We start from the raw sequence: 52,339 nt of genomic DNA, 5'->3' as shown, positions 1-52,339 counted from the left end.
GTGGGCCTCACCGTCGAGAACGGAACCTGGGCGCTGGCCTGACCCACCGAGAAGGGCCCCCTTGCGCAGCCCACCTCGGGCGCTCAGGACAGACCCTGGCGGGCGGAACCCCGTTGTCGCACCCAGAGTGCTGACCCAACTGCCGCTCGAGGGCCCATTGGTGGCGCTCCGCCCGCCGCCCCCGCCACCGCCTGCGCCCAAATGGTCATCGGCAACCAGGCCGGTGGCTGGACGCTCACCTGGCAGGGCGGCTCCACCAACGTCATCCCGGGCACGACGATCCTCGACGGCATCGAGAAGGCGGCCCGCGGCCACGTCGTGTTCAGCGAGACGGCCGCCAAACGGGTGCCGCGCGGGGCGGCCGGCGTCGTGGTCGTCGGCGAGACGCCGTACGCCGAGGGCTTCGGCGACGTCGGCGGCCCGCGGTGGGCCTACGACCCGGGCGACCAGGGCGTCCCGCGCCCGGAGAAGACCATGCTCCTCTCCGACGCGGACACCAAGGCGGTGGAGAAGGTCTGCGCCCGCGCCGCGTCCTGCACGGTGCTCGTCGTCTCCGGACGGCCGATGATCATCCCGCCGGCGCTGCTCCGGCGGGTCGACGCCCTGGTCGCCTCGTGGCTGCCGGGCAGCGAGGGCACCGGGGTGGCCGACGTGCTCTACGGGCGGCGTCCGTTCACCGGCAAGCTCCCGGTGACCTGGCCGCGCACGGTGGACCAGGAGCCGATCAACGTCGGTGACGAGGACTACGACCCGCTGTACCGGTACGGGTTCGGCCTGAAGACCCGACACAAGGCCCGGTAGGAGGCCCGGTAGCGTCCGGGGGCATGCCCGCCCTCCGCTTCTCCGGTCCGGTCCTGCCCGACGGCGAGGTGCGCGACCTCTACGTCGTCGACGGCACGGTCACCTACGAGCCGGCTCCCGGCTCCGACCGTGCCGTCGACGGCTGGATCGTGCCCGGCCTGGTCGACGCCCACTGCCACCTCGGGCTGGACGAGGACGGGGCGGTCTCCGACGAGGCGACCGAGCAGCAGGCGACCGCGGACCGCGACGCGGGCGCGCTGCTCATCCGAGACTGCGGCTCGGCGGCCGACACCGCCTGGATCCACGACCGGGACGACCTGCCGCGGCTCATCCGCGCCGGCCGGCACATCGCGCGGACCAAGCGCTACATCCGCAACTACGCCCACGAGGTCGAGCCGGCCGACCTCGCCGCGACGGTCGCGCAGGAGGCGCAGCGCGGCGACGGCTGGGTCAAGCTCGTCGGCGACTGGATCTCCCGCGAGGACGGCGACCTGCGGCCGTCGTTCCCGCCGGAGGCGTTCGCCGACGCGATCCGGGTCGCCCACGAGCACGGCGCGAAGGTGACCGCGCACTGCTTCGGCCACGAGGTCCTCCAGGGCCTGATCGAGGCCGGCATCGACTGCGTCGAGCACGGCACCGGGCTCCACCAGGACCAGGTCGAGACGATGGCCGCGCGCGGCATCGCGCTGGTGCCGACGGTGATGCAGACCGACAAGTTCCCCGAGCACGCCTCCGCGGCCGGGGTGAAGTTCCCCGACTACGGGCGCACGATGACCGACCTGTTCGTGCGCCGCCGGGCGACGATCATGGCGGCCTACGAGGCCGGGGTCGCGCTGTACGCGGGGTCCGACGGCGGCGGCGTCAGCCGCCACGGCAACATCGCCGGCGAGGTGATCGCGATGGCGGCGTTCGGCATGCCGGCGGAGTACGCCCTGGGTGCGGCGTCCTGGCGGGCCCGGGAGTGGCTCGGCTTCGACGCCGGGCTCGACGAGGGCGCGCCCGCCGACTTCGTCGTCTACGACGCCAACCCGCTCGAGGACCTCTCGGTGCTGCTGCGCCCCTCGGCGGTCGTGCTGCGCGGCACGGTGGTCGCCTAGCCACCCGCGGCCGATTTCGACCGACGGGCGGAGGTCTGGCAGACTTGGCCGCTGAGTCCTGCGCGCCCGGACCCTCTCACCCGGACGCCGCAGAGCCCATCGAAGGTCCTGACCGGTGCTTTCCCCACCTGGCGCGGGCCCTCAACCACACACGATTCCGAGGAGACACCACAAACGTGGCCGTCAAGATCCGTTTGAAGCGCCTGGGCAAGGTCCGGGTGCCGCAGTACCGCATCGTCGTCGTCGACTCGCGCAAGAAGCGCGACGGTCGCGTGATCGAGGAGATCGGCAAGTACCACCCCAAGGAGAACCCGTCGTACATCGACGTCGTCTCCGAGCGGGCGCAGTACTGGCTGGGCGTCGGCGCGCAGCCGTCGGACGCCGTCGCCAAGATCCTCAAGATCACCGGCGACTGGCAGACCTTCAAGGGCCACACCGGCACCGAGGGCACCCTCAAGGTGGCCGAGCCGAAGCCCGACAAGCTCGAGATCTTCAACCAGGCGCTCAAGGAGGCTCAGTCCGAGCCCCGGGGCGAGGCCGTCACCAAGAAGGCCGCCAAGAAGACCGAGAAGAAGGACGAGGCTCCGGCCGAGGCTCCGGCTGAGGCTCCGGCCGAGGAGACCCCGGCCGCCGAGACCGTGGTCACCGCCGGCCAGTCCCCGGAGGCCGCGGTCGAGGAGGCCGAGGCCGCCGAGACGGCCGAGAAGCCGGCGTCCGACCCGACCGAGGCGGACAACTGAGCGCCATGCTCGCCGAGGCGCTCGAGCACCTGGTGCGCGGCGTCGTCGACCACCCCGACGACGTGAGCGTGCGGGACAAGCAGCTGCGCCGCGGCTCGATCCTGGAGGTCCGGGTGCACCCCGAGGACCTCGGCAAGGTGATCGGCCGGGGCGGTCGCACGGCGACCGCCTTCCGCACCGTGGTCTCGGCCCTCGCGGGCCGGGGCGGTGCCCGGGTCGACTTCGTCGACACGGACCGGCGTCGCTGACCGCTGTAGTTCGCACTTGTTTGGGTGCCGCCCTCCGGGGCGGCACCCATTCGCATTCCCTGGGGAGTAGGTAGTGGAGACCATCGAGGTCCTGGTGGGCCGGATCGGCAAGCCGCACGGCATCCGCGGTGACGTGACGATCGACGTCCGCACCGACGAGCCGGAGCGTCGCTTCGCGCCGGGCACCGTGCTCCGCGTCGAGCCGCCGCGCGGCTCGCACACCTCCCACCGGGCGCTCACCGTGGCGACCAGCAAGTGGCACCAGTCGGTGCTGCTGGTCCGCTTCGAGGAGATCCCGGACCGCAACGCCGCCGAGGCCGCCCGCGGCATCCTGCTGCACGCCGACCTGCCGGCGGACGCGACGCCCGAGGACCCGGACGAGTACTACGACCACCAGCTGGTGGGCCTGGCGGCGTACGACGTCGACGGCACCGCCCTGGGCGAGGTGTCGGCGCTCGTGCACGGCGGCGCCCAGGACCTGCTGGTCATCCGCACCCCCGACCGCCGCGAGGCGCTCGTGCCGTTCGTGAAGGCCCTGGTGCCCGAGGTCGACCTCGCCGGCGGCCGCGTGGTCGTCGCCGACCGCCCGGGCCTGGTGACGCCGCTGCCCGAGGACGACTGATGCAGATCGACGTCGTCACGATCTTCCCCGACTACCTCGCCCCGCTCGAGCTCTCGCTCGCGGGCAAGGCCCGGGAGAAGGGCCTGATCGACGTCCGCGTGCACGACCTGCGGCAGTGGACCCACGACCGGCACCGCACCGTCGACGACACCCCGTACGGCGGTGGCGCCGGCATGGTGATGAAGCCCGAGCCGTGGGGCGAGGCCTTCGACGCCCTCGACGTGACCGGCGCGACCGTCGTGTTCACGACCCCGTCGGGTGAGCCCTTCACCCAGGCCGTCGCACGGGATCTCGCGACGCGCGAGCGGCTGGTCTTCGCGTGCGGCCGCTACGAGGGCATCGACCAGCGGGTCCTCGACGACGTCGCGGGTCGGGCCGAGGTCCGGGAGGTCTCGCTCGGCGACTACGTGCTCAACGGGGGAGAGGTCGCCGCGCTGGCGATCACCGAGGCCGTGGTGCGCCTGGTGCCCGGGTTCATGGGCAACGCCGCCTCCCTCGTCGAGGAGTCCCACGAGGACGGCCTCCTCGAGTACCCCGTCTACACCAAGCCCGCCTCCTGGCGCGGCCACGACGTGCCGCCGGTGCTCCTGTCGGGCGACCACGCGGCGATCGCGGCCTGGCGGCACGACCAGGCGGTCCGGCGTACCGCCCAGCGGCGGCCGGACCTGGTGCCGGCCTCGACCCTGCTCGACGACGTGGAGATCCGGCCGCTCGAGCCCGCCGACGCGGGGGAGCTCTACGTGCTCCAGCGGGCCTGCTGGGTCCAGGAGATGCACGACAACCCCGGCGTGCGGATCCCGGCGCTGCACGAGTCGTACGACGAGCTGCGCGCGTGGACCGCGCGCGACACCGTGCTGGTCGCCCGCTCGGCGGGCCGGCTGGTGGGCGCCGTCCGCGCCTCCCTGCGCGGCGAGGAGTGGGACATCGGCCGGCTGATGGTCGCGCCGGACCTCGCCGGCCGCGGGCTCGGCCGCACGCTGCTGGAGCGGATCGAGGCGCTGGCGCCCGAGGCGGCGACGACGTACGTGCTCTTCACCGGAGCGGGGAGCGCGCGCAACCAGCGGATGTACAAGAAGGCCGGCTACCGCCTGCGCGGGGAGATCGAGCCGGGCGTGGTGCGCATGACCAAGCGGATTTCCCGGGGCTGAACGCCCTGTGGCAGACTTGACCCTCGGTCCAGCCGGCCAAACAAGGATCGCCCTGAACGACTCGTCCGACGGGGGTCCGCACCGGTTCCTGCCACAGGGGGATCCCGGCGCCGCCGGCCACACCTGCTGGGCCACAACTGAACCTTTCGTTCCTGCACCGCGGCTGACCTGTGGCACTCGCGAGGAGAGACAATGAGCAACGTCATCGCCGAGCTCGGCAACGCCATCAAGCGCGACGACGTCCCGGACTTCCGCGCCGGTGACACCATCAAGGTCCACGTCAAGGTCGTCGAGGGCAACCGCTCCCGCGTCCAGGTCTTCCAGGGCGTCGTGATCCGCGTCCAGGGCTCCGGCATCGGTCGCAGCTTCACCGTCCGCAAGGTCTCCTTCGGCGTCGGTGTCGAGCGCACCTTCCCGCTGAACTCCCCGATCTTCGAGCAGATCGAGGTCGTCACCCGTGGTGACGTCCGCCGCGCGAAGCTGTACTACCTGCGCAACCTCCGCGGCAAGAAGGCCAAGATCAAGGAGCGCCGCGAGGCCTGAGGGCAACCCTCAGGCACGCCCGTTAGCCTTCCCGCGTGACTTCCGACGACCGCGACCCGACCTCCGTCGCTGACCCCGACGAGCCGGTGTCGCGGTCGTCGTCCATTTCAGAGGACGCGCCCAAGAAGAAGAAGCACCTGCCGATCTGGCAGGAGACGCTGCTGCTGCTCGGCATCGCCCTGGTGCTGGCGATCGTCATCAAGGCGCTGTTCGTCCAGGCGTTCTACATCCCGTCGCAGTCGATGGAGCCGGGCCTGGTCAAGAACGACCGGATCCTCGTGCAGAAGGTGTCCTACTGGTTCGGCGGCGCCCCCGAGCGCGGCGACGTCGTGGTCTTCGAGGACCCGGGCGGCTGGCTGTCCACCGCCGAGTCCGCCGGGCCGACGAACGGCGTCGCCGGCCTGCTGTCCACGGTCGGCCTCTACCCCTCGGGCGGGCACCTCGTGAAGCGCGTGATCGGCGTCGAGGGCGACGTGATCACCTGCTGCGACGAGAAGGGCCGGATCCTCGTCAACGGCCAGCCGCTGAACGAGAAGGACTACGCGCGGGTCGGCGGCGCGGAGTGCTACGGCCCGATGACCGGCAACTGCGACTGGGAGGTCGGTCCGGTCCCCGACGGCCACGTCTTCGTGATGGGCGACAACCGCAACAACTCCGCCGACTCCACCGTCCACATGTGCGTCCGGACCGACCGCGACTGCACCAAGAACCCGTACGTCGACGTCGACGACGTCGTCGGCAAGGTGTTCGTCCTGGTCTGGCCCAGCGACCGCTTCACGTTCGTCCACCGTCCGGACACCTTCGCGGACGTGCCGGACGCCTCCTGAGGTCTCGTCATGAGCGTGCTGCCCCGCGGTGCCACGGTCCGGAAGGACGCCGGGCTCTATGGCTACGAGCGCGCCCTGCGCCGCAACGGCATCGAGCCGATCGCCGGCGTCGACGAGGCCGGCCGGGGCGCCTGCGCCGGCCCGCTCGTCGCGGGCGCGGCGATCCTGCCGGCCGGGAAGGCCGGGATCGTCCCCGGGCTGGCCGACTCCAAGCTGCTCACCGAGAAGGCCCGCGAGCGCTGCTACGACCAGGTGGTCAAGCGCGCGCTCGCCTGGTCGGTCGTCGTGATCTCCCACGAGGAGTGCGACCGGCTCGGCATGCACGTGGCCAACGTCGAGGCGCTGCGGCGTGCGGTGGCGCTGCTGGACCTGCCGCCGGCGTACGTCCTCACCGACGGGTTCCCCGTCGACGGCCTCGGCGTGCCGGGCCTCGCGGTGTGGAAGGGCGACCGGGTCGCGGCGTGCATCGCGGCCGCCTCGGTGATCGCGAAGGTCACCCGCGACCGGATCATGACCGACCTCGACGCCGCCTGGCCGGCGTACGACTTCAAGACCCACAAGGGCTACATCACCGACGTCCACGCCGCCGCGCTGGCCGAGCACGGGCCCTCGCCGGTCCACCGGATGCGGTTCGTGAACGTTCGCCGGGCGGCCGGGCTGGAGCCGGATATAGAGTCGGCGTCGTGAACACCCCACGAAAGCGCGCGACGGGAGCGCTTCGCGCGGAGGCACGCTTCCGCGGGGACCCCGGAACCGCATGAGCGCCGAGGACCTCGAGAAGTACGAGACCGAGATGGAGCTGACGCTCTACCGGGAGTACCGCGACGTCGTCGGGATATTCAAGTACGTGGTGGAGACCGACCGACGTTTCTACCTGTGCAACCAGGTCGACGTGAAGGCCCGCACCGAGGCGGGCGACGTGTTCTTCGAGGTCTCCATGAGCGACGCCTGGGTCTGGGACATGTACCGGCCGGCGCGCTTCGCGAAGAACGTCAAGGTGCTCACGTTCAAGGACGTGAACGTCGAGGAGCTCAGCCCCTCCGAGATCGACCCGCCCAAGGCGTGAGCGCTGGACCAGACCAGCGGGTGACCGCGGTCACATCGTGGTACGACTGGCCCGTGGGGAGTGGGATGGCCGGGCGTCTCTGCCGCCGGAGGGTGCCCGGCGAGCGGGGCGCCGCGGCCGTCGAGTTCGCTCTGGTGGTGCCGCTGCTCCTGGCGATCCTGTTCGGGATCATCAGCTACGGCTTCATGCTCAGCTTCCGGCAGGGACTGAGCCAGGCCGCCGCCGAGAGCGCGCGGGCGGCGGCCGTCTCGGCCACCACGACCGACGCGGCCCGGACGACGGCGGCGACCTCGGCGCTCGACGACGCCCTCGACCTGTACGGCGTCAGCTGCAACGGGACCTCGCTCCTCAAGGGCGGGTCGGCCGTCGGGACCTGCTCGGTGACCCTGGCCGCCTGCGAGAACGACGCCGCCGCCCGGTGCGCGACGGTGGCCCTCGACTACGCCTACGCCGACCACCCGTGGGTGCCGGCCTTCCCGTTCGTGCCGCTCCCGGACGCGATGAGCTACTCGGCCGTCGCGCGGGTGAACTAGTGGCGCGGCGGGACGAGAGGGGGGCGGTCGTCCCGATCGTGGCGGTGATGCTGACCGTCCTCATCGCGATGACGGCGCTGACCGTCGACATCGGGATGCAGCGGGTCGCCCGGACCGACATGCAGACGGTGGCCGACATGGTCGCGCTGGACCTGTCCCGCGAGCTCGACGGGCGCACAGTGGACGCGATCTCGCCGACCCTCCGGGCCGCTGCCGACCGGTCGGTGGCCCGCAACCCGGACCCGGTCGGCGACGACGTCACGGTCCGGCCCGAGCTCGGCACGCTCAGCTCGGCCGGGGTCTTCACCGCGGCGAGCGGATCGACCGTGCCCACCGCCGTACGCGTGACGGCGGCGACGAGTGTGGCGTTCCGGTTCACCCCCGGCTGGGGCGGCGTCAGCCGCTCGGCGGTCGGCGTCGCGCGCGCCCAGGGCTGCTACAAGCTGGGCTCGTGGGGCGCCCGGCTCGCGACGTCGTCCGCGAGCTCGCAGCTGATCGCCCGGGTCCTGGCCGCCCACGGCATCGGCGCCTCGGTCAGCGCGGCGACCTACCAGGGCATGGTCGGCGCCACCGTCGACGCGGCCACCCTCGCGACGGAGCTGGGGCTGGCCTCGCCCGAGGCGCTTGGCTCGGCCTCGGTCACCCTCGCCGCACTGCTGGACGCCGCGGCCGACGTCCTCGGCACCAGCGGCGCCAGCGCCGGCCAGGTCGCCGCCCTCGACACCGTCCGCGCGAATCTCGGCGTCCTCGGCGGCCAGCAGGTCGGGCTGGCGAACCTGTTCACGATCGGGTCCGGAGCGGGCGCCGGCCTCTCCGCCGCCCTCGACCTCGCCGACCTGGTCATCGGGGGCGTGCTGGTCGCGGACGGCAGCTCGGCGGTGGAGATCGACCTCGGCGCCGGACTCCCCGGCGTCGGCTCGATGACGTCGTCGGTCGGCCTGGTGCAGGCGGCGCGCACGGCCTGCGGCTTCGCGGGGTCGACGCCCAACTCCAGCAACCAGGTGGCCGTCACCTCAAAGGCCTCGCTGATCGAGCAGGACCTCACGCTGGACATCCCGGGCGTGGCAGCCGTCGCGATCGAGTCATCGACGCCGCTGAGCCTCACCGTGACCACCGCCTCCGCGACGTCGACCCTCGACGCGGTCACGTGTGGTGCGTCCAGCCGGTCGGCCACCGTGAGCACCACGGGCGGGCTGCTCGGGGCCACGCTGGTCGTGCCGCTCTCCGTCACGATCACCCTCGTCGGCATCCCCGTGGACCTGAACGTGACGGCCCGGGCGACGCTGACGCCGAGCGGCACGCCGGGCGCGGTGACGATCACGGTCCCCCCGGATGCCTACAACACCCCGGAGTCGAACGGCGGCTCCCAGGTGCGGCTGCCCGCGGCGACGCTCGACCCGGTCGGCTCGGTCGCGGGCATCTCGAGCGCACTCCTCACCGAGGTCCTCGACGGGGTGATGTCCTCGGTCGTCACCCCGCTGGTCGCGGCGCTCAACACCGACGTGGTCGGCCCGCTCTCCGACCTCGCCGGCCTGCGGACCTCGGGTGCTGACGTGCTGCTGCTCGACCGGCCGAGCTGCACGACGCCCGCGCTGCGGGGCTGACGCGGGCTGCTCGCCGATCTCAGTCGAGGCGGCGCACGGGGTCGTCCACGGAGTAGGGGATGTCGACCCGATGCAGCGGCATCCTGAAGTGGTGGAGTCGAGCCGTGGCCGGGTCCAGGAGCGCATGTCGCCCCCGGTTGAGCTTGTGGATCGTGCTGTCGAGCCGGGCGAACCGGTAGCGGACCATCGACTTCACCCGCCGGGCCCACCGCTCGTCCTCGTAGGCCATGAGGTCCTCGAGGGACCAGCGCATGGTGTGCTGCTCCAGGACGGGCCGGGTCGGATCGTGGCCGGTCGTGTCGACGTTGAAGTTCAGGAAGCGCAACCGGGGAGCCGGGGCGGTGCTCGTCAGCTCGTCGATCGGAACCGTGCTCGCGCAGCACGATGAACTCGTCGACGTCGATCAGCGCGAGCCAGCCTCGTCCACGATCGTCCGCTGCGTAGGGCGCCAGGACCTCGGGCAGGTGGAGGTCGAAGAGGTGATCCGTGCGGTCGCCGACCAGCGGCTCTCGTATCTCAGCGCCGGCCATCTGCGCAACCTCGCCACGTGCGTCCGGCAGATCGAGGCCGACGGTGTGCCCGGAGTCGTCGTCGAAGCCGGCACGGCGCAGGGCGGCTCCGCCATCGTGCTGGCAGCTGCCAAGTCGCCGGATCGCCCGATCAAGGTGTACGACGTGTTCGACACCATCCCCGCGCCGAGCGCCAAGGACGGCGCGGACGTCCACGAGCGGTACGCCGTCATCGCCCAGGGCAGCGCCACCGGTCTCCGCGGCGACACCCACTACGGCTACCGGCCCGAGCTGTACGACGAGGTCCGAGGCTCCTTCGAGCGGCTCGGCGTGCCCGTCGAGCAGCACAGCGTCGAGCTCGTGAAGGGACTCTTCCAGGACACCATCGAGCTCGACGGGCCCGTCGCGTTCGCCCACCTCGACGGTGACTGGTACGAGTCCACGATGGTCTGCCTGGAGCGGATCGCCCCGAAGCTGTCGCCGGGCGGGCGCATGATCATCGATGACTACTACTCCTGGTCGGGCTGCCACCGGGCGGTGAACGACTACTTCAAGGGCCGCAGCGACTACCGCCTGCTCGAGCGGGCGAAGCTGCACGTCGTCCGATCCGACGAGAGGGGATCCGAGTGACGCCGTCCCCTCTCCACCGCCGTGGCGACGGCCCGCGCGACCGAGACGCTGGCGACCCGCGGCCTCGGGCCGCTCGCCGCTCGCTTCCTCGTCACCGGTCATCGAGAGATCGCGCGCGACCTGGTCGAGGAGGCGGACCACCGCGGCCCCGACCAGCTCCGTCCCCCCGCTCGGCGCCGCCTCGACCACGTCCGGGCCTGGACCCACCCTGCCGCCCAGCCCACGCCGCCGCCGGGCGCCGTACCTCTCGCCATCTTCTACTACAGCCAGCCGGACCGCGTGCGTGGCTCCAGGAACATCGGCGACTACGTGCAGACCCTCGCCATGCTCGGCAACCTCGTGCGCTTCAGCGACGTGGAGTTCAGCGGGCCCGGAGAGCTCGGTGACCTCGCGACGGAGGTGCAGTCGCGGGTCCGCGCCGACCTGCGACTCGCGGGCGAACCACGACGGGCGCACCTGGTGCCGGTCAGCCGCGACTTCAGCGCCGGCGACGAGATCCCCGAGGGCACGTGGCTCCTGGCCTTCGGCTGGCACCTGCACCCGTCGTTCGGACTGCGCTACGGGTTGCCCTACGACCCCAGGCTGCGCCCGCTCTTCGTGTCCTTCCACCTGCACGCCATCGACGTGCTCGACCAGCCCACGATCGAGTACCTCCGCGCCCACGGGCCGATCGGCTGCCGCGACTGGTCCACGGTCGACCTGCCGCTGAGCGCGGGTGTCGATGCGTTCTTCACCGGGTGCGTGACCTCGACCGTGGATGCGGTGTTCCCGTCGCTCGACTCGCTCGACTCGCTCGACCGCTCCGACGCGCTCGCGCTCGGCGTGATCGACACCCCGGACCCCGATGACCTTCCGTCTGACCGACCGGTCCTGCGGCTCGGGAACAGCGACGCGGCCCACCGCGACCTCGACATCGTGAGCGGCACGCGCGCGGCCATCGAGGTGCTCGAGGACTACCAGCGTCGCCTCGACCGGGTCGTCACCAGCCGCTTGCACGCGTACCTGCCGGCGGTCAGCCTGGGTCTGGAGGTCGACCTCCGCCCCACCAACCCCGGCAGCGCGCGCTTCACCGGGCTCAGCGGTCTGCGACCGGGCTCGGCGGAGCTCGACGACATGCGCGACGGCATGCGCGACCTCATCGCCGACGCGCTCGGCCGCATCCTCGCCGGCGCGCCCGCCGAGGAGGTGTACGACGCCTGGCGGACCCGCACGACGCCCCTCGTCGAGCAGGCGCGGGCTCGGCTCCACTCACCGCACCCGCCCTTCCCGGCGGTGAGCACGGCCGCGACGGTGGACCGCCTCTCGCGCGTGGGCGTGGCCGAGCTGGCCGCGGACGGCGCGACCGCCGTCCGGACCGGGGTCTGGACCGTCGACCCGGAGGCTCCGGCCGTCGACGTGCTGGCCCTCCCGTCGCTCCTGCCGGAGGTCGACCGGCTGGTCGTGGTCGACGCCGGAGACGAGCCCACCGACGCGGAGGTCGCCCGCCTCGCGGAGCTCGACCTGCGGGGCAACGCCGTGGGTGCGAACCTCTCCGGCGGGCCGGCGGCCAGGGTGTGGCGTCGCGCGGCCGAGCGACTGCCGGCCGGCCCGGCCGGCGAGCTACGCCGCCTGATGAGTGCGCGACACCCGTTCGCGACGCGCGCCCTGGGGCCGGGACCGCTCGTGCTCGACCTGGCGCTGATGCGCACCGACCCGGACCTGCGCGACTGTCTGGGCATGGCTGCCCACTTCGGGCTGAGCGCACGCGAGGCCGTCCTCGCCTACGCGGGATCGCACGTCACGCCGCTGGACTGACGACCCACCTCGCGTCCACAACGGACCGTTCCGGCCCAGGTCTCCACAGCACGATCGCCTGCGAGCGTCTGCTGTCTTCGCCCGCGGTGACGCTGTCGGCATGACGCGAACAGCTGCAGCTGCGATCAAGCAGGCCCTCGGGGCGTACGGCGAGACGCTCGCCGCCCGCCACCTGACCGGGCAGGGGATGGTCCTGCTCGAGCGCAACTGGCGCTGCGAGGCCGGGGAGATCGACCTGGTGCTCCGCGACGGCGACGTGCTCGTGGTGTGCGAGGTGAAGACGCGCAGCAGCGTCCGCTACGGCACCCCGCACGAGGCGGTCACCGACATCAAGGTCGCCCGGCTGCGGAGGCTGGCGGTGCGCTGGGTCGAGGAGCGCGGCGTGGCCGTCCGCGACATCCGCATCGACCTGGTCGGGATCGTCCGGCCCCGCCGCGGCGCGTCGCTGCTCGACCACGTGCGGGGGATCGGCTGATGCCCTTCGCGACCACCCACACCGTCTCGCTGCACGGCGCCGTGGGCCACCTGATCGACGTCCAGACCGACGTGTCTCCGGGACAGGTCGGCGTGACCATGGTCGGTCGGGCCGACACGACGATCAACGAGGCCCGCGACCGGTGCCGGATGGCCATCATCAACAGCCGGTTCGACTGGCCGGCGACCCGGCGCATCACGATCCTGCTCTCGCCCGCGGACCTCCTCAAGCGCGGCACCCACTTCGACCTCGCCATCGCGATCTCCGTGCTCGCGGCGGCCGGCACGGTGCCGCCGGGGTCCTTCGAGGGAGCCGCGTTCATCGGCGAGCTGACCCTCGACGGCAACCTGCGCTCGGTGCCCGGGGTGCTGCCCATGGTGCTCGCGGCCGCCGAGCGCGGCATCCGGGCCGTCTTCGTGCCCGAGCCGCAGGCGGCGGAGGCCGCGATGGTGCCCGACATGAGTGTGATCGGCGTCCGGTCGCTGGGCCAGGTCGTCGCCGTCCTGCGCGACGAGGAGGTTCCAGAAGCGCCGCCGGTCGCGCCCGACTCCGGCGCCACGCTGCTCGCCTGGCGCGGCCAGGAGCGGCTCGAGGAGCTCGACCTCGCCGACCTGGTCGGCGTCGCCGACGCGCGCTACGCCCTCGAGGTCGCGGCCGCCGGCGGCCACCACCTCCTGCTGTCCGGCCCGAAGGGCTCCGGCAAGACCAGCCTGGCCGAACGCCTCCCCGGCATCCTGCCCGACCTCGACCGCACCGAGTCGCTCGAGCTCAGCGCCATCCACTCGCTCGCCGGCACGCTCGACCCGGCCCGCGGCATGCTCACCCGGCCCCCGTTCTCCGCCCCGCACCACGACGCGAGCAAGGCCAGCCTGATCGGCGGCGGCTCCGGCGTCGTCCGGCCCGGAGAGGTCAGTCGCGCACACTCGGGTGTTCTCTTCTTGGACGAGTTCCCGCTCTTCAGGTCCGACGTCATCGAGGCGCTGCGCCAGCCCCTGGAGAGCGGCGAGGTGACCGTCGCCCGACGCGACGAGTCGGTGACGCTCCCCGCGCGCGGCATGGTCGTGCTCGCCTGCAACCCCTGCCCGTGCGGCGACTGGTCGGCCCGCAACGAGCACAACCGGTGCAGCTGTCGAGAAGTCCAGCGACGCGACTACCGCAACAAGGTCACCGGCCCGGTGGCCGACCGCGTCGACATCGTCCGGGTCCTGCCGCCGCTGAAGCAGCACGACCGGAAGCTCGACTTCGAGCGCCCGGAGTCCTCCGCCGAGGTGCGGGCACGCGTCGAGGCCGCCCGGGCCCGGCAGGCCGAGCGCTACGCCGCGGAGAGCTGGCGGCTCAACGGCCAGGCACCCGGGCCGGTGCTCCGCGACCGCTGGCCGCTGACCAAGGAGGGGCAGGCCGACGTGGACGACGAGCTCTACAAGGGGCGGCTCAGCCGCCGCGGAGCCACGCGGGTGCACCGGCTCGCGTGGACCGTCGCCGACCTGCGCGGGCTCGACCGGCCCGGGCTGGAGGAGGTGGCGACCGCCCTGCGCCTGCGCACCGGCGAGCCGCTGCTGCTCCGGATGCTGGAGAGCGCCGGATGAGCGCCGACCGCCTCGCCCGGGTAGCGCTCTCGCTCGTGGGAGAGCCCGGCGAGGAGCGCCTGCTCGCGCTGGTCGCCGACCTCGGGGCGCAGGTGGTGCTCGACCACCTGCGCGCCGAGCCGGCGATGGCGCCCCGGTTCCGCGGGCTCGCCCCCGAGCGGGTGCTGGCCGACGCGGAGCGCACCGGGCTGCGGTTCGTGACGCCCGCCGACGACGAGTGGCCGCGCCAGCTGGCCGACCTGGCCACGGCGCCGTCCCTCCAGCAGCGCGGCGGCGTCCCCGTGGGGCTCTGGGCGCGCGGGCCGGTGCGCCTCGACCAGCTCGCCGGGTCCGTCGCGGTCGTCGGGTCCCGCTCGGCGACCACCTACGGCGCCGACGTCGCGGCCGACATCGCCGCCGAGACCGCTCGCGCCGGCCGGCCGGTCGTGTCCGGCGGCGCCTTCGGCATCGACCAGGCCGCCCACCGCGGCGCTCTCGCCGGCGGCGGGCCGACCGTGACGGTGCTCGCCTGCGGCGCGGACCGCGTCTATCCCGCCGGCCACCGGCAGCTGATCGAGCACATCGCCGCCACGGGCGTCGTGGTCTCCGAGACCCCGCCGGGCGGCGCGCCGATGCGGATCCGCTTCCTCGCCCGCAACCGGCTCATCGCCGCCCTCACCACCGGCACCGTGGTCGTCGAGGCGGCGGTCCGCAGCGGCGCGCTCAACACCGCCAACTGGGCCGGTCGGCTCAACCGGGTCCTCATGGGCGTCCCCGGTCCGGTCACGAGCGCGTCGTCCCAGGGTGTGCACCAGCTGGTCCGCTCGGGCGCGGCCACGTTGGTGACCTCGGGCGCCGAGGTGCTCGAGGAGGTGGGTTCGGCCGGCCAGGACCTCGCCGCAGTGCCCCGTGGTCCCGAGCGCCGCCGCGACCGGCTGACCCGCCAGCAGTCGCGGGTGCTCGACGCGGTCCCGGTGGTGACCGGGGCCGGGGTCGAGTCGATCGCCCGCACCGCGGGGCTCGGGGTGCACGAGGTCGTCGGTGCGCTCGCCGCCCTGCTCGAGCTGGGCATGGTGCGCGAGGACGCAGACGGCTGGCGGCTCGCCGCGCCGGCTCACCGGGAGCAGGGGTGAGCGTTCCTAGACTCGGAGGGTGACCGAGGACGTGCAGGCGCAGGCGCCGGAGGAGGCGCTCCCGGAGCCGATGGCCCGAGTGCTCGGCGAGTACGAGCGCCACCTGGCCGCCGAGCGCGACCTCGCCGCCCACACCGTCCGCGCCTACGTCGCCGACGTCGGCAGCCTGCTCGACCACGGCGCCCGGCTCGGCCACACCGACGTCACGACGCTCGACCTGCGGTCGCTGCGCAGCTGGCTCGCCAAGCAGCAGACCCTCGGCCGGTCGCGGACCACGATCGCCCGGCGGGCCACGGCCGCGCGGGTGTTCACCGCGTGGCTGGCGCGGACCGGTCGCGCGACGCAGGACGTCGGCGCGAGCCTGGGCTCACCGAAGGCGCACAAGACGCTGCCGCCGGTGCTGCGCGCGGACGAGGCGAGCTCGCTGATCCAGGCCGCCACCGAGCACGCCGACGACGGCAGCCCCGTCGGGCTGCGCGACGTGGCGATGCTCGAGCTGCTCTACGCGACCGGCATCCGGGTGGGGGAGCTCGTCGGCCTCGACGTCGACGACGTCGACCGCGAGCGCAACGTCGTCCGCGTCTTCGGCAAGGGGCGCAAGGAGCGCACGGTGCCGTTCGGCCGCCCCGCCGGCCGGGCCCTCGACTTCTGGCTCCGGCAGGGGCGGCCGCAGCTGGCCGGCCCCGAGAGCGGGCCCGCGGTGTTCCTCGGCGCCCGCGGCAAGCGGATCGACCAACGCGCCGTCCGGACGATGGTGCACCGGCGGATCGCGGACGTGCCCGGCGCCCCCGACATCGGGCCGCACGGCCTGCGGCACACCGCCGCGACCCACCTGCTCGAGGGCGGGGCCGACCTGCGCTCGGTCCAGGAGCTGCTCGGTCACGCCTCGCTCGCGACCACCCAGCTCTACACCCACGTCACCACGGACCGACTGCGACGGGCGTACCAGCAAGCACACCCCCGGGCGTGAACAGCGGCCTGAACAGGGCCAGCGGCGGGACCCACGGCCTGGACATGACGACGGGCTCGTCGCGCCACAGCGGGAGCAGCCGCACGGGGCCGGCACCGACGAGGCGGAGCGGGTCGAGGTAGGTCTCGGCCTGGATCCAACCCCAGTGGAGGCAGGCGAGCGGCAGGCAATGGGAGCCGACCACGGAGAGTCGGCCGATCCGGTCGCCGGCAACGACGGTCGCGCCGACGTCGACCGAGGACTCGATCGGCTCGTAGGTCGTGCGCGTCCCGCCGTGGTCGACGACGACCACGCCTCGACCCGCGAGCGTGCCCGCCCACGTGACGCGTCCGGGCAGGGCGGCCCGGACCGGCTGGCCGGGGGAGCCACGCAGGTCGACGCCCCGGTGGCCGGCGCCCCACGGGTCGTCCGGCGGGTCGAAGCCGTGGACGACCTCCGGCTCCGGGACGAGCGGCCAGACGCCGACGGGATCGGCCTCGGCGGCGCGCGCTGGGAGGGGCACGAGGACGACCGCCAGGAGCGTCAGGAGAAGGGCGAGTCGGGTGGTCATGGGGCGAGCGTGCGCCGGGGCGGGGACATGGAGCGGCGTACGCTGCCTGACCTGGGGAGAAGCCGGTCGGAACGGCCCCCTGTGGACGGCTCCCGGCGATTCGCTCCGCGGCGTGACGTCGACTACGCTGGTCGGAGCAATCCGCATGGATTGACTTCGCGCGCTCGCAGACCGCGACGGGCCCTGGAACTCCGAGGACCCGAGCACCCGTGGGCGCGACCCTCAGTCCGGCTGGGCTCTTTCACGAGGCAGGCCGGTCGGGTCGCGCGCAGGCGCCAGGGTCGAGGGCACCCGCCCGAGGCAACGAACTGAAAACAACAGGATCACACCCCCGGTCGGACCTGCCTCAAGGCCGGCGGCAACGGGATGTGCTCCGCGAAATAGGAGAATCACATGGCAGTCGTGACCATGCGCCAGCTTCTCGAGAGCGGCGTGCACTTCGGACACCAGACCCGTCGCTGGAACCCGAAGATGAAGCGCTTCATCATGACCGAGCGCAACGGCATCTACATCATCGACCTGCAGCAGTCGCTGGCCTACATCGACCGCTCGTACGCCTTCATCAAGGAGACGGTCGCCAAGGGCGGCACGATCATGTTCGTGGGCACGAAGAAGCAGGCCCAGGAGGCGATCGCCGAGCAGGCGACCCGCGTCGGCATGCCCTACGTCAACCAGCGCTGGCTCGGCGGCATGCTCACCAACTTCTCGACGGTGCACCAGCGGATCAACCGCCTCAAGGAGCTCGACGAGATCGACTTCGACGACGTCGCCGGCAGCAGCCGCACCAAGAAGGAGCTGCTGCAGATGCGCCGCGAGCGCGACAAGCTCAACAAGTCGCTCGGCGGCATCCGCGAGATGACCCGGACCCCGTCCGCGGTCTGGATCGTCGACACCAACAAGGAGCACCTCGCCGTCGAGGAGGCGCGCAAGCTGCGCATCCCGATCGTGGGCATCCTGGACTCCAACTGCGACCCGGACGTCGTCGACTTCCCGATCCCGGGCAACGACGACGCGATCCGCGCCGTCGGCCTGCTGACCCGCGTCGTCGCCGACGCCGTCGCCGAGGGCCTGATCGCCCGCTCCGGCGCCAAGGCGAGCGAGGGTGCCGAGGCCGTGGGTGCCGAGGAGCCGCTGGCCGAGTGGGAGCGCGAGCTGCTGGGCGGCGACGCCGAGCAGGCCGCCGTCGAGGCGACCGGTGGCGACGCCACCGAGGAGACCCCGGCCGCCGAGGCGACCGGTGCGTCCACCGAGGCGGCCGAGGCCACCGAGGCCGCCGCCGAGGCGACCGAGGCCCCGGCCGAGCAGGCCTGAGCCCTCCACCCGACGTATCCGAGACGTATCCGAAGAGGAACACACATGGCTTACACCGCTGCCGACGTCAAGAAGCTCCGTGAGCTGACGCAGGCCGGAATGATGGACTGCAAGAAGGCGCTCGACGAGACCGACGGGGACTTCGACAAGGCCGTCGAGCTGCTCCGCGTCAAGGGTGCGGCCAAGGCCGCCGCCCGCGCCGCGGAGCGCGAGGCCTCCGCGGGCCTGGTCGCCGCCTCCGGCAGCGCCCTGATCAGCCTCAAGGCGGAGACCGACTTCGTCGCGAAGAACGAGGCGTTCATCGCCGCTGCGCAGCAGATCGCGGACGCCGCCGACGCCAACAAGGTCGGCGACGCCGAGGCGCTCAAGGCCGTCTCGCTCGGCGACAAGACCGTCGGCGAGACCGTCGAGGAGCTCGCCCGCACCATCGGCGAGAAGATCGAGCTGGGCGAGGTCGCCTACTTCGACGGCACCACCACGGTCTACCTGCACAAGAAGGCCTCCGACCTCCCCCCGACCCTCGGCGTCCTCGTCGAGTACGCCGGCGACGAGGCGGCCGCCAAGCAGGCTGCCCAGCAGGCCGCTGCCCTCAAGGCGCAGTACCTCACCAGCGACGAGGTCCCCGCGGACGTCGTCGCGGCCGAGAAGGACGTCCTGACCAAGAAGACGCTGGAGGAGGGCAAGCCCGAGGCTGCCGTCGCCAAGATCGTCGAGGGTCGCATCGGCGCGTTCTTCAAGGAGATCGTCCTGCTCGACCAGGAGTCGGTCTTCGAGGCCAAGAAGTCCGTGAAGCAGGTCCTGGACGCGGCCAACACCTCGGTGTCGCGGTTCGCGCGCTTCGAGGTCGGCGCCTGACCTGACGCTCCCCGGCGAGGCCGGGTCGGCGAGTGCGAACTGGTCGACCCGGCCTCGTCGCATTTCCCGGTCAGAGGGCCACTCCCACCGGTAGTGTCCGTCTGCGGTCCGGGCGACGGACCCTTCATCGTGGGGAGCTCACACATGGGATTCATGGACAAGGTCCGTGGACAGTTCATCGACATCATCGAGTTCCTCGATGACAGCAGGGACACCCTCGTCTGGCGCTTCCCGCGCCAGGGCAACGAGATCAAGATGGGTGCCCAGCTGATCGTCCGCGAGGGCCAGGTCGCGGTCTTCGAGAGCGAGGGTGAGATCGCCGACGTCTTCGGTCCGGGCACGTACGCGCTCGAGACGGAGAACATCCCGATCCTTTCGACCCTCAAGGGCTGGAAGTACGGCTTCAACTCGCCGTTCAAGGCCGAGGTCTACTTCGTCGGCACCCGCCTGTACACCGACATGAAGTGGGGCACCCAGAACCCCGTCACGCTGCGCGACGCCGAGTTCGGCATGGTCCGTCTCCGGGCGTTCGGCACCTACCAGCTCCAGGTCGTCGACCCGAGCATGCTGCTGCGCCAGCTGGTCGGCACCGACCCGCAGTTCCGCACCGACGAGGTCTCGGAGTACCTGCGCCAGCAGATCGTGTCCGAGGTCGGTACGGCGATCGCCGCGGCCCAGATCCCGATGCTCGACCTCGCGGCCAACCAGCAGGGGATCGCCACCACGCTGGCCCAGACGCTGACGACCAACCTGGCCGAGATGGGCATCGGCATCCCGCGCTTCATCATCGAGAACATCTCGCTCCCGCCGGAGGTGGAGGCGGCTCTCGACAAGCGCACCCAGATGGGGGTGCTCGGCAATCTGGACCAGTACACCAAGTTCCAGACCGCCGAGGCGATCGGCGACGCGGCCAACACCCCTGGCGGTGCCGGCGAGGGCATGGGGCTCGGCATGGGCATGGCGATGGGCCAGCAGATGGCCCAGGCGCTCAACCAGCAGAACCAGCAGCAGGCGCCCGCGGCGCCGGCGGCCGCCCCGCCGCCGATCCCCGGTGCGGCCCAGCCGTGGTTCCTCGCCGTCAACGGCCAGCAGGCCGGCCCCTTCCAGGTCGACCAACTGCAGGCCAAGGTCTCGTCGGGGGAGCTGACCCCGGCCACGCTCGTGTGGCAGCAGGGCATGGGTGCCTGGACGCCCGCGGGCGAGACGCCCGGCCTCCAGGGCCTCTTCGGAGCCACCCCGCCGCCGCTCCCGCCGCAGGCCTGACGTGGCGACCGCGACGTGCCCCTCCTGCGGGGCCCAGACGGAGTATGCCCCGGGGACCGCCGTGCTCAAGTGCGCCTCGTGCGGTGCGGAGCAGCAGATCGCCGAGACCGCGGCCGTGGTCCGCGAGCACTCCTACGACGCGTGGCTCGGTCTTGCCGGCACCAAGGACGTCGCGACCATCGGCGCGCACGTGCTGCGCTGTCAGGGGTGCGGCGCCACCACCGAGACCGTCGACCTGGCCGGCTCGTGCCAGTTCTGCAGCGGAGCGCTGATCGCCGTCGAGCAGCCCGAGGGGCTCGTGCAGGCCGAGGCCGTGGTGCCCTTCCAGGTCGACCGGCGTGGCGCCCAGGTCGCCTTCGGTGCCTGGGTCAAGTCGCGGTGGTTCGCCCCCAACGCCCTCAAGAGCGTGCGGTCGACCGAGGGCCTCCAGGGCACCTACCTGCCGCACTGGACCTACGACGCCCACACCGAGACCGACTACGTCGGCGAGCGCGGTGACTACTACTACGTCACCAAGACCCGGCAGGTCTCCGACGGCAAGGGCGGCACCCGCACCGAGACCTACCAGGAGCGGCACACCCGCTGGACGCGGGCGTCGGGCCACGTCTCGCGAACGTTCGACGACGTGCTGGTCGTCGGCAGCACCCGCATCGAGCCGGCCAAGGTCGAGAAGATGGGGCCGTGGCGCCTCGAGGACGCCCGGCCGTTCCAGGCCGACTACCTGACCGGCTACTCGGCGCTGCGCTACGACGTCGACCCCGACGACGGCTCGGCGACCGCCCGCCAGCGCATGGCGGACACCGTCGAGGACGACTGCCGCTCCGACATCGGCGGTGACGAGCAGCGGGTCTCCGACATGGACATCACCTACTCGCAGGCGATGTTCAAGCTGGTGCTGATGCCGCTGTGGATCGCGACGTACATGTACAACGGCAAGGCGTGGACCGTGCTGGTCAACGCCAACACCGGCGAGGTCGTGGGCGACCGCCCCTACAGTGCGTTGAAGATCACGGCGGCCGTCGTCGCTGCGGTGCTGGTGGTGGCGCTGGTCGTCGCCGCCTTCGCCTTGGCGTAGTCCCATCGGATAGGTTGCTCCAAGGCCCTCTCTCGGGCCGGCCGGACTCCGACGAGACGATCAGGGAGGCCCGCGTGACCGGGTACAAGCGTGTCCTGCTGAAGCTGTCCGGCGAGGTCTTCGGCGGCGGCAAGGTCGGCGTGGACCCCGACGTGGTCCAGGCGGTGGCGCGGGAGATCGCGTCCGTGGCCCAGGCCGGGGTGCAGATCGCGGTCGTGACCGGTGGCGGCAACTTCTTCCGGGGTGCCGAGCTCCAGCAGCGCGGCATGGACCGCGTGCGCGCGGACTACATGGGCATGCTGGGCATCGTCATGAACTGCCTGGCGCTCCAGGACTTCCTCGAGAAGATGGGCGTCGAGACGCGGGTGCAGACCGCGATCACCATGGGCCAGGTCGCCGAGCCCTACATCCCGCGCCGGGCGATCCGACACATGGAGAAGGGCCGCGTCGTGATCTTCGGCGCCGGCATGGGCATGCCGTTCTTCTCCACCGACACCGTGGCCGTGCAGCGTGCGCTGGAGAGCAAGTGCGACGTGGTCCTGGTCGCCAAGAGCGGCGTGGACGGCGTCTACAGCGCGGATCCGCACCTGGATCCGACCGCGACCAAGTTCGACGAGCTGACCTACGCCGAGGCGATCGCCCGCGGCCTGCGGATCATGGACCAGACGGCGTTCGCGCTGTGCGGGGAGAACAAGCTGCCGATGGTGGTCTTCGGCATGGAGCCCGAGGGCAACATCCTGCGCGTCGTGCAGGGTGAGAAGATTGGGACTCTCGTCAGCGCAGGCTGACCGGGGGAAGCAACGAGCACAGGAGACGCCGTGATCAACGACATCCTCAACGAGGCCGACAGCAAGATGGACAAGTCGGTCGAGTCGACGCGCGAGGAGTTCGCGGCGATCCGGGCCGGCCGGGCCCACCCGAGCATGTTCAACAAGATCGTCGTCGACTACTACGGCTCGCCGACGCCGCTCCAGCAGCTCGCCTCGTTCACGGCCCCGGAGGCGCGGGTCATCCTGATCTCGCCGTACGACCAGGGCGCGATGAAGAGCATCGAGAAGGCGATCCGCGACTCCGACCTCGGCGTGAACCCCGCGGACGACGGGAAGGTCATCCGCTGCGTGTTCCCCGAGCTCACCGAGGAGCGCCGCAAGGAGTACATCAAGGTCGCCAAGGCGAAGGCCGAGGACGGCCGCGTCGCGGTCCGCAACCTGCGCCGCACCGCCAAGCAGCAGCTCGAGAAGCTCGAGAAGGACGGCGAGGTAGGCAAGGACGACGTCACCGGTGCCGAGAAGCGGCTCGACGGCATGACCAAGAAGCACACCGACGCCATCGACGAGATGCTGAAGAACAAGGAGTCCGAGCTGCTCGAGGTCTGAGCAGCTCGACCACCTCATGACCGAGGTCAAGGACCACGGCCGCGCCGGCCGTGACCTGCGCGCTGCCGTCGCGAGCGCGATCGTTCTCCTGGGCGCCATCGCCCTGTCGCTGCTGTTCTGGAAGACGGCGTTCATGGTGATCGTCGCGGTCGCCGTGGTGGTCGCGATCTGGGAGTTGGGACGCGGGTTCTCGGCCAAGGGCATCGACCTGCCCGAGCAGCCGCTGATGGTCGGCGGCGTCGTGATGGTCGCGGTGGCGTACTTCTGGGGCGCCAACGCCCTGGTCACCGCCACCGCCGTCACCGCCCTGGTGACCATGCTGTGGCTGCTGCGGCGCGGCGTCGACGGCTACGTCCAGAACGCCACCGCGTCGGTCTTCAGCCTCATCTACGTCCCGTTCCTCGGGTCGTTCGTGGCGCTGCTGCTCGCGGAGGGCGAAGGCGTCACCGGCGCCGGCCTGGACGACCCGGGCGTGAAGGGCATCATCGCGTTCATCCTCGTCACGGTCGCCTCGGACACCGGCGGGTACGTCGCCGGCGTGCTGTTCGGCAAGCACCCGATGGCCCCGGTGATCTCCCCGAAGAAGTCCTGGGAGGGCTTCGCCGGGTCCCTCGTGGCCTGCCTGCTGGCCGGCTGGGTGCTCGTCGTCCACCTCCTCGACGGGGACTGGTGGGTCGGGCTGCTGCTCGGCCTGATCACCGTCGTGATGGCGACCCTGGGCGACCTGTGCGAGTCGGTCATCAAGCGCGACCTCGGCATCAAGGACATGAGCCAGGTGATCCCGGGCCACGGTGGCCTGATGGACCGCCTGGACTCGCTGCTCGCCACGATCGCGCCGATCTGGCTGCTGCTCCACTACCTGGTCTACTGACCTGGTTGAACTAGCCTGGGACGGTGACCACCGAGCAGGAGCGCGAGCCCGGGCAGACCGCTGCTGACAGCGGGGACGACGACCGCCAGCCCGACTGGTGGCACCGGGACCACCCGACGTTCACCGCCCTGGCCGGCTTCTTCGCCGGCCTGGTCTTCCTGGTGCTGGTGCCGGCGGCGTTCGGGGGGATCCTGCGGCTGTTCGTCGACTACGACACCGCGGAGCGGCTGTTCCCGTTCGTCCTGGTCACGCTGCTGGTGCCGATCGGGCTGGTGATCGTCCCGCGCACCCGGCGCTTCGGGCTCTACATGCTGATCGGCCTGGTGACCACCGCCGTGGTGGTCGGCGGCGTCGCCGCGGTCGTCCTCTGGTACCTCGTCACCCACCAGGGCTAGGGCCAGGGCGAGCGCCGGAGTTAGGGCGCACGCCCACCCGAATGGGACACTGGGGCAGATGTCCGAGCGCACCAGCCTTCCCCTCGTGTTCGACGAGCCGCGCGGCCGCAAGAAGCCGCCGCGGCACCTCGCCGACCTCACCCCCGACGAGCGCAAGGCGCGCCTGGAGGAGCTCGGCCTGCCGGGCTTCCGCGCCAAGCAGCTCTCGACCCACTACTTCGCGCGCCTGGTCGACGACCCGGCGCAGATGACCGACCTGCCCGCCGCCCAGCGCGACGAGCTGGTGGCGGGCCTGCTGCCCGAGCTGATGACGCCGCTGCGCGTGATGGAGGCCGACCGCGGCACCACGCGCAAGACGCTCTGGAAGCTCTTCGACGGCGCGCTGGTCGAGTCGGTCCTCATGCGCTATCCCGACCGGGCCACCGTCTGCGTCTCCAGCCAGGCCGGCTGCGGCATGGCGTGCCCGTTCTGCGCCACCGGCCAGGGCGGCCTCCAGCGCAACATGTCGACCGCGGAGATCGTCGAGCAGGTCGTCGCCGCCGCGCGGGCGCTCGCCCGCGGCGACGTGCCCGGGGGACCGGGCCGGGTCTCGAACGTCGTCTTCATGGGCATGGGCGAGCCGATGGCCAACTACAAGGCCGTGATGGGGACGGTACGCCGCCTGACGGACCCCACCCCGGACGGCCTGGGCATGAGCGCCCGTGGCATCACCGTGTCCACGGTCGGCCTCGTGCCGCGGATGCTCCAGCTGGCCGAGGAGGGGATCCCGGTCACGCTCGCGCTCAGCCTGCACGCGCCCGACGACGAGCTGCGCAACGAGCTCGTCCCGATCAACACCCGCTTCTCGGTGGCGGAGACCGTCGACGCCGCGTGGAACTACGCGAAGGTGACCAAGCGTCGGGTCTCGATCGAGTACGCCATGATGCGCGGCATCAACGACCAGGCCTGGCGGGCCGACCTGCTCGCCGACGTGCTGCTCGCGCGCGGCGACTGGGGCTGGGTGCACGTCAACCTGATCCCGCTCAACCCCACGCCGGGGTCGAAGTGGACCGCCTCCGACCCGGCCGACGAGCGTGAGTTCGTCCGCCGGCTTGAAGCGAAGGGAATCCCGACCACGGTGCGGGACACCCGTGGCCGGGAGATCGACGGCGCCTGCGGTCAGCTCGCCGCCGCCGAGTAGCCCTACTTCCTCTTCCGCAGGAACGACGGGGCCAGCAGCAGGAGCTCGACGTTGCGGGCGTTGCGCTTGCCCGCGCGGCCGTCGCCCCGCTCCTGCCAGTCGTTCGCGCCGAGCTCGCGCGACAGCCCGGCCAGCGGGGTCGGGTGGGTCAGGTCGCCGTTGAAGGACAGCGAGCCGCCGTGGTCGATCATCACCCGAGGCCGAGCACCCTCCGGGTGGTCAGGGCCCGGCTGACCTGGCCGGCACCGGTGCTAGTGCCGGCGACGGCCGACTCGGCGAACCGAGGCCGCCCAGGGTCAGGCCGCCGGCGACGGCGGCGGTGGATCGGAAGAGGTCACGACGGGAGATCTGCACCGCGTCAATCTAGGGTTCGGAGGTTGTTCACGCCCCCGAAACAAGCAGCTTCGCGGCCTCGTCGATGGTCTCGACCAGGTGGACGTGCGGCTCCATCGCCGTGCCCTGTGCCAGGCGCTCCAGGAGCGGCCACGCGGGCAGCTCGTCGGTCCAGTACGAGACGCCGACGAGGACCATCGGCGCGACCACCGACACGTCCGCGTAGTAGTTCTCGCAGGCGTCCTGGAAGATCTCCTGGACGGTGCCCGCGCGCCCCGGCAGGAACACGATCCCGGCGTCGCAGACCTCGAGCAGGATCGCCTCGCGGGTGGAGTTGCGGAAGTACTTCGCGATCGCCGTCGCGAAGGGGTTGGGCGGCTCGTGCCCGTAGCGCCACGTCGGGATGTCGAGCGTGTCCGCGCCGCCCGGGTGCCGGGCCATGACCTCGAACGCCCGGTGCACCCATGCGTCGACCGAGGGGTGATAGGACGGCACGTCCGCCAGCATCGCGAGCGCGTCGGCGCGGGCGTCGAACGAGTCGGAGTACCGCTCGGTGTCGTAGAGCTCGCCGGCGGAGTAGAGCGACGAGCGGACCGGTTCGGTGGCCGAGGGGACCGCGCGTGGCTTCACCCCGCCGACTCTAGGGTGCCGTCCTAGAAGGCATGCGCCATCAGCTCGCCGAAGAGCTCGTGCTCGTCGGCCTCCAGCCCCCGCGCCCGGAACCACGCGCACACGTTCGTGCAGTCGCGGAGCAGGAAGTCCATCCCTGCCGGGTTGCCGACCAGGTCGACCATCTGCGGCAGGTCGATCACCACGAGTCGCTCACCCGCCGCGAGGACGTTGTACGGCGACAGGTCGCCGTGCACCATCCCGTGCCGGGCCAGCTCGGCGAGGAACTCCCGCAGCTGGTCGAGGTACGACGCCAGCAGCGCGCGGTCCGGCCGCGTCTGTGCCAGCCGGGGCGCGGTCTCGACCCCCTCGTCGGTCTCGCGGGTGATCCACTCCATGAGCAGCTCGGTGCCGTCGATCTGCACGGGGTAGGGGACCGCGAGCCGCCTGGGAGGTGACGACCCAGTCGGGCCGGGGCTGCGGCCCGCGGCAGAGCGGCTCGACGCTCAGCCAGGTCGACCAGCGTTGGTCGTCCTCGACGTCGTCGTAGGTCTGGAAGTCGAGGACGAAGGACGGGTCTACATCAGAGAAGTCGTGCGTGTGGGACATCGGTGTGGGTGCTCCAGATGATCGGGAGGAGGTGGTCTGCGGACAGGCCAAGGACAGTCGTGGACATGTCACGCTCCTCTCGCTGGGGCACCCGGCCGGCCCGGGTCGCTGGAGCACACTCTGAACGAGCGGAGGGCCGGCTGCCACTGAATTAGAGTGACGGAGTGATCCGCCGCAGCGTGCTCGCCCTCGCCCTCGTCCTCGGTGTCGCCGCCGCTCCCGTCGCGACCCCGGTCGCCGCCCAGACCCCCGACCGGACCCCGGACCAGACCCCCGACCAGACCGCCGACCAGGCGCCCCATCACGGCGCCGCGGGCATCGGCGACCCGTACTTCCCGCTCGACGGCAACGGCGGCATCGACGTGCTGCGCTACGACGTGCACGACCGGTACTCCTTCGCCCGGGCCCGGCTCTCCGGCTGGACCCGGGTCACGCTGAGGGCGACCGAGACGCTGTCAGGCTTCAACCTCGACTTCCTGCTGCCGGTGCGGTCGGTCAAGGTGGCCGGCAAGCACGTGCGCTTCGACCAGCGCCGCTTCCACGAGCTGTCGATCCACCGCCGCGTCACCGCGGGCGAGCGCCTCGAGCTGGTCGTCCGGTACGCCGGCAAGCCCGGTCGCTACACCTACGCAGGCGAGGAGAACTGGCTGGCGGGCGACGAGGAGGTCGTCGCGATGAACCAGCCCCACATGGCGCCCTGGTGGTTCCCGGCCAACGACCACCCGCGCGATCGCGCCCGCATCTCGATCAGCATCACCGTGCCCAAGGACAAGACCGTCGTCGCGAACGGCGAGCAGACCGGGCGCGTGGTGGACGGCCGCCTCGCCACCACGACCTGGCGGCCCCAGGAGCCGATGGTGCCCTACCTCGCGTTCTTCGCCGCTGGCGACTTCAAGATCGCGAAGGGCACGAGCGACGCAGGCCTGCCGTGGCTGGTCGCGGTCTCGCGGCACCTGCCTGCCGACAGGCAGCAGCACGCGATGACGCTGCTCAGGCGGTCGGCGGAGCTCACCGAGTGGATCCAGGACGTGCTGGGGGCGCCGTACCCCTTCTCGACGACCGGCGGCCTCGCCACCAGCCTGGACCCCGGGTTCGCGCTGGAGAACCAGACCCGTCCGACGTACTCGCCCAACAGCCTCGACACCGCGACGGTCGTGCACGAGCTCGCGCACCAGTGGTTCGGCGACCACGTCGCGGTCGAGGGCTGGAAGGACATCTGGCTCAACGAGGGCTCGGCGACGTTCTTCGAGTCGTACTACACGGAGAGCCAGGGCGGCGAGACCGGTGACGACTGGCTGCACCGGATGTACGAGTTCTACGGCGCCGGCAACGGCTTCTGGGACCACGAGCCCGCGGACCCGTGCCCCGGCCACGAGAAGTGCATCAACAGCATCTTCGCGTCGTTCGTGTACTACCGCGGCGCGATGACCCTCCAGGCGCTTCGCAACGTCGTCGAGGACGACGCCGTCTTCTTCGAGCTGCTGCGCCGCTGGGTCACCGACCGGGCCGGCACGATCGGCAACACCGCGCAGTTCGAGGCGCTGGCCGAGGAGGTCACCGGCCTCGACCTCGACGCCTTCTTCGACGCCTGGCTCCACACGCCGGCGAAGCCGGCCGAGACGGCGGCCAACGGCCTGGCCTGATCACCGGCCTGATCACCGGCCTGATCACCGGCCTGATCACCGGCCTGATCACCGGCCCGATCAGTCGCGCAGGCGGACCGACAGGCAGGTCACGCAGCCCTCGAGCTTCTCGTACTCGGAGATGTCGACGGCCACGACCCGCAGGCCGCGCCGCTCGAAGAGCGCCCGGGTCTCGGGCGCACTGGTCGCCATCAGCACGGTCCGCCCGTCGAGCAGCACGACGTGGGAGCCCGGCTCCTCGGGCACGCCGAGGAAGCTCGGCCACACCGACGGGTCGTCGACCAGCGGCTCGTAGCCGACGACCGTGCCGTCGGGGAGCGCGGTGACCGCGGACTTCAGGTGCAGCACCTTCGTGAGGGGTACGCCGACGACGCGGGCGCCCAGCGGCTCGAGGTGCGCGGTCAGCTGCTCGAGCCCCGCCGCGTTGGTCCGTCCGCCGAGCCCGACCCACACGGTCGCTCCCTCTGCGGTCACGTGCTTGAGGACGTCGCCGCCGTCGAGCGTGCCGGGTGCCTCGATGCGGGCGACCCGGTAGCCCAGCTCGCGCAGCGTCGCCTCGGTCGCCGCCGTCTCCGGCTTGCGCTCGTCGGCGCCGGGGCGCGTGAGGACCGCCAGGTCGCCGTACATGACGACGGTGTCCTCGACGAAGACCGCATCCGGGCAGTCGTCGGCAGGGGCGACCTCGACGGTCTCCCAGCCCTCGGCGTGCAGCGCGGCGACGTACCCCTCCCACTGGCGCAGCGCCAGGTCGAGGTCGACCGGCGTGCGGTCGATGTGGGTGACGAGGCCGTCGGCCAGGCGGGGGCCGGGACGTCGGACGAGGGCGCGCTTGCTCATCCCGTCATCCCAGCAGAGGGGAGACGGCCTTGGCCACCACGCTGGGCAGCCGGGTGACCGACTCCTCGGCGTCGGCGAGGGTCATCGCGCGCAGGCCGGTGTTGACGCCGAGCCAGCGCCACGGCTCGGGCTCCCAGCGCGGCGACCGGTGGCCGACCCAGGGGAGCGCCGTCAGCTCGGTCTCGTGGCCGAGCACCAGGTCGCGCAGGGTGCGGCCGGCGAGGTTGGTCGTGCTGACGCCGTCGCCGACGTAGCCACCGGCCCACGCCAGGCCGGTCTCGCGGTCGAGGCCGACCGACGCGCACCAGTCGCGCGGGATGCCCAGCGCGCCGCCCCACGCATGGGTCACGCGGGTGCCCTCGAGGACGGGGAAGAGGTCGGTGAGCGTGGCGTAGAGCCGGGCGAAGACCAACTGGTCGCGGTCGAACTCCGGCCGGATCCGCGAGCCGAAGTGGTACGGCGCACCGCGGCCGCCGAAGACGAGCCGGTCGTCGGCGGTGCGCTGCCCGTAGACGATGAGGTGCCGGTGGTCGCTGAACGTCTCGCGGCGGGCGAGGCCGATCTCGTCCCAGGTCTCCGCGGGCAGCGGCTCGGTCGCGATGATCAGCGAGTAGACCGGGATGAGCGTGCGGTCCTCGCCGCGCAGCGTCGCGGTGTAGCCCTCGGTCGCGCGGACCACCACGCCCGCGCGGACGTCGCCGTCGCCGGTGTGCGCCCGGCCGGGCTGGATCGCCCGCACGCGGGTCTGCTCGTGGACGGTGACGCCGCGCCGTTCGACCGCGTCGGCCAGGCCACGCACCAGCCGCGCGGGGTGGATCGCCGCGCAGTCGGGTGTGTAGGTCGCGCCGACGGTCCGGCTGCCGTTGAGGACCGCGGTCGCCTCGGCCTTGCCGAGCAGGCGCAGGTCGTCCTCGCCGCGGCCCCACGACCGCGCGTCGGCGACCTCGGCCCGGGCCCGGCGCAGCTGCGCCCGGCTGCGGGCGAGGGAGATGGTGCCGCCCTTGGCGATGTCAGCGTCGATGCCCTCGGCGGCCGCGACCCGCACCACCTCGTCGACGGTCTCACGCATCGCCCGGTGCTGGGCCAGCGCGGCGTCGCGACCGCCCATGGCGGCGAGCGTCGGCAGCGACGCCGGGAAGAGCGCCGAGCACCAGCCGCCGTTGCGACCGCTGGCGCCGTACCCCGCCGTCTCGGCCTCGAGCACCACGATCTTCAGCGACGGGTCGGCCTCGGCGAGGTAGTACGCCGTCCAGAGGCCCGTGAAGCCGGCGCCGACGATCGCGACGTCGGCCTCGTCGTCGCCGGACAGGGCCGGACGCGGCGTCCAACTGGTGTCGACGGTGTCGTGCCAGAGGGAGAGCCGCTCCCAGTGCGGGTCCTTGCTCCCCAGGCTCCCGACGCTCAGCGGACACCCCACGAGTAGGTCTGCTTGCGCAGGCTGAGGTACATGAACGTCTCGGTGGCGGCCACGCCCTCGATCGCGCGGATCTGGCCGGAGATCAGCTCGAGCAGGTGCTCGTCGCTCTCGCAGACCACCTCCGCCAGCAGGTCGTAGGACCCGGCCGTGATCACGACGTAGTCGACCTCCTCGAGCTCGGCGAGCCGGTCGGCCACGTGCTCGAGCGGGCCGGTGACCCGGATGCCGACCATGGCCTGGCGGGCGAAGCCCATCTCCAGCGGGTCCGTGACCGCCACGACCTGCATGACCCCGCCCTCGATCAGCCGCTGCACCCGCTGCCGGACCGCGGCCTCCGAGAGCCCGACGACCTTGCCGATGGCGGCGTACGAGCGGCGGCCGTCCTGCTGGAGCTGCTCGATGATCGCCTTGGACACGTCGTCGAGCTGGAATGCGGCCCGACCCGAGTTCCTCGTCATGGGACGGCATGGTTCCGCACCTGGACCCCGGGGTCAAAGGGCTCGGAGGGCGCGTCGACAAGCGATTTCGTTGCAGGAATGTTTCTTGTCGACGGTTTCGCTTGTCGGCGGCCCCCTCCCGTGGCACGATCCGATGGTCGTTGCCGACCTGTCCGTAAGGAGTCGCATGCCCCCGGACTCGCCCGTTCACCGCTCGGGGCTCTCGCGCCGGAGCCTGCTCAAGGGCGGGGGAGCCGTGGCGTTCGCGGGGGTCAGCCTATACGCGCTCCAGCTGCCGTTCTTCGAGGTCGTCGGGGCCGAGCAGGACCCCGCGAAGTGCACCGCACCGGACGTCTCGGCCGAGCAGATGCAGCTGATCATCTCGAACTGGCCGGCCTACATCGATCCGCGGAAGAACCCGAACGGCACCTTCCAGACCTTCCAGAACCAGACCGGCATCACCGTCGACTACACCGACGACGTCAACGACAACGCCGAGTTCTACGCGAAGGTCCGCAACCAGCTCGGCGCCTGCGAGCCGATCAACCGCGACATGATGATGCTGACCGACTGGATGGCGGCGCGGATGATCGGCCTGGGCTGGATCCAGCCCCTCGACAAGGCCAAGGTCCCCAACCTCCACGCGAACCTGATCGAGCCGCTGCGCGGCAAGCAGTGGGACCCCGACCTCGAGTTCCACGCCCCGTGGCAGAGCGGCCTGACCGGCATCGCCTACAACGCCGCCAAGACCGGCGAGGTCAAGAGCTTCGAGGAGCTGCTGAGCCGCGAGGACCTCAAGGGCCGGATCACGCTGCTCTCGGAGATGCGCGACACGATGGGCTTCATGCTCAAGCTGGTGGGGGCGGAGCCGCAGAACTTCACCGACACCGAGTGGCAGAACGCCATCGACCGGCTGCGGCAGGCGGTCACCGACGGCCACGTCCGCCAGTTCACCGGCAACGAGTACATCCAGGACCTCGCGGCCGGCAACATCGTCGCCTGCGAGGCGTGGTCGGGCGACGTGATCCAGGCCCAGTTCGACAACCCGGACATCAAGTTCGTCGCGCCCGAGGAGGGCCTGTCGCTCTGGAGCGACAACATGATCATCCCGAACCTCGCGACCCACCGGGCCAACGCCGAGAAGTGGATCGACTACTACTACGACCCGGTCGTCGCGGCGAAGCTCGCCGCCTGGGTGAACTACATCTGCCCGGTCGAGGGTGCCCGCGAGGAGATGGAGAAGATCGATCCGTCGCTGGTCGAGAACCAGCTGATCTTCCCCGACGCGGAGACCCTCGCCAACACGTTCGACTTCATGCCGCTGGACGACCAGCAGCAGGTTCAGTACGAAGGAGACTGGTCCGATGTCACAGGTGGCTGAGCGTCCCGACAGCAACCAGGGAGCCACGGCCGGCGACGCGTACGACGGCCTGCGGATGCGGAACCTCACCAAGTCGTTCGGTGGGTTCACCGCGGTCGACGGCCTCGACCTCGACGTGCCCCGCGGGTCGTTCTTCGCGCTGCTCGGTCCGTCGGGCTGCGGCAAGACGACCACGCTGCGGATGGTCGCCGGGCTCGAGACACCGACCTCGGGCAGCATCACCCTGGCCGGGCAGGACATCACCTACGCCAAGCCCTACCGGCGCCCGGTGAACACCGTCTTCCAGAGCTACGCGCTCTTCCCGCACCTCGACATCCACGAGAACGTCGCGTTCGGGCTCAAGCGGCGCAAGTCCAAGGACGTGGACCGGCAGGTCAAGGACATGCTCGACCTCGTCGAGCTCACCCCGCAGGCCCGCAAGCGGCCGGCCCAGCTGTCCGGTGGCCAGCAGCAGCGGGTCGCGCTCGCACGGGCGTTGATCAACAAGCCCGAGGTGCTGCTGCTCGACGAGCCGCTGGGCGCGCTCGACCTCAAGCTGCGGCGTTCGATGCAGATCGAGATCAAGCGGATCCAGGTCGACGTCGGGCTCACGTTCATCCACGTCACCCACGACCAGGAGGAGGCCATGACCATGGCCGACACGGTCGCGGTGATGAACGCCGGCGTGATCGAGCAGATGGGCGCCCCGGCCGACCTCTACGAGAACCCGCAGAGCACGTTCGTCGCGAACTTCCTCGGCCAGTCCAACCTCATCGAGGGCCGGATCACCGGTCGGGCGGCCGACGTGGTCAGCGTCGACATGCACGGCATCGGGGTCTCGATCCCGACCGCGCGCGCCCACACCGACGGCGAGATGGGCTGGGTCGGCATCCGGCCCGAGAAGGTGCTGATCGGCGAGCCGGGGGAGACCCTCGACGCGCCCGGGAACACCATTCCGGGAGGCGTGATCAGCGACGTCAGCTTCGTCGGCGTCAGCACCCAGTACCTCGTGAAGATGCCGTGGGGTCAGGAGATCCAGGTGTTCGCCCAGAACACCGGCCGCACCCGGCTGTTCCGCCACGGCGAGTCCGTGGAGCTGTCCTGGCGGCCCGAGTACGCCTTCCTCCTCGACCACGCGCAGGACGCCTCGGCCGGTGCGCAGAAGGAGGACGCGTGACCCGCCGCCGCGGCTACGTCGGGTACCTCCTGCTGCTGCCGGCCGCCCTGTGGCTGGGGCTGTTCTTCGTCGTCCCGTTCTACTCGCTGCTGGCGACCAGCCTGTTCGACCCGACGGGGTCGGACTTCCGTGGCTACGACATGACCTACCACTGGCAGAACTACACCGACGCCATCGCGGCCTACTGGCAGCCGATGCTGCGCTCGCTGGTGTACGGCGGGGTCGCGACCCTGTTCTGTCTGGCGCTGGGCTACGTCCTGGCCTACGCCATCGCGTTCAAGGCCGGACGCTGGAAGAACCTGCTGCTGGTGCTGGTGATCGCGCCGTTCTTCACCAGCTTCCTCGTCCGCACGCTCTCGTGGAAGCTGATCCTCGCCGACGACGGCTGGGTGGTCGGCACGCTGGACGCGCTGCGGATCCTCGACCTGCTCCAGCTGCTCAACATCATCGACGGCGACCGGCTACTGATCACGCCGGTGGCCGTGATCGCCGGCCTCACCTACAACTTCCTGCCGTTCATGGTGCTGCCGCTCTACGCCAGCCTCGACAAGATCGACCACCGCCTGATCGAGGCCAGCAGCGACCTGTACGCGAACCCGGTCGTCGGGTTCTTCAGGGTCACCTGGCCGCTGTCGCTCCCGGGCGTGATCTCCGGGACGCTGCTGACCTTCATCCCGGCCGCCGGCGACTACATCAACGCCGCGCTGCTGGGCGGCCCGAACCAGCGCATGGTCGGCGGCGTCATCCAGAGCCTGTTCACCGACGCCAACGACTACCCGGCGGCGGCCGCGCTCTCGATGATCCTCATGGTCGGCATCGTGGTGATGGTCCTGGTCTACGTCCGACGCGCCGGGACGGAGGAGCTCCTCTGATGCGGTGGCTGCGCGACAACCTCGTCCTCCTGCTCGGCCTGGCCGTGCTGGCCTACACGTTCGTCCCGATCGCGATCGTGGTCCTGATGAGCTTCAACGACCCCGACAGCCGGCTGATCTACAGCTTCGACGGCTTCACGCTGCACAACTGGCTGAACCCGTGCGAGGACCCGGCCATGTGCCAGGCGCTCGGCCGCTCGATCAAGATCGGGCTCCTGGCGACCATCGGGTCGACGATCCTGGGCACCATGGCGGCGTTCGCCCTGGTCCGCCACGACTTCCGCGGCCGGTCGTCGTCGAACCTGCTGATCTTCCTGCCGATGGCCGCACCCGAGATCGTGCTCGGCTCCTCGCTGCTGGCGCTGTTCGTCGCGGCCGGCTTCGCCGGCCAGCTGGGCTTCTGGACGATCCTCATCGCCCACATCATGTTCTGCCTGTCGTTCGTGGTGGTCACCGTCAGGGCCCGGCTCGCCGGCCTCGACGACAACCTCGAACAGGCGGCGAGGGACCTCTACGCGACCCCCAGCCAGACGTTCTGGCTGGTGACCTTCCCGCTGGTGTTCCCCGGCATCCTGGGCGCCGCGCTGCTGAGCTTCTCGCTGTCCTTCGACGACTTCATCATCACGAACCTCAACGCCGGCAACACCACCACGTTCCCCATGTACGTCTGGGGTGTCTCCCAACGCGGCGTCCCCATGCAGGTCAACGTCGTCGGCACCGTGATGTTCGTGATCTCGGTCCTCATCGTCGTCGGCGCCGAGGTCGTCTCCCGTCGCCGCAACGCCAAGCTCGCCGCCCGCTGACACGCGAGTCGGCGCCGTTTCATCTTCAGGCTTCGCCGAGTCGGTGCTGTTTCAGCTGAGACTGCGCCGACTCGGCGAGCCGGCGGAGCCGTCGGTCCGCGTCCTGGTGCTGGCCGAAGACGTGCTCCTTGCGGAACACCTCGATCGACCATCCCGCCACGTCGGTGAGGTACGCGCGCCGGATCGCGTCGCGCTCGCGCTGGGCGGACGTCGAGTGCCAGGCATCGCCGTCGTACTCGGCCGCTATGCCGGCGTCCTCGAGTCCCATGTCGAGGAAGTAGAGGACCCTGCCCTCGACCACGACCGGGATCTGCGTGCGCGGTCGGGGCAGGCCGGCGCCGTACCAGCGCAGGCGGAGGGCCGTCTCGCCGAACGACTGGGCGCCGCCGTCCGCGAGCGGCGCGAGGACGCGGAGGAGGACGACGCCGCGTCGCCGGTTGAAGCGCGGGACCTGCGCCAGCAGTTCGTCGTGGGTGAACTCGCTGAGGCCGAGCATGGTGTCCATGCCGTGCAGTCTCAGCTCCGGCGTCCGCTGGAGCCGTCCGAGATCGAGGGCAGTGCGCAGCGGCGTCGTGACCACGATGCCGCCGAGCTCCATCAGGTCCGACGCCCGGATCTCGCGCTCGCCGCTGTCGGTCAGCGCGTTGCGCAGGCGACCGCCGTCGCTGGGCCGGAAGCACGAGACCGGGGGTACGGCGAGGTGCTCGCCGGGCGCCAGCGCGTCGTCTCCGGCGTGCAGCCAGGACGCCGTGCGGTCGCAGACGAAGGCATCCGGCGGCAGCACCAGCCGAAGCACGGAGCACCGCAGCCTGAGCGAGTCCTCGAGGGCGGCCGGCACGTAGACGCCGGCGACCGGGTGTCGCAGCGCCCCGGTCGTGCTCAGGTGGTGGAGCGCCTGGTGGTGCAGTCCCACCGCAGCGGCGTCCGAGGTCGTGAAGGGCGCGTCGGCGGGCAGGTCGGCCAGGCGCTCGGTCCAGGTCTTGGGCATGTCCCAGGCCTGCCCGCGCGGGCGGCTCCGGCACCGGTCGCCGGCGGATCTGTGGACAACCAGGCTGAATCGGCGCCGACTCGGCCCCGGGTGAGGCTGAATCAGCGCCGACTCGGCTCAGAGGAGCGACCAGGCCTTGTCGAGCACCACGCGGAGGATCTGCTCCATCTCGTCGAAGTGCTGCTGGTCGCAGATGAGCGGGGGAGAGAGCTGGATGACCGGGTCGCCACGGTCGTCGGCACGGCAGTAGAGGCCCTCGGCGAAGAGCTGCTTGGAGACGAAGCCGAAGAGGATGCGCTCGCACTCGTCGTCGCTGAACGACTCGCGGGTGGCCTTGTCCTTGACGAGCTCGATGCCGTAGAAGTACCCGTCGCCGCGGACGTCGCCGACGATCGGGAGGTCGAGCAGCTTCTCGAGGGTCGCGCGGAAGGCGCCCTCGTTGCCACGCACGTGCTCGAGGACCTTCTCCTCCTCGAAGAGGTCGAGGTTCTTCATCGCGACCGCGGTGGAGACCGGGTGCCCGCCGAAGGTGTAGCCGTGGGCGAACATGGCGCCGTCCTCGAGGAACGGCTCCATCAGCCGGTCGCTGGCGATCATCGCGCCGAGCGGGGCGTAGCCGGAGGTGATGCCCTTGGCGCAGGTGATCATGTCGGGCTCGTAGCCGTAGCGCTCGGCGCCGAACATGTGGCCCAGCCGGCCGAACGCGCAGATGACCTCGTCGGAGACGAGCAGCACGTCGTACTCGTCGCAGATCTCGCGGACCCGCTGGAAGTAGCCCGGCGGGGGCGGGAAGCAGCCGCCGGAGTTCTGCACCGGCTCGAGGAAGACCGCGGCGACGGTGTCGGGGCCCTCGTTCTCGATCGCGACCGCGATCTGGTCGGCAGCCCAGCGGCCGAACGACTCGGGGTCGTCGCCGTGCAGCGGGGCCCGGTAGATGTTGGTGTTCGGCACCCGGAACGTCGACGGCACGAGCGGCTCGAACTGCTGCTTCAGCGGCGGCAGCCCGGTGATCGACAGCGCGCCCTGCGTCGTGCCGTGGTAGGCGATCGACCGCGACAGCACCTTGTGCTTCATCGGCTTGCCGGTGAGCTTGAAGTAGTTCTTCGCGAGCTTCCACGCGGTCTCGACGGACTCGCCGCCGCCACTGGCGAAGAAGACCCGGTTCAGCGAGCCAGGGGCGTACGACGCCAGCCGCTCGGCGAGCAGGATCGCGTTCGGGTGCGCGTAGGACCACAGCGGGTGGAAGGCCAGCTCCCTGGCCTGCGCCGCCGCGGCCTCGGCCAGCTCGGTGCGGCCGTGGCCCAGCTGGGAGACGAACAGCCCGGCGAGACCGTCGAGGTACTTCTTGCCCTGGGCGTCGTAGAGGTAGGCGCCCTCACCGCGGGTGATGATCGGGACGTCCGCCTCGTCGTAGGACGAGTGGCGGGTGAAGTGCATCCAGAGGTGGTCCTTGGCGGCACGCTGGAGATGGTCGTAGTCGGGCTGCTGCATGCCCCCATGGTGCGTGGTCGACGGTGCCAAAGGCAAGTGAATCCGTCGTCCATGTGGGCTATTTCGGCGGAATCCGAAGCATTCGCCGTGCCAAGATGAGCGCATGACACGGTACGGCGCCCGGGTGAGGCGCCTCTTCCGGGCCCGCGCCGCCTTCGACGGTCACCGGCGCGCCGGCCCGATGGACGTGCTGGTCGAGGGCGGGCGGATCGTCGCGGTCGGCCGGGGACTCGGCGGCGACGAGGTCGTCGAGGTCGCGTTCCTGTCGCCCGGCTTCACCGACGCCCACGTCCACCCGATCCAGGGCGGGCTGGAGCGGCTGCGCTGCGACCTGTCGGGGGAGTCCACGCGCGAGGGCTACCTCGCCGCGATCCGGGCGTACGCCGACGCGAACCCGGACGCGGAGTGGATCCTCGGCGGCGGCTGGGCGATGCCGGCGTTCCCGGGCGGCACCCCGACCGCGGCCGACCTGGACGCGGTGACGGGCGGCCGTCCGGCGTACCTCCCGAACCGTGACCACCACGGCGCCTGGGTCAACAGCCGCGCGCTGGAGATCGCGGGCGTCGACCGGCACACCACGGACCCGCCGGACGGGCGGGTCGAGCGCGACGCCGACGGCGACCCCGCCGGCACCCTGCACGAGGGCGCCACCTCCCTGGTGTCGCGCCACGTCCCGTCCACGACGGGCGCGGAGTACTACGCGGCGCTCCTGGCCGGGCAGTCCTACCTGCACTCGGTCGGCGTGACGTCGTGGCAGGACGCGATCGTCGGCGCCTACTCCGGCATGGACGACTCGGCGTCGACCTACGTGGCGGCCGCGGCCAACGGCGACCTCGTCTCGCACGTGGTCGGCGCGCTCTGGTGGGAGCGGCGGCTCGGGGGCGAGCAGGTCGCGGACCTGGTCGGCCGGCGCGAGCAGATGACCAGCGGCCGGTTCCGGGCGACGACGGTGAAGATCATGCAGGACGGCGTCGCCGAGAACGGCACGGCCGCGCTGCTGGCGCCGTACCTCGACCGGTGCGGGCACGCGACCACGAACAGCGGGCACTCGTTCCTCACCGCCCGGGCCGTGCGCGACGCCGTGCAGGCGCTCGACGCGGCCGGCTTCCAGGTCCACGTGCACGCGATCGGCGACCGGGGCGCCCGTGAGGCGCTCGACGCCTTCGAGGGGACCGACCCCGCGCGCCGCCACCACATCGCACACCTCCAGCTGGTCCACCCCGACGACGTGCCCCGGTTCGCGCGGCTCGGCGTCGCCGCGAACCTGCAGATGCTGTGGGCCTGCCTCGACGACCAGATGGTCGACCTGACGATCCCGGTCCTGGGCCGCGCAGCCGAGTATCAGTACCCCTTCGGCGACCTCCACCGCTCCGGCGCCCGCCTGGTCGCGGGCAGCGACTGGCCGGTGAGCACGCCGGACCCGCTCGAGGCGATCGAGGTCGGAGTGACCCGGCGCGACCCGGAGAGCGACCGGGCGGCGTTCCTCCCGGAGCAGGCGCTCGCGCGCGAGACGGCCTGGGCGGCGTACACCTCGGGGTCGGCGTGGGTGAACCACCGCGGCCCTGGTGACGAGCAGAAAGCAGGGGTGCTGCAGCCGGGGGCGGTCGCGGACCTGGTGGTCCTCGACCGGGACCCGTTCGCCGGACCGGACGCACGCGTGGTCTCCACCTGGATCGACGGAAGCTCCGTCTATGAGGCCTGAATCAACGAAATCCGCATGAGAACGCGGCAACCCCTACAGATTCCGTTGTCGGGCCTCTAGGCTCCGGGGCATGGCCGACCAGACCTTCAAGAACGTCATCAACGGCGAGCTCGTCGACAGCGCGTCGGGCGAGACCTACGACGTCATCGACCCGACCACCGGTGAGGTGTACGCGCAGGCCCCCAAGTCGGGCGAGGTCGACGTCGACCGGGCCTACGCCGCGGCCGACGCCGCGTTCGAGGGTTGGGGCTACGCGACTCCCCAGGACCGCTCGAACGCCCTGCTGAGGCTCGCGAGCGCGATCGAGGAGCGCGCGGAGGAGATCAACGCCGTCGAGTGCAGGGACACCGGCAAGCCGGTCCAGCTCACGATGGACGAGGAGATGCCGTACGCCTCCGACCACTTCAAGTTCTTCGCCGGCGCCGCCCGCCTGCTCGAGGGCAAGGCGGCCGGGGAGTACATGGCCGACCACACCTCCTGGGTGCGCCGCGAGCCGATCGGCGTCGTCGGCCAGGTGACGCCGTGGAACTACCCGCTGATGATGATGATCTGGAAGATCGCGCCGGCGCTGGCGGCCGGCAACACCGTGGTGCTCAAGCCGAGCGACACCACGCCGGCGAGCTCGACGCTGCTCGCCGAGATCGCCCAGGAGTTCCTGCCGCCGGGCGTGCTCAACGTGGTGTGCGGCGACCGCGACACCGGCCGCGCGCTGGTGTCGCACAAGACCCCGCAGATGGTGGCGATCACCGGCTCGGTCCGGGCCGGCATGCAGGTCGCCGAGGCGGCCTCGCACGACCTCAAGCGCGTCCACCTCGAGCTGGGCGGCAAGGCCCCGGTGGTCGTCTTCGACGACGCCGACGTCGCCAAGGCCGCCGAGGGCATCGCGGGCGCTGGCCTGTTCAACGCCGGCCAGGACTGCACCGCCGCCACCCGCGTGCTGGTGCAGGCGGGCATCCACGACGAGTTCGTCGCCGCTCTCGCCGAGGCCGCGAAGGGCATGCCCACCGGTGACCCGGCGGACGAGGACACCTACTACGGCCCTCTCAACAACGCCAACCAGCTGGCCCACGTCTCCGGCATGGTCGACCGGCTGCCGGACCACGCGACGGTCGTGACCGGCGGGACCCGTCAGGGCGAGCGCGGCTACTTCTACGAGCCGACCGTGCTCTCCGGCCTCCAGCAGACCGACGAGCAGATCCAGACCGAGATCTTCGGCCCGGTCATGACCGTGCAGAGGTTCACCGACGAGGCGCAGGCCCTCAGCTGGGCCAACGACGTGCAGTACGGCCTCGCGTCGAGCGTCTGGACCAAGGACCACGCCCGCGCCCTGCGGATGTCGCGCAAGCTCGACTTCGGCGCGGTGTGGATCAACACCCACATCCCGTTCGTCTCCGAGATGCCGCACGGCGGCTTCAAGCACTCCGGCTACGGCAAGGACCTGTCGATGTACGGCCTTGAGGACTACACCCGCATCAAGCACGTCATGTCCTACATCGGCGAGTAGACGCCGTGAAACGCGGCACCTGGCGGCGTTGTCGTCGCTCGACGGCCCGCTCCGCTCAAAGGCCGCCTTCGCTCCTCCGCCTTGCCATGCACCACGTTTGACGACGTCCAAGGAGACAACGTGAGGATCCTGCTCGTCGGCGCCGGGGGCGTCGGCTCGGCCTTCGCCGCGATCGCCGCGCGCCGCGACTTCTTCGAGACGATCGTCGTGGCCGACTACTCGCTGGAGCGCGCCGAGAAGGCCGCCGCCGCCGACGGCCGGTACGCCGCCGCGCAGATCGACGCCTCGTCGGCCGACGCCGTCGCGGACCTCTGCCGCGAGCACCGCATCACCCATGTGATGAACGCCGTCGACCCGGTGTTCAACATGCCGATCTTCGACGGCGCGTTCCACGCGGGCGCGGACTACCTCGACATGGCGATGTCCCTGTCGAAGCCGCACCCCACGGCGCCGTACGAGAAGACGGGCGTGAAGCTCGGCGACGAGCAGTTCGCCGTGGCGGGGGACTGGGAGTCCGCCGGCCGCCTGGCGCTCGTCGGCATCGGCGTCGAGCCCGGGCTGTCCGACGTGTTCGCGCGGTACGCCGCCGACCACCTGTTCAGCGAGATCGACGAGCTCGGCACCCGGGACGGCGCCAACCTGGTCGTCACCGACGACGACGGCAACGAGATCTTCGCGCCGTCGTTCTCGATGTGGACCACGATCGAGGAGTGCCTGAACCCGCCGGTGATCTGGGCTGGCGACGGATCCGGGGCGGGCGACTGGCACACGACGCCGCCGTTCTCGGAGCCGGAGGTCTTCGACTTCCCCGAGGGCATCGGGCCGGTCGAGTGCGTGAACGTCGAGCACGAGGAGGTGCTCCTCATGCCGCGCTGGATCGACTGCAAGCGCGCGACGTTCAAGTACGGCCTGGGCGACGAGTTCATCAACATCCTCAAGGTGCTGCACACGCTCGGTCTCGACTCGACCGAGAAGGTGCGCGTGAAGGGCGTCGAGGTCTCACCACGCGACGTGGTCGCCGCAGTGCTCCCGGACCCGGCCACGGTCGGCCCGCGGATGAAGGGCAAGACCTGCGCGGGCCTCTGGGTCACCGGCAAGGGCAAGGACGGCCAGGAGCGGTCGACGTACTTCTACCACGTGGTCGACAACGAGTGGACCATGCGCGAGTACGGCCACCAGTGCGTCGTCTGGCAGACGGCCATCAACCCCGTCGTCGCCCTCGAGCTCCTGTCGCGCGGCACGTGGGGAGGCGCCGGCGTTCTGGGCCCGGAGGCGTTCGACGCGGTGCCGTTCCTCGACCTGCTGACGGAGTACGGCAGCCCGTGGGGGATGCAGGAGGTCGGCTAGCTGGCGTAGGCGCCGAGGTTCGACTGCCGGCGCAGCTCGCGCAGCTCGGCCTCGATCGCCCCGATCAGCGTGCGGAACCGCTCGGCGTGGTCGGCCCGCTCGTCCGCGACGAGGTCGGTCTGGGAGAGCAGACCCTCGAGCTCCCGGGCCTGGCGGCTCAGCCGCGGCTGGTCGGTCCGCCGGTGGATCAGCTCGGTCAGCCGGGAGGCCTCCGCCGAGACGTCGCGGAGGCTGTCGGCCGACCCGGTCTCCCGCCAGGCCTCGACGACCACCCGCAGCCGGTTGAGCGTCGCCTGGGCGTCGAGGACCATCGGGTCCGTGGACCGGGACGACTCGGCGGCCGAGACGTAGGACACGAGCTGGTCGTCGTGGAGCAGGTCGGCGGCCGGGCCGCGGAGGTACGCCGCCAGCCGGGTCGGCATCGGCAGGGACCGCCCGGTCAGCCAGACCTGGTCCTGGGCCGCCTCGGACTCCACCGCGGTGCGGAGCGTCCGTTGGAACACGGTGGGATCGGCAGCGAGCTCGTCGTAGAAGTCGCGCCAGTCCGGGCGGAAGCTCATGATCTGGAGGGCGAGCACGACCCGCGGCGGTGAAGTCGTCGATCTGCCCGGCCGCCAGCGCCCCCGAGCCGACCACGGCCGAGCAGAAGTCGCGCAGCTGGTCGGTGCCGACGCGGGGGAGCGCGAACGGGACCTGGAAGATCTTCTTCAGGTAGTCGATGCCGGACACGGGCACCGCGTCGGTCGTCGGAGCACCGACGGCGTACTTCTGTGCGACGACCCTCTCGGCCACGGCCTGGTCGAGACCGACGACGAAGACGCAGCCCTGGACGTCGAAGAACAGCTTCATCGACTCCAGCACGTCGAGGGCGTTCGCCGGCAGGCACCGGTCCAGGTCGTCCACGAAGATCACCATGCGGCGCGTCCCACCCTCGCTGAAGTCCTCGATCGCCTCGCGCAGCATGAGGAACGCGGAGTGGTAGAAGGACAGCGCCTCCACGCCCGGGTCCTGGTCGCGCAGCTCCTGCATCACCTTGCCGGGGTCCAGCTGCACCTCGACACCCGGCACCTTCGCGGACAGCGTGAGGCCGGCGAGGAAGGCCCGCCCCGCCCGGCACAGCTTGCCCGCGGCCTGCCGCGCGGGACCGGTGCCCTGGCCCTGCGCGGCCCGGGCCTCGAGCGCCTCGCGCAGGACGTCGATCAGGGGCACGATCAGGTGCGGCTCCCGCTCGTAGCGCCAGGCCGTGAACCATGCGGTGACCACGGAGGGGTCCTGGGCGAGCAGCCGCTCGATCTGCCGCATGAGGGTCGTCTTGCCGGTGCCCCACGACCCGAAGATCCCGATCGCGAACTCCGGCGTGCTGTTGCGGACGATGTCGCTCAACGCGACGGCGTACTCCTGGAACCCGAGGTCGGGGGCCGCGGCCGGATCGTCGATGAGGACTCGGAAGCCCGAGAAGTCCGATGCCACGCAAACCTCCTCGATCGCGGCCCGACGAACACCGGTCTACTCCGAGTACCTGCCGCCGGCAACGGCAAAGTTGGGGGGTTCTGCGTGCCGCCAGGCGCCGGTGGTGAACGTCGTGGCCGCGGTGCTGATGACGCCGTTCCAGGCGGGTGGCTACCGGCTCACCGCGAGCCGCTGCATGACCGGCGCGGCCAGCACGCCGTGGACGAACACCGAGAGCACGATCGTGAACGACACCGTCGACCAGAGCCAGTCCGAGCCGAACTCGGGGGCGTGGCCCGCGGCGTAGGCGAGGTAGTAGACCGAGCCGACGCCGCGGACGCCGAAGAACGCGATCGCCCAGCGCTCGCGGCGCTCGAGGTCCGACCCCCAGGACAGGCCGAGGTAGCCGGCCAGCGGCCGGATCACCACCACCAGGGCGACCCCGAGAGCCACCCCGCGCCAGTCGAGGCTGGCCAGCAGGCCGCGGGTGACCGCGATGCCGAGCACGAGCAGCACGAAGAGCGTCAGCAACCGCTCGAGCCGCTCGGCGACCTCGTGCATGGCCGCGTGGTAGTTGTGCGCGCGCTCGGCGGAGCGGAAGGTCATCGCGCAGGCGAACACCGCGAGGAAGCCGTACCCGCCGACGATCTCGCCGACGCCGTACGCCGTGACGAGAGCCGCCAGCGCCATCAGCGACTCCCCGCGCTCGGCCACGCGGAGCGAGGGGCTGCTCGACCGGAACGCCGCATAGGCGAGCACCCGGCCCACGACGATGCCGGCGGCGACGCCCAGGAGGATCTTGCCGACGAGATACCAGCCGACCCACTCGAGCGCCCACCCGGAGACGGCACCCTCGGTCGCGAGCAGGATCGCGGCGTACACGAACGGGAAGGCCAGGCCGTCGTTGAGCCCGGCCTCGGAGGTCAGGGTGAACCGGACCTCGTCGTCCTCGTCGACCTCGTGGTCACCGGTCTGCGGGCCGGCGACCTGGACGTCGGAGGCGAGCACGGGGTCGGTCGGGGCGAGCGCGGCGCCGAGTAGCAGTGCGACGGCCGCACTCGCGCCGGCCCACCAGCCGAGCAGCGCGACCGCCGCGATGCACAGCGGCATCGAGACGCCGAGCAGCAGCCAGGTCGCGCGCCAGCGGGCCCACGAGCGACGGCGGCGCAGCTCGAGCGGCCGGTCGATCGCGAGCCCGACGCCCATGAGCGCCACGATCACGACCAGCTCGGTGACGTGCTCGATGGTCGCGCGGTTCTCCTGCGGGTCCAGCGGCAGGCCGTCGGGCAGGGGAGTGAGGCCGATGAGCAGGCCCACCACCACGAGCACCATCGGCGCCGAGACCGCCCACCGGTCGAGCAGCGCGGGCAGGACGACCGCCAGCAGGAGAGTCGCCCCGGCCACGAGGTAGACGAGGTCGGCGGTCACCGGGCAGCGGTACCCGGGTCAGTCGGAGGTCACGCCGTCGCGGCGAACCCCTCCGCGACCACGTCGAAGGCCTCCTCGAGCAGGTCGTCGCCGATCGACAGCGGCGGCAGGAAGCGGAAGACGTTGCCCCAGGTGCCGCAGGTGAGCGTGACGACGCCGTTCTGGTGGCAGTACGCCGACACGGCGGCCGTGCGCACCGGGTCGGGCTCGGTCGTGCCGGGCCGGCACAGCTCGATGGCCATCATCGCGCCGCGGCCGCGGATGTCCGCGACCACGTCGTGCTCGGCGGCGAGCTTCTCCAGGCGGGTGCGCATCCTCGCGCCGATCTCCCGGGCGCGGCCGGCCAGGTCGTGCTCCTTCATCTCCTCGATCGCCCCGAGCGCCGCGGCGCAGGCGATCGGGTTGCCGCCGTAGGTGCCGCCCAGGCCGCCGGAGTGGACGGTGTCCATCAGCTCGGCGCGGCCGGTGACGCCCGCGAGCGGGAGGCCGCCCGCGATGCCCTTGGCGGTGGTGATGAGGTCGGGGACCACGCCCTCGTGGTCGCTGGCGAACCAGTCGCCGGTGCGGCAGAAGCCGGACTGGATCTCGTCGGCGATGAAGACGACGCCGTTCTCCCGGGCCCAGGCGGCGATCGCCGGCAGGAAGCCCGGCGCCGGGACGATGAACCCGCCCTCGCCCAGGACCGGCTCGATCACGACGCAGGCGAGGTTCTGCACGCCGACCTGCTTGTCGAGCACGTCGATCGTCCGGGCCGCGGCCTCGGCGCCGGACAGGCCGTCGCGCAGCGGGTAGGACAGCGGCGCGCGGTAGACCTCGCCGGCGAACGGGCCGAAGCCGTTCTTGTACGGCATGTTCTTGGCCGTCATCGCCATCGTGAGGTTCGTGCGGCCGTGGTAGGCGTGGTCGAAGACCGCGACCGCGTCCTTGCCGGTCGCCACGCGGGCGATCTTCACCGCGTTCTCGACGGCCTCGGCGCCGGAGTTGAAGAGCGCGCTCTTCTTCGCGTGGTCACCGGGGGTGAGCTCGGCCAGCGCCGCGCACACGTCCACGTAGCCGTCGTACGGCGTGACCATGAAGCAGGTGTGCGTGAACGCGTCGACCTGTGCGTGCACGTTGCGGGCCACCGCGGGCGCCGAGTTGCCGACCGTCGTCACCGCGATGCCGGAGCCGAGGTCGATGAGGTGGTTGCCGTCGACGTCGACGAGCACGCCGCCACCCGCCTGCACGACGAACACCGGCAGGGTCGTGCCGACCCCGTCGGCGACGTGGGCCTTCTTGCGGTCCAGCCGCTCGAGCGAGCCCGGGCCGGGGATGGCGGTGACCAGACGGCGTTCCTGCGCGATGCTCATGAGTGGAGCGTAGTGCGGGAGGATGGGGAGCGTGAGAGGCCCGATCAGAGACATCGTCATCCTCGGCAGCACCGGCTCCATCGGCACCCAGGCGCTGGACATCGTCCGGGCCAACCCGGACCGGTTCCGGGTGGTCGCGCTGACCGCCGGCGGGTCGAACCCGGACCTGTTCCGGCGGCAGGTCGAGGAGTTCGCGCCGACGTACTCCGACCTGTTCTGGGGCCTCGGCGAGGACGCCTCGGTGGAGGCCGCGTCGCGGCCCTGCGATGTCGTCCTCAACGGCATCACCGGCGCCGTCGGCCTGCGCCCGACCCTCGCCGCGCTCGACGCCGGCAACACGCTCGCGCTGGCCAACAAGGAGTCGCTGATCATGGGCGGGCCGCTCGTGCTCGAGCGGTCCAAGCCGGGTCAGATCGTGCCGGTCGACTCCGAGCACAGTGCGCTGGCGCAGTGCCTGCGCGGCGGCTCGCCCGACGAGGTACGCCGGCTCGTGCTGACCGCGAGCGGCGGGCCGTTCCGCGGCCGCAGCCTTGAGGACCTCGCCGGCGTCACGGTCGAGGAGGCCCTGGCGCACCCGACCTGGGACATGGGCCCGGTCGTCACCATCAACTCCGCGACGCTGGTGAACAAGGGCCTGGAGGTGATCGAGGCGCACCTGCTGTTCGGCATCCCGTTCGACCGGATCGAGGTCGTGGTGCACCCGACGAGCGTCGTGCACTCGATGGTGGAGTTCGTGGACGGCTCGACGCTCGTGCAGGCGAGCCCGCCGACCATGCTCATCCCGATCGCGCTCGGCCTGGCCTGGCCGGAGCGGGTGCCCGACACCGCGCCGCCGGTCGACTGGACCCGCCCGGAGACGTGGGAGTTCTTCCCGCTCGACGACGAGGCGTTCCCGGCGGTCGCGCTGGCGCGGGCCGCCGGAGAGCGCGGCGGCACCGCCCCGGCGGTCTACAACGCGGCGAACGAGGAGTGCGTCGAGGCCTTCCGCGCCGGCCGGCTCGACTTCGTCGCGATCGTGCCCACGGTTCAGGCCGTTCTCAGCCGCCACGACGTACCCTCTGAGGTGACGGTCGAGGACATCCTCGGCGCCGACGCCTGGGCCCGCGAGGAGGCCCGCCGCCTGATCGAGGGAAGCAAGTGAGCGCTCTGTTCTACACGCTCGGCGTGGCGATCTTCGTGATCGCCATCCTGGCCTCGATCGGCCTGCACGAGCTCGGCCACATGATCCCGGCGAAGAAGTTCGGCGGGAAGGTCACCCAGTACTTCATCGGCTTCGGCCCCACGGTCTGGAGCAAGCAGAAGGGCGAGACCGAGTACGGCGTCAAGGCGATCCCGCTCGGGGGCTACGTCAAGATCGTCGGGATGCTGCCGCCGGGCGCGACCGACCTGGCCGACGAGGTCACCTACGACGCACAGGGCAACCAGGTCGTCCGGGTCCGCAAGTCCAACACCGGGCTCTTCACCCAGCTGATCTCCGACGCCCGCGCGGCGGAGTGGGAGACGATCCAGCCCGAGGACTCCGACCGCCTCTTCTACAAGATGGCGTGGTGGAAGAAGGTCATCGTGATGGCCGGCGGGCCCACGGTGAACGTGCTCATCGCGTTCTTCCTGTTCTGGACGATCTTCGCGACCTACGGCGAGCGCACCCTCGAGCCGGAGGCCGGGCAGCCGGTGATCGACGAGGTCTCGCAGTGCGTGATCCCCTACGTCGACGGCCGGACCGTCTGCCGCGACAGCGACCCGGTCAGCCCCGCCGCCGAGGCGGGGCTCGAGCCCGGCGACGTGATCACGTCGTTCAACGGCACCGCGATCTCGAGCTGGGACCAGCTGCGCTCGCTCATCCGCGGCAACGACGACGGCGCGGCCGTCATCGGCTACGAGCGCGACGGCCAGCAGCTCACCGGCACCACGAGCACCACCGTCGAGGCGCGGCCCGAGTCCGCCACCGACCAGACGCTGACGCAGGTCGGTTTCCTCGGCGTCACGCCGACCACGGTCGAGGTCGTGACGACCGGCGGCCCGATCTACACGCTCGAGCGGATGGGCACGATGACCGTCGACACGGTCCAGGCGCTCGCCACCCTGCCCGTGAAGGTCTGGGGTGTCGCGAAGGCGATCGTCGGCGTGGAGGAGCGCGCCCAGGACAGCCCGGTGAGCATCGTCGGCGGCAGCCGGATCGCCGGCGAGGCGGCCGCCCACGAGACGTTCCCGTTCCAGGAGAAGGTCGTCTTCCTGGTGCTGCTCATCGCGAGCTTCAACCTCTTCATCGGCCTGTTCAACTTCATCCCGCTGCTGCCGCTGGACGGCGGCCACATCGCGGGCGCGCTCTGGGAGGCGCTGCGCCGCGGGTTCGCCCGGCTGCGCGGGCGACCCGACCCCGGGTACGTCGACGTGGCCAAGCTGCTGCCGATCGCCTACTGCGTCGCCGGTGTGCTCCTCGTCATGGGCCTGGTGCTGATCGTCGGGGACCTCGTCGTACCCCTCCACCTCGACGCCTAGGATCGACGGCATGACCGAGATCAGCCTGGGCATGCCCGCGGCCCCGCCCCCGGTGCTCGCGCCACGCCGCAAGACCCGCCAGATCCAGGTGGGCAAGGTCGGCGTCGGCAGCGACCACCCGATCTCGGTGCAGTCGATGACGACCACGCTGACCGCGGACGTCAACAGGACGCTCCAGCAGATCGCCGAGCTGACGGCGTCCGGCTGCGACATCGTGCGCGTGGCCTGCCCGAGCCAGGACGACGCCGAGGCCCTGCCCGCGATCGCGCAGCACTCGCAGATCCCGGTGATCGCCGACATCCACTTCCAGCCGAAGTACGTCTTCGCCGCGATCGACGCCGGCTGCGCCGCCGTCCGCGTGAACCCCGGCAACATCCGGCAGTTCGACGACCAGGTCAAGGAGATCGCCGCGGCCGCGAAGGACCGCGGCACCTCGATCCGGATCGGCGTCAACGCCGGGTCCCTCGACAAGCGGCTGCTGGAGAAGTACGGCAAGGCCACCCCCGAGGCGCTCGTCGAGTCGGCCGTGTGGGAGGCCAGCCTCTTCGAGGAGCACGACTTCCACGACTTCAAGATCTCGGTGAAGCACAACGACCCGGTCGTGATGGTGCGCGCCTACGAGATGCTCGCCGAGCGCGGCGACTGGCCGCTGCACCTCGGCGTCACCGAGGCCGGCCCGGCGTTCCAGGGCACGATCAAGTCCGCGACCGCCTTCGGTGCGCTGCTCTCGCGGGGCATCGGCGACACCATCCGGGTCTCGCTCTCGGCGCCTCCGGTGGAGGAGGTCAAGGTCGGGCTCCAGATCCTGGAGTCCCTCAACCTCCGTCCCCGCCGGCTCGAGATCGTCTCCTGTCCCTCGTGCGGTCGCGCCCAGGTCGACGTCTACAAGCTCGCCGACGAGGTGACCGCCGGCCTCGAGGGCATGGAGGTCCCGCTGCGCGTCGCGGTCATGGGCTGCGTGGTCAACGGCCCGGGCGAGGCCCGCGAGGCCGACCTCGGCGTCGCCTCCGGCAACGGCAAGGGCCAGATCTTCGTCAAGGGCGAGGTCATCAAGACCGTGCCCGAGTCGCAGATCGTGGAGACCCTCATCGAGGAGGCCATGCGGATCGCCGAGGGCATGGAGTCCGTCGAGGGCGCGAGCGCCTCGGTCACGGTCTCCTGACCGACTTCCGGACCGCCGACGCCCGCTCGCAGTCGGCGACCACGCACCGCACCACCGCGACGCGCGACCTGGTGTGGGCCTCCGTCAGCAGGGCCTGCTCGGTCTCCCACGTGGTCGAGCTGAAGTAGTACGACGTGTAGGTCGCGATCTTCCGGCCGCCCTTCGTCCGGCGCGCGACGATCTCGCTGGGGCCGAGCCCGTCGGAGAGCAGGTAGACCGTGACCATCTTCTTGCCACTCGGGGAGAAGGCGATCGGCATGTCCTCGCAGGAGCGCCACAGCACGACGCGCGGCCGGCTCAGCCGCGACACCACCGTGCAGCCTCCCTCGTAGGGGTCGCCGGTGAGCGTCGCGAGGCGGTCGGCGCCGATGTCGGCGGTGCCACCACCACGCTTGACGATCGTCCTGGTGGCGCCGGACCGGTAGCTCCACCACAGCGTCCGCTCCGGCGCCGTGCCGGTCAGGACGGCCCGGCCGTCCTCGGCGTCGAGCACACCGACGTACCCGCTGAAGCGGCCGCGGCTGACGTCGTCTCCGGTCTCGGCGTCGACCACCCGGATCATCGTGCGCCGCTGGACGATGCGGCTGATCAGCAGGTCCTCGCCGTCGCCGGTCAGCTGCGGGTCGGCCGCGTTGCCGTACCGCGTGATCTGCTCGGTCGAGCCGTCCGTGCTGACGCGGAGGATGTGGGGGTACGACGCGACGACGTACTCGTCCCCGGACGGGCCGAGCAGGTACGCCGGCTCGTCCAGCTCGATCCGGGTGTCGCCGTCGACGATGGTGCGGTCGCCGGCCATCCGCGGCACGGTGCTGTCCTCACCCCGCTCGAGCTGGCCGGGCTTGACGTCGATGGTCGGGGCGGGTGCGGCGAGGGCGGGAGCGGCGACCAGCGCGGCGAGCGCGGCCCCGACAGCGAGAGCGGTCTTCATGTCTTCTCTGATGCCTTCCGGACCGGAATGGTTGTCACTTGCTGGGCGACGGGAGTGCCTCCCGCACGGTGTCAGCGGCGGCCCCGATGGGAACTGCGCGGACATGACGACGAGGGCGGACAAAGTACCGAGCCACTGTCGCGGTCCAGCGTAGGCTCGCCCCGTGCTCACGACCCGTCACGGCGTCCGCCCGCTCGGCGCGGCGGACCTCGACGCGTTCCTGGAGCTCGCCCGGCGCGATCCCGTCGTGAACGTCTTCGCCGACTACCGCGCCACCACGACCAACCTCGAGCCGCGCTGGCTCGGTGGCGAGATGTGGGGCCGGTTCGAGAACGGCGTGCTCGCCTCGGCATGCCACGTCGGCGCGAACCTGGTCCCGGTCGAGGCCTCGATCGACGACGCGGCGGCGTACGCCGAGCGCGCGCTCGCCCGGGGCCGCACGGTGTCGACGATCGTGGGGCCGCAGCACGCGGTCATCTCGTTCTGGAACGGCGTCGCCGACGCGTGGGGCGAGCCGCGCGAGACCCGGTGGCAGCAGCCCCACCTCGAGATCGCCGAGCGCCCGCTGGTCGCCGCCGACCAGGCCGTGCGGCGGTCGACCCGCGCGGACATGGACGCGCTCTACCCGGCCTGCGTGGCGATGTACACCGAGGAGGTCGGGATCTCGCCGGAGTACGGCGGGGGAGCGGACCTCTACCGCGCCCGGGTCACCCAGCTGGTCAGCCGGGGCTGGTCGTTCGCGCGATACGACGAGGGCCGGCTGGTCTTCAAGGCCGAGGTCGCCTGCGCGACGCCGTACGCCGCCCAGATCCAGGGGGTCTACGTGCCGCCCGAGGACCGCGGCCGCGGGCTCGCCACCGCGGGCATGGCCGCGGTGGTCAACATCGTGCGCCGCGAGATCGCTCCCGTGGTCTCGCTCTACGTCAACGACTGGAACACGCCCGCGCGCCTGGTCTACGAGAAGGTCGGCTTCCGCGAGACCGCCCGCTTCTCGACCGTGATGTTCTGACGCCCCGCGGCCAGCGGTGACCTGGCCACCGTCTGCGCGCGAGAAACGGTGGCTCAGTCACCGCCGGCCGGCGCCACTCGCCGCGCCGCCACCTTCGCCCGGCTTCAGCGTCGGGTCCCGATGATCGGCTGGGCCTCCGCGCGGGGCGTTCTCCACAGGGCTGGGGCGCCCGGTTTCGCTCGAACGCGTCGCGGGGAATGATCGG

At 71.5% G+C, this 52,339-nt stretch carries 54 protein-coding genes and 1 pseudogene; 40 read left to right on the top strand and 15 right to left on the bottom strand.

Features of this window, described 5'->3' with window-relative positions; all coding sequences use genetic code 11:
• Window positions 1-201: 201 nt before the first annotated feature.
• From ACYQ0U_RS19750 to ACYQ0U_RS19695, 12 genes are all read left to right on the top strand, one after another.
• Complete coding sequence (locus tag ACYQ0U_RS19750; protein WP_459975594.1) at window positions 202-801, top strand: glycoside hydrolase family 3 protein; 600 nt, start codon at window positions 202-204, stop codon at window positions 799-801.
• A gap of 23 nt (window positions 802-824) precedes the next feature.
• Window positions 825-1,898 (top strand): amidohydrolase family protein, encoded by a 1,074-nt coding sequence (locus ACYQ0U_RS19745; RefSeq protein ID WP_459975593.1) that lies wholly within the window; start codon window positions 825-827, stop codon window positions 1,896-1,898.
• Window positions 1,899-2,074: 176 nt separating this feature from the next.
• Window positions 2,075-2,638: a 30S ribosomal protein S16 gene (rpsP, locus tag ACYQ0U_RS19740; RefSeq protein WP_459975592.1), complete on the top strand. Its 564-nt coding sequence runs from the start codon at window positions 2,075-2,077 to the stop codon at window positions 2,636-2,638.
• A 5-nt stretch (window positions 2,639-2,643) separates the two neighbouring features.
• Window positions 2,644-2,886: an RNA-binding protein gene (locus ACYQ0U_RS19735; RefSeq protein ID WP_459975591.1), complete on the top strand. Its 243-nt coding sequence runs from the start codon at window positions 2,644-2,646 to the stop codon at window positions 2,884-2,886.
• A gap of 73 nt (window positions 2,887-2,959) precedes the next feature.
• Window positions 2,960-3,508, top strand: a complete 549-nt coding sequence (rimM, locus tag ACYQ0U_RS19730; RefSeq protein WP_459975590.1) for a ribosome maturation factor RimM — start codon at window positions 2,960-2,962, stop codon at window positions 3,506-3,508.
• Entirely contained in the window at window positions 3,508-4,656 is a 1,149-nt protein-coding gene (trmD, locus tag ACYQ0U_RS19725; RefSeq protein ID WP_459975589.1) for a tRNA (guanosine(37)-N1)-methyltransferase TrmD, read from the top strand. The genes rimM and trmD overlap by 1 nt, the downstream gene beginning before the upstream one ends.
• Window positions 4,657-4,848: 192 nt before the next feature.
• Complete coding sequence (rplS, locus tag ACYQ0U_RS19720) at window positions 4,849-5,199, top strand: 50S ribosomal protein L19 (RefSeq protein WP_459975588.1); 351 nt, start codon at window positions 4,849-4,851, stop codon at window positions 5,197-5,199.
• 35 nt (window positions 5,200-5,234) lie between these two features.
• Window positions 5,235-6,026 carry a signal peptidase I gene (lepB, locus tag ACYQ0U_RS19715; protein ID WP_459975587.1) on the top strand — a complete coding sequence of 264 codons (792 nt, stop codon included), beginning with the start codon at window positions 5,235-5,237 and terminating at the stop codon, window positions 6,024-6,026.
• Window positions 6,027-6,035: 9 nt separating this feature from the next.
• A complete protein-coding gene (locus tag ACYQ0U_RS19710) occupies window positions 6,036-6,713 on the top strand; it encodes a ribonuclease HII (protein WP_459975586.1) in 678 nt (225 codons plus the stop codon).
• A gap of 70 nt (window positions 6,714-6,783) precedes the next feature.
• Window positions 6,784-7,092 carry a DUF2469 domain-containing protein gene (locus ACYQ0U_RS19705; protein WP_011756688.1) on the top strand — a complete coding sequence of 103 codons (309 nt, stop codon included), beginning with the start codon at window positions 6,784-6,786 and terminating at the stop codon, window positions 7,090-7,092.
• A 65-nt stretch (window positions 7,093-7,157) separates the two neighbouring features.
• A complete protein-coding gene (locus ACYQ0U_RS19700) occupies window positions 7,158-7,625 on the top strand; it encodes a TadE/TadG family type IV pilus assembly protein (RefSeq protein ID WP_459975585.1) in 468 nt (155 codons plus the stop codon).
• Window positions 7,511-9,229, top strand: a complete 1,719-nt coding sequence (locus tag ACYQ0U_RS19695; RefSeq protein ID WP_459975584.1) for a pilus assembly protein TadG-related protein — start codon at window positions 7,511-7,513, stop codon at window positions 9,227-9,229. The genes ACYQ0U_RS19700 and ACYQ0U_RS19695 overlap by 115 nt, the downstream gene beginning before the upstream one ends.
• Before the next feature lie 19 nt (window positions 9,230-9,248).
• Here ACYQ0U_RS19695 and ACYQ0U_RS19690 read toward each other — a convergent pair whose 3' ends face one another.
• Window positions 9,249-9,554, bottom strand: a complete 306-nt coding sequence (locus tag ACYQ0U_RS19690; RefSeq protein ID WP_459975583.1) for a hypothetical protein — start codon at window positions 9,552-9,554, stop codon at window positions 9,249-9,251.
• A gap of 43 nt (window positions 9,555-9,597) precedes the next feature.
• On the opposite strand from ACYQ0U_RS19690, the gene ACYQ0U_RS19685 reads away from it, so the two are divergent.
• From ACYQ0U_RS19685 to ACYQ0U_RS19660, 6 genes are all read left to right on the top strand, one after another.
• Window positions 9,598-10,368, top strand: a complete 771-nt coding sequence (locus ACYQ0U_RS19685) for a TylF/MycF/NovP-related O-methyltransferase (RefSeq protein ID WP_459975582.1) — start codon at window positions 9,598-9,600, stop codon at window positions 10,366-10,368.
• Between the two features lie 21 nt (window positions 10,369-10,389).
• Window positions 10,390-12,162, top strand: coding sequence for a hypothetical protein (locus ACYQ0U_RS19680; protein ID WP_459975581.1), 1,773 nt, complete (start codon window positions 10,390-10,392; stop codon window positions 12,160-12,162).
• A gap of 100 nt (window positions 12,163-12,262) precedes the next feature.
• Window positions 12,263-12,637: a YraN family protein gene (locus ACYQ0U_RS19675; protein ID WP_459975580.1), complete on the top strand. Its 375-nt coding sequence runs from the start codon at window positions 12,263-12,265 to the stop codon at window positions 12,635-12,637.
• The gene (locus ACYQ0U_RS19670) at window positions 12,637-14,223 is read left to right on the top strand and encodes a YifB family Mg chelatase-like AAA ATPase (RefSeq protein WP_459975579.1); all 1,587 of its coding nucleotides are present in this window, start codon (window positions 12,637-12,639) and stop codon (window positions 14,221-14,223) included. The genes ACYQ0U_RS19675 and ACYQ0U_RS19670 overlap by 1 nt, the downstream gene beginning before the upstream one ends.
• The gene (dprA, locus tag ACYQ0U_RS19665) at window positions 14,220-15,335 is read left to right on the top strand and encodes a DNA-processing protein DprA (protein ID WP_459975578.1); all 1,116 of its coding nucleotides are present in this window, start codon (window positions 14,220-14,222) and stop codon (window positions 15,333-15,335) included. Before ACYQ0U_RS19670 ends, dprA begins: the two co-directional genes overlap by 4 nt.
• 70 nt (window positions 15,336-15,405) lie before the next feature.
• Window positions 15,406-16,305, top strand: coding sequence for a tyrosine recombinase XerC (locus ACYQ0U_RS19660; RefSeq protein WP_459975596.1), 900 nt, complete (start codon window positions 15,406-15,408; stop codon window positions 16,303-16,305).
• Here the strand turns inward: ACYQ0U_RS19660 and ACYQ0U_RS19655 are convergent.
• Entirely contained in the window at window positions 16,253-16,855 is a 603-nt protein-coding gene (locus tag ACYQ0U_RS19655) for a M23 family metallopeptidase (protein ID WP_459975577.1), read from the bottom strand. The two genes, ACYQ0U_RS19660 and ACYQ0U_RS19655, sit on opposite strands and share 53 nt — an antisense overlap.
• 393 nt (window positions 16,856-17,248) lie before the next feature.
• Here ACYQ0U_RS19655 and rpsB point away from each other — a divergent pair, with 393 nt between their 5' ends.
• The 9 genes from rpsB to rlmN all read left to right on the top strand — a co-directional run bounded on the left by rpsB (window position 17,249) and on the right by rlmN (window position 25,181).
• Complete coding sequence (rpsB, locus tag ACYQ0U_RS19650) at window positions 17,249-18,166, top strand: 30S ribosomal protein S2 (protein WP_459975576.1); 918 nt, start codon at window positions 17,249-17,251, stop codon at window positions 18,164-18,166.
• Window positions 18,167-18,211: 45 nt separating this feature from the next.
• Entirely contained in the window at window positions 18,212-19,021 is an 810-nt protein-coding gene (tsf, locus tag ACYQ0U_RS19645) for a translation elongation factor Ts (protein ID WP_459975575.1), read from the top strand.
• A 144-nt stretch (window positions 19,022-19,165) separates the two neighbouring features.
• Window positions 19,166-20,284 (top strand): SPFH domain-containing protein, encoded by a 1,119-nt coding sequence (locus ACYQ0U_RS19640; RefSeq protein ID WP_459975574.1) that lies wholly within the window; start codon window positions 19,166-19,168, stop codon window positions 20,282-20,284.
• Between the two features lie 61 nt (window positions 20,285-20,345).
• Window positions 20,346-21,359 carry a hypothetical protein gene (locus tag ACYQ0U_RS19635; RefSeq protein ID WP_459975573.1) on the top strand — a complete coding sequence of 338 codons (1,014 nt, stop codon included), beginning with the start codon at window positions 20,346-20,348 and terminating at the stop codon, window positions 21,357-21,359.
• 74 nt (window positions 21,360-21,433) lie between these two features.
• The gene (pyrH, locus tag ACYQ0U_RS19630) at window positions 21,434-22,147 is read left to right on the top strand and encodes a UMP kinase (RefSeq protein WP_459975572.1); all 714 of its coding nucleotides are present in this window, start codon (window positions 21,434-21,436) and stop codon (window positions 22,145-22,147) included.
• Window positions 22,148-22,180: 33 nt separating this feature from the next.
• Window positions 22,181-22,735, top strand: coding sequence for a ribosome recycling factor (gene frr / locus ACYQ0U_RS19625; protein ID WP_459975595.1), 555 nt, complete (start codon window positions 22,181-22,183; stop codon window positions 22,733-22,735).
• 16 nt (window positions 22,736-22,751) lie between these two features.
• The gene (locus ACYQ0U_RS19620; protein WP_459975571.1) at window positions 22,752-23,606 is read left to right on the top strand and encodes a phosphatidate cytidylyltransferase; all 855 of its coding nucleotides are present in this window, start codon (window positions 22,752-22,754) and stop codon (window positions 23,604-23,606) included.
• 23 nt (window positions 23,607-23,629) lie between these two features.
• Window positions 23,630-24,001, top strand: a complete 372-nt coding sequence (locus ACYQ0U_RS19615) for a hypothetical protein (protein ID WP_459975570.1) — start codon at window positions 23,630-23,632, stop codon at window positions 23,999-24,001.
• Window positions 24,002-24,059: 58 nt separating this feature from the next.
• Window positions 24,060-25,181 carry a dual-specificity RNA methyltransferase RlmN gene (gene rlmN / locus ACYQ0U_RS19610; RefSeq protein WP_459975569.1) on the top strand — a complete coding sequence of 374 codons (1,122 nt, stop codon included), beginning with the start codon at window positions 24,060-24,062 and terminating at the stop codon, window positions 25,179-25,181.
• Window positions 25,182-25,183: 2 nt separating this feature from the next.
• On the opposite strand, the gene ACYQ0U_RS19605 is transcribed toward rlmN, so the two are convergent.
• From ACYQ0U_RS19605 to ACYQ0U_RS19595, 3 genes are all read right to left on the bottom strand, one after another.
• Window positions 25,184-25,372 (bottom strand): hypothetical protein, encoded by a 189-nt coding sequence (locus tag ACYQ0U_RS19605; RefSeq protein WP_459975568.1) that lies wholly within the window; start codon window positions 25,370-25,372, stop codon window positions 25,184-25,186.
• A 190-nt stretch (window positions 25,373-25,562) separates the two neighbouring features.
• Window positions 25,563-26,144 carry an LOG family protein gene (locus ACYQ0U_RS19600; protein ID WP_459975567.1) on the bottom strand — a complete coding sequence of 194 codons (582 nt, stop codon included), beginning with the start codon at window positions 26,142-26,144 and terminating at the stop codon, window positions 25,563-25,565.
• A 23-nt stretch (window positions 26,145-26,167) separates the two neighbouring features.
• Window positions 26,168-26,548 carry an RIO1 family regulatory kinase/ATPase domain-containing protein gene (locus ACYQ0U_RS19595; protein WP_459975566.1) on the bottom strand — a complete coding sequence of 127 codons (381 nt, stop codon included), beginning with the start codon at window positions 26,546-26,548 and terminating at the stop codon, window positions 26,168-26,170.
• Between the two features lie 348 nt (window positions 26,549-26,896).
• Between ACYQ0U_RS19595 and ACYQ0U_RS19590 the strand changes: the two genes are divergently transcribed.
• Complete coding sequence (locus ACYQ0U_RS19590) at window positions 26,897-28,375, top strand: M1 family metallopeptidase (protein ID WP_459975565.1); 1,479 nt, start codon at window positions 26,897-26,899, stop codon at window positions 28,373-28,375.
• A gap of 60 nt (window positions 28,376-28,435) precedes the next feature.
• Here the strand turns inward: ACYQ0U_RS19590 and ddaH are convergent, their stop codons facing one another.
• The 3 genes from ddaH to ACYQ0U_RS19575 are packed head-to-tail and all read right to left on the bottom strand — an operon-like array spanning window position 28,436 to window position 31,087.
• Entirely contained in the window at window positions 28,436-29,212 is a 777-nt protein-coding gene (ddaH, locus tag ACYQ0U_RS19585) for a dimethylargininase (RefSeq protein WP_459975564.1), read from the bottom strand.
• A gap of 4 nt (window positions 29,213-29,216) precedes the next feature.
• Window positions 29,217-30,629 carry an NAD(P)/FAD-dependent oxidoreductase gene (locus ACYQ0U_RS19580; RefSeq protein WP_459975563.1) on the bottom strand — a complete coding sequence of 471 codons (1,413 nt, stop codon included), beginning with the start codon at window positions 30,627-30,629 and terminating at the stop codon, window positions 29,217-29,219.
• Window positions 30,614-31,087 carry an Lrp/AsnC family transcriptional regulator gene (locus ACYQ0U_RS19575; protein WP_459975562.1) on the bottom strand — a complete coding sequence of 158 codons (474 nt, stop codon included), beginning with the start codon at window positions 31,085-31,087 and terminating at the stop codon, window positions 30,614-30,616. Before ACYQ0U_RS19575 ends, ACYQ0U_RS19580 begins: the two co-directional genes overlap by 16 nt.
• A gap of 166 nt (window positions 31,088-31,253) precedes the next feature.
• Here ACYQ0U_RS19575 and ACYQ0U_RS19570 point away from each other — a divergent pair, with 166 nt between their 5' ends.
• From ACYQ0U_RS19570 to ACYQ0U_RS19555, 4 genes are read left to right on the top strand one after another with little or no spacing between them, the layout of a single operon-like run.
• Complete coding sequence (locus ACYQ0U_RS19570) at window positions 31,254-32,447, top strand: ABC transporter substrate-binding protein (protein WP_459975561.1); 1,194 nt, start codon at window positions 31,254-31,256, stop codon at window positions 32,445-32,447.
• Entirely contained in the window at window positions 32,440-33,603 is a 1,164-nt protein-coding gene (locus ACYQ0U_RS19565; RefSeq protein ID WP_459975560.1) for an ABC transporter ATP-binding protein, read from the top strand. The genes ACYQ0U_RS19570 and ACYQ0U_RS19565 overlap by 8 nt, the downstream gene beginning before the upstream one ends.
• Window positions 33,600-34,475, top strand: coding sequence for an ABC transporter permease (locus ACYQ0U_RS19560; protein WP_459975559.1), 876 nt, complete (start codon window positions 33,600-33,602; stop codon window positions 34,473-34,475). Before ACYQ0U_RS19565 ends, ACYQ0U_RS19560 begins: the two co-directional genes overlap by 4 nt.
• Window positions 34,475-35,278, top strand: a complete 804-nt coding sequence (locus ACYQ0U_RS19555) for an ABC transporter permease (RefSeq protein ID WP_459975558.1) — start codon at window positions 34,475-34,477, stop codon at window positions 35,276-35,278. Before ACYQ0U_RS19560 ends, ACYQ0U_RS19555 begins: the two co-directional genes overlap by 1 nt.
• A 25-nt stretch (window positions 35,279-35,303) precedes the next feature.
• Here the strand turns inward: ACYQ0U_RS19555 and ACYQ0U_RS19550 are convergent, their stop codons facing one another.
• Together ACYQ0U_RS19550 and ACYQ0U_RS19545 are read right to left on the bottom strand one after the other, a co-directional pair.
• A complete protein-coding gene (locus ACYQ0U_RS19550) occupies window positions 35,304-36,266 on the bottom strand; it encodes a type IV toxin-antitoxin system AbiEi family antitoxin domain-containing protein (protein WP_459975557.1) in 963 nt (320 codons plus the stop codon).
• A gap of 117 nt (window positions 36,267-36,383) precedes the next feature.
• Window positions 36,384-37,757: an aspartate aminotransferase family protein gene (locus ACYQ0U_RS19545; RefSeq protein ID WP_459975556.1), complete on the bottom strand. Its 1,374-nt coding sequence runs from the start codon at window positions 37,755-37,757 to the stop codon at window positions 36,384-36,386.
• Between the two features lie 103 nt (window positions 37,758-37,860).
• Here ACYQ0U_RS19545 and ACYQ0U_RS19540 point away from each other — a divergent pair, with 103 nt between their 5' ends.
• The 3 genes from ACYQ0U_RS19540 (at window position 37,861) to ACYQ0U_RS19530 (ending at window position 42,310) form a co-directional block, all read left to right on the top strand.
• Window positions 37,861-39,459: an amidohydrolase gene (locus ACYQ0U_RS19540; RefSeq protein ID WP_459975555.1), complete on the top strand. Its 1,599-nt coding sequence runs from the start codon at window positions 37,861-37,863 to the stop codon at window positions 39,457-39,459.
• A gap of 70 nt (window positions 39,460-39,529) precedes the next feature.
• Complete coding sequence (locus ACYQ0U_RS19535; protein WP_459975554.1) at window positions 39,530-40,963, top strand: gamma-aminobutyraldehyde dehydrogenase; 1,434 nt, start codon at window positions 39,530-39,532, stop codon at window positions 40,961-40,963.
• A 120-nt stretch (window positions 40,964-41,083) separates the two neighbouring features.
• A complete protein-coding gene (locus ACYQ0U_RS19530) occupies window positions 41,084-42,310 on the top strand; it encodes a saccharopine dehydrogenase family protein (RefSeq protein ID WP_459975553.1) in 1,227 nt (408 codons plus the stop codon).
• On the opposite strand, the gene ACYQ0U_RS19525 is transcribed toward ACYQ0U_RS19530, so the two are convergent.
• On the bottom strand, window positions 42,307-42,870 hold the full coding sequence (locus ACYQ0U_RS19525) for a hypothetical protein (RefSeq protein ID WP_459975552.1): 564 nt from the start codon (window positions 42,868-42,870) through the stop codon (window positions 42,307-42,309). The genes ACYQ0U_RS19530 and ACYQ0U_RS19525 overlap by 4 nt on opposite strands.
• A gap of 29 nt (window positions 42,871-42,899) precedes the next feature.
• On the opposite strand from ACYQ0U_RS19525, the gene ACYQ0U_RS19520 reads away from it, so the two are divergent.
• On the top strand, window positions 42,900-43,025 hold the full coding sequence (locus ACYQ0U_RS19520) for a hypothetical protein (protein ID WP_459975551.1): 126 nt from the start codon (window positions 42,900-42,902) through the stop codon (window positions 43,023-43,025).
• Here ACYQ0U_RS19520 and ACYQ0U_RS19515 read toward each other — a convergent pair.
• From ACYQ0U_RS19515 to gabT, 3 genes and pseudogenes are all read right to left on the bottom strand, one after another.
• Window positions 43,004-43,780, bottom strand: a pseudogene (locus ACYQ0U_RS19515) (KAP family P-loop NTPase fold protein); the annotation flags it as partial. The gene ACYQ0U_RS19520 and the pseudogene ACYQ0U_RS19515 sit on opposite strands and share 22 nt — an antisense overlap.
• A gap of 150 nt (window positions 43,781-43,930) precedes the next feature.
• Window positions 43,931-45,187 (bottom strand): cation:proton antiporter, encoded by a 1,257-nt coding sequence (locus ACYQ0U_RS19510; protein ID WP_459975550.1) that lies wholly within the window; start codon window positions 45,185-45,187, stop codon window positions 43,931-43,933.
• A 29-nt stretch (window positions 45,188-45,216) separates the two neighbouring features.
• On the bottom strand, window positions 45,217-46,536 hold the full coding sequence (gene gabT / locus ACYQ0U_RS19505) for a 4-aminobutyrate--2-oxoglutarate transaminase (RefSeq protein ID WP_459975549.1): 1,320 nt from the start codon (window positions 46,534-46,536) through the stop codon (window positions 45,217-45,219).
• A 31-nt stretch (window positions 46,537-46,567) separates the two neighbouring features.
• Here gabT and ACYQ0U_RS19500 point away from each other — a divergent pair, with 31 nt between their 5' ends.
• The 3 genes from ACYQ0U_RS19500 to ispG are packed head-to-tail and all read left to right on the top strand — an operon-like array spanning window position 46,568 to window position 50,197.
• Window positions 46,568-47,677: a 1-deoxy-D-xylulose-5-phosphate reductoisomerase gene (locus ACYQ0U_RS19500; protein ID WP_459975548.1), complete on the top strand. Its 1,110-nt coding sequence runs from the start codon at window positions 46,568-46,570 to the stop codon at window positions 47,675-47,677.
• The gene (locus tag ACYQ0U_RS19495; protein ID WP_459975547.1) at window positions 47,674-49,035 is read left to right on the top strand and encodes a M50 family metallopeptidase; all 1,362 of its coding nucleotides are present in this window, start codon (window positions 47,674-47,676) and stop codon (window positions 49,033-49,035) included. Before ACYQ0U_RS19500 ends, ACYQ0U_RS19495 begins: the two co-directional genes overlap by 4 nt.
• A 10-nt stretch (window positions 49,036-49,045) precedes the next feature.
• Window positions 49,046-50,197 carry a flavodoxin-dependent (E)-4-hydroxy-3-methylbut-2-enyl-diphosphate synthase gene (gene ispG / locus ACYQ0U_RS19490; protein ID WP_459975546.1) on the top strand — a complete coding sequence of 384 codons (1,152 nt, stop codon included), beginning with the start codon at window positions 49,046-49,048 and terminating at the stop codon, window positions 50,195-50,197.
• Here the strand turns inward: ispG and ACYQ0U_RS19485 are convergent.
• Window positions 50,184-51,125, bottom strand: coding sequence for a hypothetical protein (locus ACYQ0U_RS19485; RefSeq protein WP_459975545.1), 942 nt, complete (start codon window positions 51,123-51,125; stop codon window positions 50,184-50,186). The two genes, ispG and ACYQ0U_RS19485, sit on opposite strands and share 14 nt — an antisense overlap.
• Window positions 51,126-51,288: 163 nt before the next feature.
• Here ACYQ0U_RS19485 and ACYQ0U_RS19480 point away from each other — a divergent pair, with 163 nt between their 5' ends.
• Window positions 51,289-52,134, top strand: a complete 846-nt coding sequence (locus tag ACYQ0U_RS19480; RefSeq protein ID WP_459975544.1) for a GNAT family N-acetyltransferase — start codon at window positions 51,289-51,291, stop codon at window positions 52,132-52,134.
• The last annotated feature ends 205 nt before the right edge of the window (window positions 52,135-52,339 follow it).

The sequence above is a fragment of the Nocardioides pyridinolyticus genome (genome assembly GCF_054653575.1).
The sequence above is the reverse complement of the archived record's forward strand: the minus strand, read 5'-3'. Positions and strand labels throughout refer to the sequence as shown.

What these genes read in the sequence shown, in the direction of transcription:
- ACYQ0U_RS19750 (WP_459975594.1), top strand. Translation starts at nt 202, where the DNA reads ATGGTCATCGGCAACCAGGCCGGTGGCTGGACGCTCACCTGGCAGGGC.
- ACYQ0U_RS19745 (WP_459975593.1), top strand. Translation starts at nt 825, where the DNA reads ATGCCCGCCCTCCGCTTCTCCGGTCCGGTCCTGCCCGACGGCGAGGTG.
- ACYQ0U_RS19735 (WP_459975591.1), top strand. Translation starts at nt 2,644, where the DNA reads ATGCTCGCCGAGGCGCTCGAGCACCTGGTGCGCGGCGTCGTCGACCAC.
- trmD (WP_459975589.1), top strand. Translation starts at nt 3,508, where the DNA reads ATGCAGATCGACGTCGTCACGATCTTCCCCGACTACCTCGCCCCGCTC.
- rplS (WP_459975588.1), top strand. Translation starts at nt 4,849, where the DNA reads ATGAGCAACGTCATCGCCGAGCTCGGCAACGCCATCAAGCGCGACGAC.
- ACYQ0U_RS19710 (WP_459975586.1), top strand. Translation starts at nt 6,036, where the DNA reads ATGAGCGTGCTGCCCCGCGGTGCCACGGTCCGGAAGGACGCCGGGCTC.
- ACYQ0U_RS19705 (WP_011756688.1), top strand. Translation starts at nt 6,784, where the DNA reads ATGAGCGCCGAGGACCTCGAGAAGTACGAGACCGAGATGGAGCTGACG.
- ACYQ0U_RS19700 (WP_459975585.1), top strand. Translation starts at nt 7,158, where the DNA reads ATGGCCGGGCGTCTCTGCCGCCGGAGGGTGCCCGGCGAGCGGGGCGCC.
- ACYQ0U_RS19675 (WP_459975580.1), top strand. Translation starts at nt 12,263, where the DNA reads ATGACGCGAACAGCTGCAGCTGCGATCAAGCAGGCCCTCGGGGCGTAC.
- ACYQ0U_RS19670 (WP_459975579.1), top strand. Translation starts at nt 12,637, where the DNA reads ATGCCCTTCGCGACCACCCACACCGTCTCGCTGCACGGCGCCGTGGGC.
- dprA (WP_459975578.1), top strand. Translation starts at nt 14,220, where the DNA reads ATGAGCGCCGACCGCCTCGCCCGGGTAGCGCTCTCGCTCGTGGGAGAG.
- ACYQ0U_RS19660 (WP_459975596.1), top strand. Translation starts at nt 15,406, where the DNA reads ATGGCCCGAGTGCTCGGCGAGTACGAGCGCCACCTGGCCGCCGAGCGC.
- ACYQ0U_RS19655 (WP_459975577.1), bottom strand. Translation starts at nt 16,855, where the DNA reads ATGACCACCCGACTCGCCCTTCTCCTGACGCTCCTGGCGGTCGTCCTC.
- rpsB (WP_459975576.1), top strand. Translation starts at nt 17,249, where the DNA reads ATGGCAGTCGTGACCATGCGCCAGCTTCTCGAGAGCGGCGTGCACTTC.
- tsf (WP_459975575.1), top strand. Translation starts at nt 18,212, where the DNA reads ATGGCTTACACCGCTGCCGACGTCAAGAAGCTCCGTGAGCTGACGCAG.
- ACYQ0U_RS19640 (WP_459975574.1), top strand. Translation starts at nt 19,166, where the DNA reads ATGGGATTCATGGACAAGGTCCGTGGACAGTTCATCGACATCATCGAG.
- ACYQ0U_RS19620 (WP_459975571.1), top strand. Translation starts at nt 22,752, where the DNA reads ATGACCGAGGTCAAGGACCACGGCCGCGCCGGCCGTGACCTGCGCGCT.
- rlmN (WP_459975569.1), top strand. Translation starts at nt 24,060, where the DNA reads ATGTCCGAGCGCACCAGCCTTCCCCTCGTGTTCGACGAGCCGCGCGGC.
- ACYQ0U_RS19605 (WP_459975568.1), bottom strand. Translation starts at nt 25,372, where the DNA reads ATGATCGACCACGGCGGCTCGCTGTCCTTCAACGGCGACCTGACCCAC.
- ddaH (WP_459975564.1), bottom strand. Translation starts at nt 29,212, where the DNA reads ATGAGCAAGCGCGCCCTCGTCCGACGTCCCGGCCCCCGCCTGGCCGAC.
- ACYQ0U_RS19575 (WP_459975562.1), bottom strand. Translation starts at nt 31,087, where the DNA reads ATGACGAGGAACTCGGGTCGGGCCGCATTCCAGCTCGACGACGTGTCC.
- ACYQ0U_RS19570 (WP_459975561.1), top strand. Translation starts at nt 31,254, where the DNA reads ATGCCCCCGGACTCGCCCGTTCACCGCTCGGGGCTCTCGCGCCGGAGC.
- ACYQ0U_RS19555 (WP_459975558.1), top strand. Translation starts at nt 34,475, where the DNA reads ATGCGGTGGCTGCGCGACAACCTCGTCCTCCTGCTCGGCCTGGCCGTG.
- ACYQ0U_RS19550 (WP_459975557.1), bottom strand. Translation starts at nt 36,266, where the DNA reads ATGCCCAAGACCTGGACCGAGCGCCTGGCCGACCTGCCCGCCGACGCG.
- ACYQ0U_RS19545 (WP_459975556.1), bottom strand. Translation starts at nt 37,757, where the DNA reads ATGCAGCAGCCCGACTACGACCATCTCCAGCGTGCCGCCAAGGACCAC.
- ACYQ0U_RS19540 (WP_459975555.1), top strand. Translation starts at nt 37,861, where the DNA reads ATGACACGGTACGGCGCCCGGGTGAGGCGCCTCTTCCGGGCCCGCGCC.
- ACYQ0U_RS19535 (WP_459975554.1), top strand. Translation starts at nt 39,530, where the DNA reads ATGGCCGACCAGACCTTCAAGAACGTCATCAACGGCGAGCTCGTCGAC.
- ACYQ0U_RS19525 (WP_459975552.1), bottom strand. Translation starts at nt 42,870, where the DNA reads ATGAGCTTCCGCCCGGACTGGCGCGACTTCTACGACGAGCTCGCTGCC.
- gabT (WP_459975549.1), bottom strand. Translation starts at nt 46,536, where the DNA reads ATGAGCATCGCGCAGGAACGCCGTCTGGTCACCGCCATCCCCGGCCCG.
- ispG (WP_459975546.1), top strand. Translation starts at nt 49,046, where the DNA reads ATGACCGAGATCAGCCTGGGCATGCCCGCGGCCCCGCCCCCGGTGCTC.
- ACYQ0U_RS19485 (WP_459975545.1), bottom strand. Translation starts at nt 51,125, where the DNA reads ATGAAGACCGCTCTCGCTGTCGGGGCCGCGCTCGCCGCGCTGGTCGCC.